The organism is Glutamicibacter sp. AGC84 (assembly GCF_053543575.1).
Genome location: NZ_JBLVOC010000026.1, coordinates 77,794 through 125,458 on the forward strand (window position 1 = coordinate 77,794; position 47,665 = coordinate 125,458).

At 62.2% G+C, this 47,665-nt stretch carries 40 protein-coding genes; 23 read left to right on the forward strand and 17 right to left on the reverse strand.

Annotated elements, in window-relative coordinates; translation table 11 throughout:
- Window positions 1–28 precede the first annotated feature (28 nt).
- Window positions 29–574, reverse strand: coding sequence for a hypothetical protein (locus tag ACNPN0_RS15000; protein ID WP_332498767.1), 546 nt, complete (start codon window positions 572–574; stop codon window positions 29–31).
- Window positions 575–787: 213 nt separating this feature from the next.
- On the opposite strand from ACNPN0_RS15000, the gene ACNPN0_RS15005 reads away from it, so the two are divergent.
- On the forward strand, window positions 788–1,174 hold the full coding sequence (locus ACNPN0_RS15005; protein WP_105656458.1) for a nuclear transport factor 2 family protein: 387 nt from the start codon (window positions 788–790) through the stop codon (window positions 1,172–1,174).
- A gap of 86 nt (window positions 1,175–1,260) precedes the next feature.
- Here ACNPN0_RS15005 and ACNPN0_RS15010 read toward each other — a convergent pair whose 3' ends face one another.
- From ACNPN0_RS15010 to ACNPN0_RS15020, 3 genes are read right to left on the reverse strand one after another with little or no spacing between them, the layout of a single operon-like run.
- Window positions 1,261–2,406, reverse strand: a complete 1,146-nt coding sequence (locus ACNPN0_RS15010) for a flavin reductase (protein ID WP_448938184.1) — start codon at window positions 2,404–2,406, stop codon at window positions 1,261–1,263.
- Entirely contained in the window at window positions 2,403–3,833 is a 1,431-nt protein-coding gene (locus ACNPN0_RS15015) for an MmgE/PrpD family protein (protein ID WP_448938183.1), read from the reverse strand. Before ACNPN0_RS15015 ends, ACNPN0_RS15010 begins: the two co-directional genes overlap by 4 nt.
- Before the next feature lie 15 nt (window positions 3,834–3,848).
- Entirely contained in the window at window positions 3,849–5,345 is a 1,497-nt protein-coding gene (locus ACNPN0_RS15020) for a 4-hydroxyphenylacetate 3-hydroxylase family protein (protein WP_133833894.1), read from the reverse strand.
- A gap of 247 nt (window positions 5,346–5,592) precedes the next feature.
- On the opposite strand from ACNPN0_RS15020, the gene ACNPN0_RS15025 reads away from it, so the two are divergent.
- Both ACNPN0_RS15025 and ACNPN0_RS15030 read left to right on the forward strand, forming a co-directional pair.
- The gene (locus ACNPN0_RS15025; RefSeq protein ID WP_402735452.1) at window positions 5,593–6,963 is read left to right on the forward strand and encodes an MFS transporter; all 1,371 of its coding nucleotides are present in this window, start codon (window positions 5,593–5,595) and stop codon (window positions 6,961–6,963) included.
- Between the two features lie 168 nt (window positions 6,964–7,131).
- The gene (locus tag ACNPN0_RS15030; RefSeq protein WP_448938182.1) at window positions 7,132–8,460 is read left to right on the forward strand and encodes an NtaA/DmoA family FMN-dependent monooxygenase; all 1,329 of its coding nucleotides are present in this window, start codon (window positions 7,132–7,134) and stop codon (window positions 8,458–8,460) included.
- Between the two features lie 3 nt (window positions 8,461–8,463).
- Here the strand turns inward: ACNPN0_RS15030 and ACNPN0_RS15035 are convergent, their stop codons facing one another.
- Window positions 8,464–9,402, reverse strand: a complete 939-nt coding sequence (locus ACNPN0_RS15035) for a LysR family transcriptional regulator (protein WP_448938181.1) — start codon at window positions 9,400–9,402, stop codon at window positions 8,464–8,466.
- A 99-nt stretch (window positions 9,403–9,501) separates the two neighbouring features.
- Between ACNPN0_RS15035 and ACNPN0_RS15040 the strand changes: the two genes are divergently transcribed.
- Both ACNPN0_RS15040 and ACNPN0_RS15045 read left to right on the forward strand, forming a co-directional pair.
- Entirely contained in the window at window positions 9,502–11,067 is a 1,566-nt protein-coding gene (locus tag ACNPN0_RS15040) for an FAD-binding oxidoreductase (protein ID WP_105656464.1), read from the forward strand.
- Between the two features lie 226 nt (window positions 11,068–11,293).
- A complete protein-coding gene (locus tag ACNPN0_RS15045) occupies window positions 11,294–11,962 on the forward strand; it encodes a hypothetical protein (RefSeq protein ID WP_332486465.1) in 669 nt (222 codons plus the stop codon).
- Window positions 11,963–12,055: 93 nt separating this feature from the next.
- Here ACNPN0_RS15045 and ACNPN0_RS15050 read toward each other — a convergent pair whose 3' ends face one another.
- Complete coding sequence (locus ACNPN0_RS15050) at window positions 12,056–12,766, reverse strand: GntR family transcriptional regulator (RefSeq protein WP_181148781.1); 711 nt, start codon at window positions 12,764–12,766, stop codon at window positions 12,056–12,058.
- Window positions 12,767–12,901: 135 nt separating this feature from the next.
- Here ACNPN0_RS15050 and ACNPN0_RS15055 point away from each other — a divergent pair, with 135 nt between their 5' ends.
- From ACNPN0_RS15055 to ACNPN0_RS15080, 6 genes are all read left to right on the forward strand, one after another.
- Complete coding sequence (locus tag ACNPN0_RS15055) at window positions 12,902–14,884, forward strand: flavin-containing monooxygenase (RefSeq protein ID WP_448938180.1); 1,983 nt, start codon at window positions 12,902–12,904, stop codon at window positions 14,882–14,884.
- Window positions 14,885–14,886: 2 nt separating this feature from the next.
- A complete protein-coding gene (locus ACNPN0_RS15060; protein WP_448938179.1) occupies window positions 14,887–16,257 on the forward strand; it encodes a carboxylesterase family protein in 1,371 nt (456 codons plus the stop codon).
- A 147-nt stretch (window positions 16,258–16,404) separates the two neighbouring features.
- The gene (locus ACNPN0_RS15065; protein WP_105656469.1) at window positions 16,405–17,289 is read left to right on the forward strand and encodes a VOC family protein; all 885 of its coding nucleotides are present in this window, start codon (window positions 16,405–16,407) and stop codon (window positions 17,287–17,289) included.
- 20 nt (window positions 17,290–17,309) lie between these two features.
- Window positions 17,310–18,200, forward strand: coding sequence for a fumarylacetoacetate hydrolase family protein (locus tag ACNPN0_RS15070; RefSeq protein ID WP_448938178.1), 891 nt, complete (start codon window positions 17,310–17,312; stop codon window positions 18,198–18,200).
- Between the two features lie 50 nt (window positions 18,201–18,250).
- A complete protein-coding gene (locus ACNPN0_RS15075; protein WP_388024829.1) occupies window positions 18,251–19,879 on the forward strand; it encodes an FAD-dependent monooxygenase in 1,629 nt (542 codons plus the stop codon).
- Window positions 19,872–20,543, forward strand: coding sequence for a GntR family transcriptional regulator (locus ACNPN0_RS15080; protein ID WP_448938177.1), 672 nt, complete (start codon window positions 19,872–19,874; stop codon window positions 20,541–20,543). The genes ACNPN0_RS15075 and ACNPN0_RS15080 overlap by 8 nt, the downstream gene beginning before the upstream one ends.
- A gap of 3 nt (window positions 20,544–20,546) precedes the next feature.
- Here ACNPN0_RS15080 and ACNPN0_RS15085 read toward each other — a convergent pair whose 3' ends face one another.
- Both ACNPN0_RS15085 and ACNPN0_RS15090 read right to left on the reverse strand, forming a co-directional pair.
- Window positions 20,547–21,710 (reverse strand): glycerate kinase, encoded by a 1,164-nt coding sequence (locus ACNPN0_RS15085; RefSeq protein ID WP_181148782.1) that lies wholly within the window; start codon window positions 21,708–21,710, stop codon window positions 20,547–20,549.
- A 259-nt stretch (window positions 21,711–21,969) separates the two neighbouring features.
- Complete coding sequence (locus ACNPN0_RS15090) at window positions 21,970–22,407, reverse strand: MarR family winged helix-turn-helix transcriptional regulator (protein WP_105656474.1); 438 nt, start codon at window positions 22,405–22,407, stop codon at window positions 21,970–21,972.
- A gap of 245 nt (window positions 22,408–22,652) precedes the next feature.
- Between ACNPN0_RS15090 and ACNPN0_RS15095 the strand changes: the two genes are divergently transcribed.
- The 4 genes from ACNPN0_RS15095 (at window position 22,653) to ACNPN0_RS15110 (ending at window position 28,526) form a co-directional block, all read left to right on the forward strand.
- Window positions 22,653–23,894: an MFS transporter gene (locus ACNPN0_RS15095; RefSeq protein ID WP_448938952.1), complete on the forward strand. Its 1,242-nt coding sequence runs from the start codon at window positions 22,653–22,655 to the stop codon at window positions 23,892–23,894.
- A 1,339-nt stretch (window positions 23,895–25,233) separates the two neighbouring features.
- On the forward strand, window positions 25,234–25,791 hold the full coding sequence (locus tag ACNPN0_RS15100; RefSeq protein ID WP_448938176.1) for a hypothetical protein: 558 nt from the start codon (window positions 25,234–25,236) through the stop codon (window positions 25,789–25,791).
- Window positions 25,779–26,237: a hypothetical protein gene (locus tag ACNPN0_RS15105; protein ID WP_133833883.1), complete on the forward strand. Its 459-nt coding sequence runs from the start codon at window positions 25,779–25,781 to the stop codon at window positions 26,235–26,237. Before ACNPN0_RS15100 ends, ACNPN0_RS15105 begins: the two co-directional genes overlap by 13 nt.
- A 798-nt stretch (window positions 26,238–27,035) precedes the next feature.
- Window positions 27,036–28,526, forward strand: a complete 1,491-nt coding sequence (locus ACNPN0_RS15110) for a SulP family inorganic anion transporter (RefSeq protein WP_105656477.1) — start codon at window positions 27,036–27,038, stop codon at window positions 28,524–28,526.
- Between the two features lie 10 nt (window positions 28,527–28,536).
- Here ACNPN0_RS15110 and ACNPN0_RS15115 read toward each other — a convergent pair whose 3' ends face one another.
- Complete coding sequence (locus ACNPN0_RS15115) at window positions 28,537–29,484, reverse strand: GGDEF domain-containing protein (protein ID WP_448938175.1); 948 nt, start codon at window positions 29,482–29,484, stop codon at window positions 28,537–28,539.
- Window positions 29,485–29,708: 224 nt separating this feature from the next.
- Between ACNPN0_RS15115 and ACNPN0_RS15120 the strand changes: the two genes are divergently transcribed.
- Window positions 29,709–30,404, forward strand: a complete 696-nt coding sequence (locus ACNPN0_RS15120) for an EAL domain-containing protein (protein ID WP_105662275.1) — start codon at window positions 29,709–29,711, stop codon at window positions 30,402–30,404.
- Here the strand turns inward: ACNPN0_RS15120 and ACNPN0_RS15125 are convergent.
- The 3 genes from ACNPN0_RS15125 to ACNPN0_RS15135 form a co-directional block, all read right to left on the reverse strand.
- The gene (locus tag ACNPN0_RS15125) at window positions 30,366–30,587 is read right to left on the reverse strand and encodes a hypothetical protein (RefSeq protein ID WP_286134077.1); all 222 of its coding nucleotides are present in this window, start codon (window positions 30,585–30,587) and stop codon (window positions 30,366–30,368) included. The genes ACNPN0_RS15120 and ACNPN0_RS15125 overlap by 39 nt on opposite strands.
- Complete coding sequence (locus tag ACNPN0_RS15130; protein WP_448938174.1) at window positions 30,584–32,023, reverse strand: glycosyltransferase family 2 protein; 1,440 nt, start codon at window positions 32,021–32,023, stop codon at window positions 30,584–30,586. Before ACNPN0_RS15130 ends, ACNPN0_RS15125 begins: the two co-directional genes overlap by 4 nt.
- 201 nt (window positions 32,024–32,224) lie before the next feature.
- Window positions 32,225–33,838 carry an AMP-binding protein gene (locus ACNPN0_RS15135; protein WP_105656480.1) on the reverse strand — a complete coding sequence of 538 codons (1,614 nt, stop codon included), beginning with the start codon at window positions 33,836–33,838 and terminating at the stop codon, window positions 32,225–32,227.
- A gap of 350 nt (window positions 33,839–34,188) precedes the next feature.
- On the opposite strand from ACNPN0_RS15135, the gene ACNPN0_RS15140 reads away from it, so the two are divergent.
- The 5 genes from ACNPN0_RS15140 (at window position 34,189) to ACNPN0_RS15160 (ending at window position 37,813) form a co-directional block, all read left to right on the forward strand.
- Window positions 34,189–35,100, forward strand: a complete 912-nt coding sequence (locus tag ACNPN0_RS15140) for a LysR substrate-binding domain-containing protein (protein ID WP_105662373.1) — start codon at window positions 34,189–34,191, stop codon at window positions 35,098–35,100.
- Complete coding sequence (locus ACNPN0_RS15145) at window positions 35,081–36,202, forward strand: enolase C-terminal domain-like protein (RefSeq protein WP_105656481.1); 1,122 nt, start codon at window positions 35,081–35,083, stop codon at window positions 36,200–36,202. Before ACNPN0_RS15140 ends, ACNPN0_RS15145 begins: the two co-directional genes overlap by 20 nt.
- 11 nt (window positions 36,203–36,213) lie before the next feature.
- Window positions 36,214–36,492 carry a muconolactone Delta-isomerase gene (gene catC, locus ACNPN0_RS15150; RefSeq protein WP_105656482.1) on the forward strand — a complete coding sequence of 93 codons (279 nt, stop codon included), beginning with the start codon at window positions 36,214–36,216 and terminating at the stop codon, window positions 36,490–36,492.
- Window positions 36,493–36,685: 193 nt separating this feature from the next.
- Entirely contained in the window at window positions 36,686–37,543 is an 858-nt protein-coding gene (gene catA, locus ACNPN0_RS15155) for a catechol 1,2-dioxygenase (RefSeq protein ID WP_388024814.1), read from the forward strand.
- A gap of 117 nt (window positions 37,544–37,660) precedes the next feature.
- Window positions 37,661–37,813 (forward strand): hypothetical protein, encoded by a 153-nt coding sequence (locus ACNPN0_RS15160; protein ID WP_448938172.1) that lies wholly within the window; start codon window positions 37,661–37,663, stop codon window positions 37,811–37,813.
- A gap of 153 nt (window positions 37,814–37,966) precedes the next feature.
- On the opposite strand, the gene ACNPN0_RS15165 is transcribed toward ACNPN0_RS15160, so the two are convergent.
- The gene (locus ACNPN0_RS15165; RefSeq protein WP_286134079.1) at window positions 37,967–38,308 is read right to left on the reverse strand and encodes a DUF1801 domain-containing protein; all 342 of its coding nucleotides are present in this window, start codon (window positions 38,306–38,308) and stop codon (window positions 37,967–37,969) included.
- A gap of 253 nt (window positions 38,309–38,561) precedes the next feature.
- Here ACNPN0_RS15165 and ACNPN0_RS15170 point away from each other — a divergent pair, with 253 nt between their 5' ends.
- Together ACNPN0_RS15170 and ACNPN0_RS15175 are read left to right on the forward strand one after the other, a co-directional pair.
- Complete coding sequence (locus tag ACNPN0_RS15170) at window positions 38,562–39,062, forward strand: hypothetical protein (protein WP_448938171.1); 501 nt, start codon at window positions 38,562–38,564, stop codon at window positions 39,060–39,062.
- A 151-nt stretch (window positions 39,063–39,213) separates the two neighbouring features.
- Window positions 39,214–40,773 (forward strand): HNH endonuclease signature motif containing protein, encoded by a 1,560-nt coding sequence (locus tag ACNPN0_RS15175; protein ID WP_133833879.1) that lies wholly within the window; start codon window positions 39,214–39,216, stop codon window positions 40,771–40,773.
- 258 nt (window positions 40,774–41,031) lie between these two features.
- Here ACNPN0_RS15175 and ACNPN0_RS15180 read toward each other — a convergent pair whose 3' ends face one another.
- The 4 genes from ACNPN0_RS15180 to benC form a co-directional block, all read right to left on the reverse strand.
- On the reverse strand, window positions 41,032–43,716 hold the full coding sequence (locus ACNPN0_RS15180) for a LuxR C-terminal-related transcriptional regulator (RefSeq protein WP_402741641.1): 2,685 nt from the start codon (window positions 43,714–43,716) through the stop codon (window positions 41,032–41,034).
- Between the two features lie 48 nt (window positions 43,717–43,764).
- Window positions 43,765–45,099: an MFS transporter gene (locus tag ACNPN0_RS15185; protein WP_402741420.1), complete on the reverse strand. Its 1,335-nt coding sequence runs from the start codon at window positions 45,097–45,099 to the stop codon at window positions 43,765–43,767.
- 178 nt (window positions 45,100–45,277) lie between these two features.
- A complete protein-coding gene (locus tag ACNPN0_RS15190) occupies window positions 45,278–46,084 on the reverse strand; it encodes a 1,6-dihydroxycyclohexa-2,4-diene-1-carboxylate dehydrogenase (RefSeq protein ID WP_286134080.1) in 807 nt (268 codons plus the stop codon).
- Window positions 46,081–47,616: a benzoate 1,2-dioxygenase electron transfer component BenC gene (benC, locus tag ACNPN0_RS15195; protein WP_105662267.1), complete on the reverse strand. Its 1,536-nt coding sequence runs from the start codon at window positions 47,614–47,616 to the stop codon at window positions 46,081–46,083. Before benC ends, ACNPN0_RS15190 begins: the two co-directional genes overlap by 4 nt.
- Between the last annotated feature and the right edge of the window lie 49 nt (window positions 47,617–47,665).

The following is a 47,665-nucleotide window of genomic DNA, read 5'->3' on the forward strand; positions in this document are numbered from 1 at the left end:
CTCCAGCCCAGCTAGTGGCGGCCAGCCTCTATTTGCCTTCCTTGGCGGCCCGCTCCTTCTCGATGGCTTGGACCTGGGCAACCATGTCCGGAGCAAAGGCATAGAGCTTGCCCTCTGACTGATGGACCCAGAAGCGCCCGCACAGATCAGTCGTCTCGCTTTGGCCATCGGCTGGCCACCAGTCGGCATCCAAGGTGCGGGTAGCTGAGATCTCGTCAGGCTCGAGGTTCTTGGTGCGCGGGTCAGAAGCGTAGGCCTTGGCCAGTTCGGCTTCGGTCGGATTCCCAACGGTTTCCAGCGCCTTGCACTGTTCGCTGTCCAGCTTGCCGTCGTAGTTCAGCACGAAGATGCGTTCAGCGCCGGTATTGCGCTGGACCAGCTGAACGTCGGTGCCGCCGGACGGAACCCAGTCGGGCAGCACGCCATCGGCCACGGCCTTCTCTGAAGTTTTGGCAGTTCGAGTGGTGGATTCATCGTACTTGTCGACGAAGAGATCAGAACCGCTGCAGCCGGTGAGCAGGAGAGCGAAGGGAAGGGCGAGCGCGCCAGTGGCGAGGTACTTTTTCTTGAGCATGATTCCATCGTAGAAATTTCCGCGGCCCGGGGAATCAGCGATGCGAGGTAACTATCCCGTGCCCGGCTCATACCCTCGGCTGATAGTTTCCACTTCTGGGATCAACCCTGAAACTCCATCTCACCCAGTAAAAGCACTCGCTAATATCCGCACATCGCCACTGCTTATTGGTAGATTGCCTACGAACCAAACGCTACTTAGGAGCCATCACCGTTGACGACTATTGACCCTGCGGCACTTGAATCGGAACTGCGCATCGCAGAAGAACGGCGCCTTTCGGCCATGCTCGCCCGTGACCTCGAAACCTTGGGGAACCTGCTTGAGCCGGATTTGCAGTACACCCACTCCACCGGTCGTGTCGATGACCGCGACTCATTGCTGGAACTGCTCGGTTCCGGGGCCGTCGAATATTTGGCGCTCAGCCACGACTTCGAATCCGTTACCCAGGAGGGCAACGTGGTGGTCGTCGAAGGCAGCATGAAAATGCATCTGATTTCCGGAGGCGTCGAAAAGCATCTGGCAACTGCCAACCGCACGGTGTGGGCCAAGACCGGCGGCCAGTGGAAGCTGCGCCTCTTTGTCGGGGCCACAGCGCAATAGGCCCGCACTTCGACGCTTTAAAAGCCACGGCGGCAGGCTGGATCTTCCAACCTGCCGCCTTTCCACAGTGGCTATCGCCTCAATGCCTAAACCTGGCCGCCATGGCGGGCCACTGCTTCACGAGCCAGCGCCTTGCCGAACTCGGTGTGCGCGGCAAGCGCTGCCTGGGCCGCTGGCGCGTCACCGGCAGCCAGCGCTTCGGTCAATTCGGCAACGTGGCGGTGGTCCAGCTGGCGCGACCACTGCTCTGCGGTCAGCGCTTGGCGCCAGACGGTGCCAATTCCCAAACGGCGGAAGGAATCCACCAGCTGGCTGGAGCCGGCAACGCCAACCAGAGCATCGTGGTAGGCGACATTCAGGGCCAAGAACTCTTCCAGGTCGGATTCCGAAGTCTCACGCAGGTCAGCCAGCTTCGCGGTGATCTCGCGCAGGCTGGAAATGGTCTCTTCGGAAATCTTGCCCAGGTGCGAGGCGATCACCCCGGACTCGATGGTGGCGCGCGAGTCGTAGGCCGAATCGGTCAATTCTGCGGTAATCGGCTTTGGCTGGTATTTTCCGGTTTCGGTGCGGAAGACCAGGTGCTCGCTTTCCAGCTTCACCAGCGCGTTGGCTACATGATCAGCGTCGGCCCGGGAAGCCGCGGCGATGGCATCCACGTCGAGGTCTTCGCCCAGTGGGCTGGTGCGCAGCAGCACCCAGGTGCGGGTGGCCTGGTAGGCAGCCAACTCCTTGGTCGGCTCGAGGCGGCCCATGGTTCCGCGGTAGTAGGCCAGCGGTTCGCGGTCATGGGCTTCAGCGTGGCTGACCAGTCCCAGGAAAACGGTGTGGGTACCGCCGGTAGGGGTTTCGGCCACATGGCATACGATCGTGGCCAATGCGCCGTCAATCAGCGGGATGCCCTCCGCGGAGAGGGTATGCGGCACGGTGGCGAACTTGTCCTCGCCCTTGCGGCCGAAGTGGAAGGCCAGCGCGCCCTGGTCCTCGGCCAGGATGTTGATGCCGAAGACGCCTGCTTCAACTACCCGGTCATGGGTGGAGCTGGAGCGGTTCAGGCAAGCGAGCATCATTGGCGGTTCCATCGACAGGGAGGACACTGCCGAAGCGGTGGTGCCGTAGAGCTGGCCGTCCACGGCCGTGGTGATCACCGTGACACCGGAGGCGAAGTGGCCGACGACGTTGCGGAAGGTGTTCATGTCTACTGGGATGACCGATTCAAGGTTGGTGATGCTCATGGGAGTTGCTCCTGGTAATTCGGGGTGAAGTTTCTGGTGGGGTCCAGCGCCGCCATCAGATCAGTCAGATCCGGTGCGCTGGCGAGGTGTTCGAGCTGGTGCTGCAACGCGTCCTTGCGTGCTGCCAGTTCTGGATGCGAGAACTCGAGATTCTTCGAGAACTTCTCAACTACCTGGTCATGCTCCAGGGGTGTGCGCAAGATGTTTCCGTCCGGCTGCTCCACGCGCACGTGGCGCACCTCGCCGCTGCGCAGCCGTGCAGTGATCTCCGCCGTCAGCCGCTGGCTGTTGGGCAGGGTGCCGGCTAGCTCGATGCGCCCGAGCATCTGCGCCAGCTCCGGGTCCGCCAGCGCGCTGGCGGTCAGGTGCTCGGGGCGAACCGTTCCGTGGATCAAGGCGATCGCCGCGGTGGCGTGCACCGAGAACAGGGCTGCCACGGTGCGGGTGTCCCCCGCTTCGAAGCGCGCCCCGACGAATCCGTTCAGGGTCCGCTCGCTCAGGTGGACGGTGAGGCATTCGATGTCCTTGTAGCCCACCGTGCCGTCGGCCACCAGTTCCGCGCAGGCCTGCAGCGAAGGCTGCGCGGCCCGGCAACTGGCAAAGGGCTTGATCGTGCAGTCCCCATGGAAGCTCACGCCAAGATCCGCCACCGCCAGTTCCGGCTGCGCGTCGATGCCGAACAGCTGGAAGTAGCCGTGCTTGCCGGTCAGCGGATCATCCGCCGCCTTCATGCCGGCTTTGGCCAGCTGCGCGGCGGAAATTCCGGCGCGGGCGGCGAAGGCCATGGGCAGCTTGAAGCCGTTGGCCCCATCGAAGATCGCCGCCACATTGCCCGAAGCCTGGTTGACCGCAATGCCGATGGCATGGCGTGCCTGCGCCTTGTCCAGGCCCAGCATCCGGCTGGCGATTCCAGCGGCGGCCAGGGCATTCAAGGTGCCGGTATTATCCTGCCCCGAGTACACGTCGAAGCCGCCGGCGATGGCCAGGCGGGCTGCCAGGTCATCGCCCAGCGCCAGCGCGGCCAGTGCTTCTTCTCCGGTGGCGCCGGTGGCTTCGGCCAGGGCCAGCACGACGGCCACGGTGGTTCCGGAGATGTGGGCGGCGACCTGCTTGCCGGCCGGGCCTTCGGCTTCCACCGGCTCGAAGTCGAAGGAGCGGATCGAGGCCGCGTTGACGAAGGCCGCGGAGGTGGCCGGAAGCTTGATTCCGGTACCCAGCACGGTTGCTTCATCGCCGTGGCCCCAGGCCTGCGCCGCTTCGATAAGTCCGGCAATGTCGTCGGCACGGTGCCCTGCCAGCCCAACGCCCACCGAATCCAGCAGGCGCTGCTTCACGCGCTGGATCGTGGCCGTCGGCAGCTGGCCGTACTGGGTTTCCAGCAGGTGCTCGAGCAGCGCATCGAGCACATCGGGCGTCGGGTTAGCCATGATTTTCCTGCTTCCCTAGGCGCGCGTTGCCGCGGCGTCCAGGTCCAGCGCGGCCTGCTCGGCGATGACCGGACTGATCCCCACCTCGGCGAACATCGCCTCGAAGGCACCGGTCTCGCCCTTCATCTGCGCCTTGCGGTGATCCAGCCCGCGGGCACGGCTGACCGACCCCAGGTAGAAGCGCTCGTACAGTTCGATGCGGCTGCCCAGGGCGGATCCGGCGAAGTCCCAAGCGGTGCGGAAGATCTTGGCGCGTTCCTCTGGCGCGATGCCGTTGGCTCCCGGCAGGTACTTCTTGAGTAGTGGGCCCAGGCGCGGGTCCTCGAAGGAGGCCGCGGTCGGGGTGGCCAGCAGGTTGTGGCTGCCCATGGACTTGATGATGTCGTTCACGCGGGCCATCCAGATGGGCATCATGGTGCGCAGCGCGGAGATGTCGTCGTGGCAGAAGAACGCCCCGCCGCCCCATTCGGACGCGTTAACCTCGGCCGAGTGGATCACGGCGCGGGCGATGCGCAGGTAGGAATAGATCTCGCCGAGCATCGATGCGGTGTCCGGCTTGTTGTCGGTGGCGGTGACCTTGGCCATCTGCACGCACAGGTCGTAGGCGAACTCCAGCTTCACCGAGGCGCGGATGGCGGTCTGCTGCTGGGTGTTGCCGGTGGCGGTGCCGGCGTTCAGGGAATTGTAGACATCGAGCTGGCCGTCGATGAACACGCGATCCCAAGGGACCAGCACGTCGTCGAAGATGATGACCGCATCCTGCTCGTCGAAGCGCGAGGAGAACGGCTTGTCCACTACCGGCTGGTCCACGCCGTAGTGGTCGCGGCAGACCGAGACCACGCCGCTGGTGGCGACCGGGATCGCGAAGGACAGCGCGTATTCCTCGTAGCCCTTCTGGATGGGCACCGCCGGGTAGACATAGAGCTCGTCGGCGATCGGGCCCAGGGTGGCGAGCATCTTCGCGCCGCGCACGATCAGGCCTTCAGCGGTGCGGTCCACCACGCGCAAGGTCAGCTCTTCATTGATGCCCTGCAGTTCGCCGACCGACTTGTCGATGGCCGCATGCACGATGGTGTGGGTCAGCGCCAGGTCATTTTCCTGCACATGGCGCCAGTAGTTCTCCAGGCGCTCGTAGTAGACCGGGTCGCCGGATTTGGCGAAGATGTCCGGGCGCGAGGCGTGGCCGGCGAGCACCACGTTGACGTAGTCGGGGGTGCGTCCGAGCATGCCATTGGAGTAGCGGGCCAGGCGGTCGAACGCGCGGTGGCGGCGGGCGATGTCTTCTGCGTTCTTGGGACGCAGCAGGGAGACGTTGTGCTGTTCGCCAGTCTGCTCGTCGTTCATCAGGCAGTCATCGGCGTACTTGTGCTGGTAGTCGAAGTAGGCGGCCATGCCGTTGATCGAGCCGGCAAATGCCGGGTGCTCGGTGACGTCAATGCGCTGATCGCCCAGCCAGACCTCGCGGGAATCCTTGAGCCCTGCCAGGTACTGCTCTCCAGTGCGTGCACTCATCTTCGCTGCTCCTTATCGGGCGTCCCGCTGAGCGGGTTCAAAAATATATTCTGTGCATCAGTTTATATAACTTGTGTGACCCAGATCAAGCTCTGGACCGAAGAATTTTTTCAAACCCGCAGGATTACAGGGTTTTCAAAGGCCGAAGAAAATATTATCTGTCTTAAAATGCGTAAAAAGTGGACAAGGTTAGTGAAATGGGCCACTATGGCTTAAGTCACATCAGCGATCAGGAAGGGTTCTCGACGTGTCCGACTCGCAACAGAACCAGCCAGTGCCGGCAATGGAGCCAAGCGACTCCCTCAACACCAGGGATTTGCGCCGCATTCTCGGATCCAGCTTCTTGGGCAGCGTCATCGAGTACTACGACTTCATCTTGTACGCCACTGCGGCGTCGCTGATTTTCGACAAGGTCTTCTTCGGCAACCTGAGCCCGGGCTTGGCACTCTTCGCCTCCTTCGGCACCTTGGCCGTCGGGTACATTGCCCGCCCGCTGGGCGGCATCGTCTTCGGCCACTTCGGCGACCGCCTTGGCCGCAAGAAGATGCTGGTGCTTTCCATGATGATGATGGGCGTAGCCACCGTTGCCATTGGCCTATTGCCGACTACCGCAACCATTGGCGCAGCTGCCCCGGTCATCCTGGTCTTGCTCCGCGTGGTCCAGGGAGTCGCAGTTGGCGGCGAATGGGGCGGCGCCACCCTGATGGCCCTGGAACATGCACCCGCTTCCAAGCGCGGTTTCGCAGCATCCTTCGCTAACGCCGGCGCACCGGCCGGTGGCCTGCTGGCCACCTTCCTGGTTTCCTTCATCTCCTTCTCCACCGGTGATGCGTTCCTGGAATGGGGCTGGCGCATTCCGTTCATCTTCTCGGCAGTCCTGATCATCATCGGCATGGTGATCCGCCTGAAGGTCGCAGAAACTCCGGTCTTCCAGGAGCTGGATGCCAAGGCCGCCGAGCGCAAGCAGGAGCGCAAGACTCCTATCTCGCTGGTGCTGAAGAACCATTCGCGCACCGTCATCATCACCCTGATCGCTTCCCTTGGCTTCTACACCTGCCAGGGCGTGCTGACTTCGTGGGGCGTTTCCGAAGCCGCGGCCCAGGGCGTGGACCGCTCCTTTGTGCTGAACACCAAGGGCTACGCGGCCATGGTCACCATCGTGGTCTGCCTGCTGGCCGCCAAGCTCTCGGACAAGTACGGCCGGAAGATGATCCTGACCATCGGCGGCACCGCCGGCATCCTCTGGGCTTTCCCGGCAGTCTTCCTGATGAGCAACGGCACCGGCTGGGGCTTCGCAGTTGCAGTCATCGTCGGCAACGGCGTCATCCAGGGCATCCTGGCCGGACCGATCGGCGCCTACATCTCCGAGCTGTTCCCAGCTGATGTCCGCTACACCGGCGCCTCGCTGGCCTACCAGGGCTCCTCGACCCTTGGGGCCGGCTTCACCCCGATGATCTGCACCGCGCTGGCCGTCAGCTTCGGCATCACCGCCGTAGGCATCTTCTGGGTGGCAATCCTGATCGTCGGGCTGGTCGCCATCCGCATCAGCCCGGAAGGCGCCGCCCTGCCTCCCAAGGCAGCCGCGTCAGCGCCGTCCAACGCAAAGCTGAACGCCTGAACCCCGGCACTGGTCCGCGTATCAGTTGATACGCGGACCAGCTTTTAACACCTAACATCAATTTTTCTGAACCCTATGGCGCAAAAGTTCTCCATTTACGACTTTAGAGACTCTTGAAACCATGGACTCAGTGCTTCCCGTCACATCCGCAGGAAAGGATGAGTTTCAATGACTCCCAAGAACCCCCAGCACATGGTGCTCACGACCTTCATGCTCCCCGCTGGTTACCACAAGGACTCGTGGCGCATCGACGGCTCGCGCTCCGAGGAGCTGGCCAACCTGGAATTCGTCTACGACCTGACCAAGATGGCTGAAGACGCCAAGCTGGACGCCATCTTCTTCGGCGACATCGTCCATGCCAACACCGTGATGCGCGGCGATATCAAGATGAACGGCTTCTACGAGCCGATCTCGGTACTTTCCGCACTGGCAGCACGCACCAAGAACATTGGCCTGATCGGAACCGTTTCCACTTCCTTCTCGGAGCCTTACAACCTGGCCCGCCAGATGGCCGGACTGGACCACATGTCAGGTGGCCGCGCCGGGTGGAACATCGTGACCAGCTCCGATGGTTTCCAGAACTTCGGCATGGACTGCGCGCCGGATCCGGCCACCCGCTACCGCCGCGCCACCGAGTTCGTCGAGGTAGCCAACCAGTTGTGGGATTCGTGGGAAGACGACGCCGTCACCAACGACAAGGAGTCGGCATGGTACGTGGACACCGACAAGATCCATCCGATCAACCATGAGGGCGAATTCTTCAAGGTGCAGGGCCCGATCAACATGCCGCGCAGCCCGCAAGGCCGCCCGGTGCTGGTGCAGGCCGGCTCCTCGGGACCAGGCATGGAACTGGGCTCCTCGGTGGCCGATGGCATCTACACCGCGCAGCCGCTGAAGGAACCATCGGTGGAGTTTTACGCCAAGTTCAAGGCGATGGCGGCTGCCAAGGGCCGCAACCCCAACGACATCAAGATCATCCCGGGCATCCTGCCGATCCTCGGCGACACCCAGGCCGAAGCAGATGAGCTGGCCGAGGAACTGGCCAACCACATCCACCTGGAAAACGGCCGCGTGCAGGTGGGTGCCGATCTGAAGATGGATCTGTCCTCGCTGGACTTCAACGAGAAGATTCCCGCCGAGTGGTTCTCCGATGACCCCGCCCTGGGTTCGCGCTACCAGATCTACCGCCGCAAGTCGGTGGACCAGGGCATGACCCTGCGCGAGCTGATCGTTGACCTGGCCCGCTCCACCGGACACCAGTGGATGGCCGGCACCGCCTCGGCCGTGGCCGACCGCATGATCGACTGGTTCGATTCCAAGGCCTGCGACGGCTTCAACCTGAACGCACCGTTCAACCCGGGCGGCTTCAAGCTGATCTGCGACAAGCTGATCCCGGAACTGCAAAACCGCGGCTACTTCCGCACCGAGTACGAGGGCACCACCCTGCGCGATAACTTCGGGCTGTCCTACCCGTCCTCGATCCGCTCGCGCGTCTAGCAGCTAGCCGCGCCGGCCCGCATTCTCGAAGAGCTCCGCGGCCACTTCCACCCAGGCCTGGGCACGGGAGTTCAGCCGCGAAGTACGGGGCCAAGCCACCGAAACTGGAACCACTGCGATATTTTCGTCATCGAGTTTCAGCGGCTTGAGCACCACATTCAGCTCTTCATAGGGCGCTTCCAGGGCCGGCTGCTGGAACAGCACCGCCACCCCGCGGCCGGTGCTGACCAGCGATCGGACGGTTGCATAAGAACGCGAGCGGTGCCGGATCATCGGTTCCAGCCCGCTGCCCTGGTACAGGCCGAGAATGCGCTGGGTGATCGGCTCGGATTCGAAGAGGACCAGCGGCTCCTCGGCAATTTCACGAAGCGACACTGAGGGGTTGCCCGCCAGCGGATGCCCGGAAGGCAGCAGTATCTGTGCTTCGGCCATCGCCACGGTGGCCGAACGCAGGGCCGGGGAGATCTCCGATCCGTAGAGGAAGGCGACATCGATGGAACCATCGAGCAGTGCATCCTGCATTTCCTGGTGGAACCCCTCCAGGAAATCGACCTCCACTTTCGGGCATTGCTGGGCGAAGGCGTTGAGCATCGGAGGAATGATGACCGGGCCCAAGGGCATGAAGCAGCCAACGGTTAACGGGCCGGCAAGCTCTTCGCGGGTTCCTTGCCCCATGGTCTCCAGATCATGGGCCCGGTCAAGCAGCTCGCGGGCCTGGAGCAGCACCGTCTTGCCACTCGCGGTCAGCGTCAGCCCCTTGGCCCGGCGCTTGACGGCCAGCTCGGCACCGACGATGCGCTCGAGTTCGGCGATGGACATGGAGATCGCCGAGGGCGCGAGGTGCAGTCGCCGGGCGGCTTCGGCCATGGTTCCGGCTTCGGCAGCGACAACGAAATGCCAGAGCTGGCGCAAGGTCAGCTGCGGGTGGGACACAAGGCTCATGACATCAAGCTTATTGATGATGACCGCAAACAAAACAAGATTTTTAGATTAAGACAGTGAGGCCGCGGCGATAGCCGGTGGCCAGTAGAAGGGTGAATCATGGATCGTCGTGAAGAATTTCTTCGGGCAGCCAAGGAAATCGTTGGCGCAGAAAACGTTGTTCCCTTGGGAGATTCCGAGGGCTATCTTGATCCCTACCCGTTGAACCCGGGCCGTGCCCCGTGGCCCGGTGTCCGCCCGGCCAACACCCAAGAAGTCCAAGGCATCGTCAAATTGGCCACCGAGCACGAGGTCGCGTTGTGGACCTTCTCCTGCGGCAAGAACCTGGGCTACGGCGGCCCGGAGCCACGCGATACCGGCATGGTGGCGCTGGACCTGAGCCGCATGAACCGCATCATCACCGTAGATGACCGCCTGTGCTACGCCGTGGTGGAGCCCGGCGTCACCTTCTTCGACCTCTTCGAATACATCAAGGAACGCGGCCTGAAGGTGTGGATGTCGGTGCCGGCGCTGGGCTGGGGCTCGGTGATGGGCAATATGCTCGACCGCGGCTACGGCATGACCCCGCTGGGCGACCACGTGAAGTCCCTGTGCGGCATGGAAGTAGTCATGCCCGATGGCGACCTGGTCCGCACCGGCATGGGAGCGATGGACGGCACCGAGCTGGGCCCGATCTTCCAGGGAGGCTTCGGCCCGACCTTGGATGGGCTGTTCACCCAGTCCAACTACGGAGTGGTTACCCAGGTCGGCCTGTGGCTGATGCCAGCACCGCACACCTACGTCAATGGCGATATTTTCGTCGATGACGAGGCGCACCTGCCGCAGCTGATCGACATCCTCACGGCTCTGCGCCGCGAGGAAATCATCCAGAACAACGCGCTGTGCGGCAACGTCGTCCGCGCCGCGACCATGCGCGGATCCCGTGCCGACTTCTGGGACGGCGAAGGCTCCATTCCGGACTGGCGCCTGGAAGAAATGCGCCAGGAATTCGGTATTGGCCAGTGGAACTGCAAGTTCGCTTTCTACGGCGACCGTGAACTATGCGAACGCCGACTGCAGATCGTCAAGGACCGGATCAGCGTGATCCCCGGTGCCCGCGTTGACGCCCGGTTCTATTCGGGCGAAGAGGGCCTGGCCTTGCAGCATGAGGACATCGCCACCCAGGACCGCACCCAGATGGCAGGCGTCCCGACCTTGAAGCCGCTGTCCACCGTGGGCTGGGCCGCCGAAAACGGCGGACACATCGACGCTGCGCCGATCATCCCGGCTCGTGGCGAACTGGTGGCCGAGTTCTACCAGGAAGCCAAGAAGCTCTACGAGAAGCACGGATTCGACCTGTACATCGGGTACCACCTGTATCCGCGCCATATGGTTCATGTGACGATGATCTTCTTCGAGCGCGGCAACGAAGAGATGCTCACCCGTGCGCGCGCCCTGTACTCCGAGCTGCTCGATGCTGCCCGCGCCCGCGGCTACGCACCGTACCGCAGCCACGTGGACTACATGGACCGCATTGCCGACGGCTTCGATTTCAACGGCAACGCAGCACGCCGCCTGCAGGAGAAAATCAAGGATGCGCTGGATCCAGCGGGCGTCCTGGCCCCGGGCAAGCAGGGCGTCTGGCCTGCACGCTTCCGCGAGGATCGTTCAAGCGTCCAGAGCTAGGCATTGGCGCTTGAGCCGCAACAATCCCCTTGCCGCACCAGCGGCAAGGGGATTTCTTGCCAAGATGCAGGCCGTATCCCGATAATATCCCAGCGGAGCTGGCAGGACAGGGTAGTGGGCGCAATTCGGATAGAACAGGTGGCAACTCGACAAGCCTGACCGCCAATGACGCTCGCAATCCAGTGCCTGCCCCCTATCAAGCAGGAGCAAAGTAGACTGAAAACCAGTGGGACAAGCCAGCGAATGCAACGTATGGCAACGGGAACAACGCCACGCACCAATTGCTCGCCAGCATGGGGCCGAGCCATCCATTCCGGCCCTCGGCACGAATCAAGGTGAGATGAAAGAGCAAGCCGTACAGAGCGAACCGTATATCTTGGTTCCGCACACGGTGACGGACCTCGACGATTTCGTCGCGCATCCCGAAAACTACCTGGTGAGCATGTTCCAGGAGCCTGAACGCGCCGCCGGCATTTGGCGGGATCGATTGAACAGAAACCCGTACGGCAGTGAAGGTTTCCTCTCCCTGTCGTACCACGGGATCGTTTTGATTCCGGGCGAGCTGTGGGGTGAAGTGACGGGAATCTGGTTCGAGTTGATTGAACTTGTCGAGGAGTACCTGCAAACGGGTTCGGCTGAACGGCTGTTTCCAGGCCAGCCCGTACCACTTCGCCTGGAAGCGAGGGGACGGTCGACGCTTTTCACTGTGAACCAGCTGAAGCACCGCGTTGACCCCAGCGACTTCATTCCTGGAATCCTGAATGAAGCCCATCGCTACTTCACTTGGGTTGAAGAAAACATCGGAACCGGCGAAGGCCAGGCTCTCCAAGCCGTAGAATCCTTGCGCTCCAGTTTCTCGAACAGGCGCATTCCCACGCGAAAATCGCGATTCTGACGTCTGAAGCTGGGTTGCCGCGGAGGCGCCGCAAAACAGGCTCGCAGATCCGCCCATCCCGACCCGGGTGCGGACTTGCCGTGAAGGTTCCGGCTACTTGAGCAGCTTGACGTGCGGCAAGCAGGCCAAGCCCACCTCGCCGCCATTTTTCACCGCGCTGAGCGTGGTTTCGTAGTGGGCGCGCAACAGCTGCCCCGCCAAGTCGGCATCGCGATCCAATGCGGCGTTCAGGATGTCGCGGTGCTCCTTATCCAGATCGCGCTTGGCGTCGCGAGTTGCCGGCCCGGCCCAGCGCCCGTAGAGCTGAATCAAATCAGACAGGGTGCGAGTCACCTCGGTGAGCAGCGGAACACCACAGGCCTCTACGAGCTTGTCATGGAAGTTCTGGTGCGCGTGATTCCATGCCGGGGTGTGATTATCCGGGTCTTCGTCCGAACGGCGCGGGGTGCGCTCCAGGGTGTGGTGCGCGGCCATCAGCTCGCTCTCCCACTCCAACGGTGCACGCTCGAAGCCCAGCGAGATCGCCAGCTGCTCGTTGACGCAACGCATCTCCACAATGTCGGTCAGTTCTGCCAGCGACAGCTCGGGGACGAAGAATCCCTTGTTAGGGCGAAGGGTGACGAGCTTGTCCCCCACCAGCCGGGTCAACGCTTCGCGAATGACCGTACTCGAGGTTTCGTAATGCTCAGAAAGATGCGTGAGCTGCAGCCGGGCACCTGGTTCCCAGCGCCCATCCAGGATATCGGTGCGCAGGGTGTCGCGGATGTGCTTTGACATCGTCTCTGAATCGGTGCGTTTCGCCATGACACAAATCATACCAAAGTCGGCAAAGAATACATTTTTAGTTGACTTATGCATAACCAAGAGGTGACACTGGTTACATCACGCGCCTGCCGGCCCTGTCGCGCACGGCCCGAAAAGACTTGCTAGGAGTAACCAATGAGCGAATCACTGATCGAGACCGCCGCCACCAAACAGGTAGATGACCTGTACTGGCGCGCAAACTACTCTGCTATCACCGAAAGCGACGAGCAGCTGCGCAAGATCGTTGCAAGCACCGACCTGCCGCCACTGATGGTGGCCCTGGCCGCGGCAACCGGCGATTACTCGATCCTTCGTGATGAGCTGCGTCCACCGCAGCCGCCGGTTGATACCGTGGGCCAGCCGCACGGCGGCATGGACGCCGCAGCTCAGGAAGCGGCCCGCGAATTGGCCTTCGAAGCACTGCGCCGGATCCGCGATGAAAAAATCACCTCAGTGGAGACCCTGGACGACGAGCAGGCCACCACGATCCTGGACTGGATCACCAACCAGGCCACCACCGATTATCACCAGATGCTCAAGCACGACATGGCATTGGTTCCCGAAGTGAGCGGCGCACCGGCCTTCACCAAAGAACAGGTTGCTCCCACCCGCGACTTCACCGTGGCCGTCATCGGCTCGGGCGTGGCCGGCATGGCCGCCGCTTACCGGCTGAAGCAGGCCGGCCTGGACTACACCGTCTTCGAGAAGGGCCACGAAGTGGGCGGTACCTGGTGGAAGAACACCTACCCGGGCGTGCGCCTCGATACCCCCAACTACGCCTATTCATTTTCCTTCGCGCAGCGCGATGACTGGCCCCAGCAGTTCTCCGAAGGCCCCGAGATCCACAAATACACCCGTGACGTCGCGGAACGCGGCGGCATCACGCAGAACATCCAGATGGGCACCGAGGTGCTTTCGGCTACCTGGGATGAAGAAGACGGACGCTGGGTGCTGTCCATGATCGTGGACGGCGGCGAAGTCCAGGAACGCCGCTTCAATGCCGTCCTGACCGCCGTCGGCCAGCTGGACCGCCCGAAGTTCCCCGATACCCCGGGCCACGACACGTTCGCCGGCGTCCACGTGCATTCGGCCGAATGGACGCCGGGCATCGATTTGAAGGGCAAGAAGGTTGCCGTCATCGGCACCGGCGCCAGCGCCTACCAGATCGTCCCAGCCATCGTGGATGAGGTCGAAGAGCTCAAGATCTTCCAGCGCTCCTCCCCTTGGATGCTGCCTACCCCGTTCTACTACGAGGACATGCCCGAATCGGTGACCTGGCTGGTCGAGCACCTGCCGCAGTACGGCCAGTGGCTGCGCTTCTGGCAGCACTGGCTGGGCGTCGAGGGCCGCCAGCACACCACCGCCGCGGATCCTAACTGGACCAAGGACGGTTCAGTGTCCGCGGTCAACGAGCGCGTGCGCCAACAGCTGACCGAGATGCTCAAGGAGCAGTACGCCGATCGCCCGGACTTGCTGGCCAAGGTCACCCCGGACTACATCGTGGGCGGCAAGCGCATGCTGCGCGATAACGGCGTGTGGGCCAAGAGCCTGAAGAAGCCGCAGACCACCCTGGTCACCTCGGGCATGAGCGAAATGACCGAGGCCGGGATCATCGATGGCGACGGCACCCTGCACGAGCTGGACGTCATCATCTACGCCACCGGCTTCCAGGCTTCCGAATTCCTCGAGCCGCTGCGCATCACCGGCCGCGAGGGCAAGGACATCCACGAATACTGGGGCGGCAACGCCACCGCCTACGCCGGGGCCACCGTGCCGGGCTTCCCGAACCTGTTCATCGTTTCCGGACCGAATACCGGGCATGTGGTCAACGGCTCGTTGTTCTCGATGATCGAGTACGGCCTGACCTACATCCTGGATGCACTGAACATCGTGCTCGACAAGGAGATCAAGGCACTGGACCTGAAGCAGGAGGTGCTCGACGCGTTCGTGGCGGATCTCGATGCCGCCAACGCGCAGAAGGCCTGGGGCCACCCCGAGGTGCACACCTGGTACAAGAACAAGTTCGGCCGCGTCTCGCAGATCTGGCCTTACCCGATCGTCGAGTACTGGAACATCACCCGCGCGGTCGACCAGTCGCAGTACACGGAAATCCGCTAGGCATGGGGGTTTACAGCTACGCGCAGCGCAGCGCCGGGCGCTTCGGCAACCTCAGTGAAGCCACCGGACTCACCGCAGCGCAGCCGGCAATTTTCCCGCAGGCCCCAGGTTCGCTCGACTGGCTGCTGGGCCCTGCCCTGCAGGAACTGCCACAGTCCGAGGATGCTTTCCAGGTTGCGGTGTTCGCGCCCGAGAGCGCCCAGGACCTTCCGGTGATGGTTTTCCTTCCCGGCGGCGGCTTCGTTTCCGGCGCCGGCACCGTGCGCTGGTACGACGCGCAGGACTTTGCGGAGAAGCAGAACTGCGTGGTGGCCGTGGTCAACTACCGCATCGGATTGCTGGCCCACAACCAGCAGGTGGGCGGCGGGAATACGCCGCCCGAAGAACTGCTCTTGGCCCTCGCATGGGTACAGCGCAATATTGCTGAACTCGGTGGCAACCCGCAGGAAGTCACCCTGGCAGGCCAGTCCGCAGGTGCCTTCTGGGCCTTCGCATTGGCCCAGCTTGAGGCAGCCCGTGGACTGTTCGACAGGCTCTACGTTGGTTCGCTGTCCTTCCAGCCTCCGATGGGTGAAACCCAGGCGCAGGAACGCAATGCGGTGATGGCCCAAGCGCTTAATGGCACCGCCTTGGCCGAGGCCAGCTCCGAGCAGCTCTTGGCTGCCGGCACAGCACTGGCCCAGGCTTGGGCCGGGCGCGGCTTGGGCCTCTACCCGAGTGCCGATGAGTCCGTTCCGGCGGATCTTTTTGATACCGCGCGGGCAGTCGAACGCCTGCATGTGAAGCAGCTATTGCTGTCCTACACCGCCGATGAGGCAAGTGCCTTCATTGGCATGGCCCCCGAGCAGGCATTCACCCTCGATAGTGTGCGCGGGTTTATTGCAGGGAACTTCAATGAACCGCAAGAAGTCTTCGACGCACTGATTGCCGCAGAACCGCAAGCAACGGCCAAGTCACTCATGGTCAGGGCGATGAGCCTGCACCAGATTCAACTCTATGCCGTGGAATTGGCCGATGCGGCAGCCGCTGCCGGCATCCAGGTGCAGCTCCTGGGCTTCGAAGTTCGCTCCCCGTTGCCTCACGCTGGTTCGGCCCACTGCTTAGAGCTGCCGTTCCTCTTTGGCAACCGCGAGCACTGGCAGGATGCCCCGATGCTCGATGGCGTGGCCGATGAGCTCTTCGAGCAAACGGCGAAGGTTCTGGGTGATGCCCTAGGGTCATTTATCCGCCTGGGAACCGCAGCTACCAGCGATAATAACGCTCTTGCTGTGCATCAGAAGGGTGCTCAATCGCTGACAGCACTGGGGGAAACAGGCCTGATCAAGCGCGAAATTCAGCGTCAGTTCAGCACCAGACGCCCGGTCTTGGCCTAGTCTTTGCGCGCCTGTTCTTGCGGACCAGCAGGTCCGCTTGGGCAGGCGCGCGAGTCTTTTTCCGAAAACACTAGACAATCTAACTTAATGTGAATAATCTAATTATCTAGATCATAATATTTTTATCGTCTACAGAAGGGATCCACCATGGCTTGGGGATTAATCAGGGAAATGGGCCACGTGTCCATCCAGACCAATGACATCGAAGGATCCATCTTCGACGCCACGCAGCTGCTCGGCCTGCGCGTCACCGAACGCACCGGCAACGAGGCCTACCTCGCAGCGAACTCAGTGCACCACGAGCTGACCTACGTCGAGTCCGAAGTCAACGGCATCCACTCCCTGGGCCTGATCGCGCAGAACGGCGACGCGCTGCGCGAGATCCGCAAGCGCGTAGCTAACGAGAACTTCAGAATCGTCTCCGAAACCCCGGTCTCCGCCGGCGTGCAGGACGGTTTCTCGTTCATCGGCCCCGAAGGCTGGATCTTCGAGGTCTACACCGGCATGCAGCACAACGACCGCGGCCTGCTTTCCTTCGGCCCGGACCGCTACGGCCACATCAATTTCCACCCGCGCGACGTGCGCGGCATGATGGAATTTTTGCGCCGGATCTTCGACTTCCGCCTCTCGGATGTCATCGGGGATGACTTCGCCTACTTCATGCGCTGCAACCCGGATCACCACGGCATCGCGCTGATCAAGGGCCAGGGCACCTTCCACCACCACGCCTGGCAGGTCCAGTCGATCGGCGACCTCGCCAAGCTCGGCGACCGCCTGGGCGCGGCCGGCCGCGAACTGATCTGGGGCCCGGTCCGCCACGGCGCCGGCCACAACATCGCCGCCTACTACGTGGAAACCTCCGGCGCGGTCGTGGAGCTCTACACCGATTTGGAGCAGATCTACGACGATGAGCGCGATCCCATTGTCTGGGGCGAAGACGAGAACTGGTGGAACATGTGGTCCAACCGCCGCACCGAGGACTTCCGCACCTTCGGCATTCCCACTGTCACCGAACTGAAAACCTTCATCTAGAACACCCGAAAGGCACCACCATGCAGTACGTATCCTTCAAGGCAGCTGACGGCACCGAAACCTGGGGCGTGTCCATCGACGGCACCGTCTACGACTTGGGCCCCACCGGCAAGAACCTGGCCGCCAATACCCGCGACGCGATCGAAAAGGGCATCTTCGGCACCCAGCTGGACCTGTCCGGCGCGCCAACCATTGCCGAGGCCGAGATCGACTTCCTGCCCTCGGTGACCAACCCGGGCAAGATCATCTGCATCGGCGTGAACTACCTGGCCCACCAGGAAGAGTCGGGCAAGACCGGGCAGACCGCACCGACCGTCTTCACCCGCTTCGCCGACTCGCAGATGGGCCACCTGGCTCCTGCGGTCAAGCCGACTTCCACCACCAAGTTCGACTACGAGGGCGAAATGGCCCTGGTCATCTCCAAGGAAGCCTTCCACGTGGAGAAGGAAGACGCGTGGGAGCACATCGCCGGCTACGCCTGCTACAACGACTTCTCGGTGCGCGACTGGCAGAAGGCCGCCAGCCAGTGGATCCCGGGCAAGAACTTCCCGGGCACCGGCGGCTTCGGACCGTACCTGGTTCCCGCAGCCGATCTGGGCGACATCACCACCGCCGTACTGGAAACCCGCGTGAACGGCGAAGTGCGCCAGAACGCCCCAGTATCCAACCTGGTCTTCGACATCCCCACCCTGATCAACTACGTCACCGGCTTCACCCAGCTGAACCCGGGCGACGTGATCGTCACCGGCACCCCGGGCGGAGTGGGCCTGTTCTACGGTCCAGAGGGCCTGATCAACCACGGCGACGTCGTCGAGGTCGAGATCACCGGCCTGGGCATCCTGCGCAACACCGTGGCCGACGAGGCTACGCTGCTGGCCGGCGCACAGGCCACCGCCGGCGCCACCGCCTGACGCGCAGCCGCGCACTGTTAATACACGAAGCACAAAGGAAGTAGCGGGCAGTGGCACAGTCTCATGAAATCGACGTCCTGGTCATCGGCTCGGGTCCCACCGGCCTGACCGCCGCCAACCTGCTGGCAGATACCGGCCTGCAGGTTGCATTGATCGAGAAGAACCCGGGCAGTGGCGATGAGCCACGTGCCATCAGCGCCACCGATGAAACCCTGCGCGTCATGGCGCACCTGGGAATCATGGATGAGCTGGGACCGCAGATGCTCATGGACACCGGTGCCCGCTACTTCGGCCTGGGCGGCAAGGTCATTGCCGACGTTCGCCCCGGCACACCCCGCCTAGGCCAGCCCGGCAAGAGCCAGTTCGACCAGCCAATCATGGAAGGCCTGCTCTACGAGGCCGCCACACTGCGCCAGAACCTGGGCCTGCACTACGCCACCGCGGCCACCAGGATCGAACAGCATGCCGACCACGTGATCGTGCACGCCACCCGCACCGGCGAAGCCACCACCGGATTCAACGGCTCCAAGGCAGCAGACACCGGGCAGAACCCCTACGCAGTAGCAGAAGGCGAAGAAACCGCCCTCGAGTTCAAAGCCAAATGGGTACTTGCCTGCGACGGCGGTCGCTCCTTCACCCGCCGCGAACTGGGCATCGGCCTGCAGGGTTCCACCCAAACCGAACGCTGGATCGTGGTGGATCTGCTGGATGTGCCCGGCAACCCCGAACCTTTCGCGTCCTTCCACTGCAACGGGCAGCGCCCGGCCGTAGTGGTCCCCGGGGTCGGTGGCCGCCGCCGCTATGAATTCATGCTCTTCGATCACGAAGATGGCGACGCGATGATCACCCCCGAATCCATCACCGCCCTGGTCGCACCATTCCAGGACACCAACGTGGTCTCCGTACGCCGCGCCGCGGTCTACACCGCACACCAGCGCATCGCCGACACCTACCGCAAGGGACGCATCCTGTTGGCCGGCGACGCCGCGCACCTGATGCCGCCCTTCGCCGGGCAGGGGCTGAACGCCGGCATCCGCGACGCCGTGGGTGCTGCCTGGCGCCTGGCCGCGGTCATCAAGGGTGAAGCAAGCGAAGTGCTCATCAATGACTACGAAACCGAGCGTCGCCCGCATGCCGAGGAAATGGTCAAGCTTTCCAAGCGCATCGGCTGGGTAGTGATGAACACCAACCCCGTGATCACCCGCGTGCGCGATGCCGTGGTCACCAGCACCCGCATCATCCCACCGCTGAACCGCTGGCTAACCGGCATGCGCTTCCTCAAGCAGCCTCACTACACCACCGGCACCGTCGCCGCACCGGTTTCCGGGGTTCCGCACCTGGCCCAGAACTTTGCCGGTCGCATGCTTCCGCAGCCAAACCTTGAGGTCAATGGCGCCACTGTGATGCTCGACGAGCTGCTGTCGGCCGGCTGGAACACCATTGAGGTGGCTGCCGGATCCCAGCTGGTCTTCACCAATCAGGACGGCGATAGCGTGAGGGCCAAGGACATCAACCGTGTCTTCGATACCGCCACCGGTACCGTACTGCTGGTGCGTCCAGACTACTATGTAGCAGGCATTGCACCAGCACGCGAGGTCGACCAACTTCTGGAAGCGCTCAGCGCCAAGGCCACCGTGCTGCGCACCTTCGGTGCCGCCAAGCAAGGAACTCGTGGCTAGGCCAGCAGAAGCTGCCCTGTCCGGCATCCGCGAAGCCATCCTTGATGGCGCGTGGATGCCCGGCGAGCGCCTTGCTCCCCCGCATCTGGCCCAGCGTTTTTCCACCAGCACCACCGTTATCCGCGAATCCCTCACCCGGCTTTCCGGTGAGGGTTTGGTGGCGGCGATCCCCAACCGCGGATTTTTCGTACCGGAGCTGAACCTGCAGCAGTTGCAGGATCAGACCGAGCTGCGCTGTGTCACCGAGGAATTGGCGGTCAACCTAGCCATCGCCCGCGGGGATCTGGAGTGGGAGTCCGCGCTGATTGCCACGCATTACAGGCTGTCCAAGGCGCCGCGCCGGCAACAAGATAACCCGGAGCAGTTCACCCCTGAATGGGGTAAGGCGCACCGCGATTTCCATCAGCTGCTGCTGGCTCCATGCGCCTGCCCGCCGATCCTTGAGCTGTCGGCCAACCTGGCCAATTCCACCTTGCTCTACCGGCGTTGGGCGGCCGCTTCGCAGGGTGCCACGCACCGAAATGTTGAGGCCGAGCATGAGGCCCTGCTGCAGGCGGCACTTGATCGGGATGCACCTGCCTTGGCTGCGCGCTTGCGAACCCACTATGAGGCTTCGGCCAAGATTATTCTGGATGCCGGCCTGCTCAAGCTGGATATTTTCTAGCGCCTAGCGCAGGAAGGTTCGGGCCACGCTGAAAGCTGTGCGCTCGGCTAGCTCCATGGTGTTTGCTGAAAGTTCTGCCAGCGTGGCCGGACCTGGCGCAATCGAGTACGCGGCCAGGATTCCCGAGGCCTCCAGCTGCTCATCGGACAGCTGCACCGAACCGGCCACCACGATCACCTCGGCCTGTTCACCGGCAGCCTGCAGCACCCCGGAAACTACCTTGCCGTCCAAGGATTGCGCATCCAGCCGGCCTTCACCGGTGATCACCAGGTCAGCGTCGGCCAGAATTTCATGGGCACCAAGTACCTTGGCCACCAAATCCCAGCCCGGCACCAGCTCCACCTCGAAGTAGGACCCTAGGCTCACCGCAATCCCGCCGGCAGCCCCCATGCCCGGCTGCTCACGCAGTGCCCGGCCGGTATTGGCTTCCAAAACATCGGCCAGTTGCGCCAACCCCTGATCCAGAATCTGGACATCATTTTCACTGGCGCCCTTTTGCGGACCGAAGATCGCAGCCGCACCCTTGGCGCCCAGTAGCGGGTTGGTGACATCGCAGGCGATTTGCCAGTTAACCTGCCCGGCCCGGGCATCCAGCTGCGAAACGTCGATCCGCGACAGCTGGTTCAGTGCCCCGCCCCCTGCGGGAAGCTGCTCCCCGTTGGCGTCCAAGAATTTTGCGCCCAGTGCGCTGAGCAAACCCGTTCCGCCATCGGTGGTTGCTGAACCGCCTAGGCACAGGATGATCCGGGCGACCCCTAGGTCCAGCGCGTGAGATACCAGTGTGCCCAACCCATAGGTAGTGGCATCCAGTGGTTGCCGTGGCACGTCGCTCACCTGCGGCAACCCGGCTGCTTCGGCCGCTTCCACCACCGCGATTTTCCCGTCGGCCGAAAGCCCCAGCCGGGAGGTGACCGGGCGCCCCAAGGCGTCGGTGGTCTCCAGTGCGATCGCCTCGGTCCCCCAGGTGTCGATCAACGCTTCAAGGGTTCCCTCGCCGCCGTCGGCGAAGGGCACCGCGGTAATCTCGACCGCCCGCGACCGGCTAGCCGCACCCTTGCTGAAGCCTCGTGCCAAGGCCGCGGCTACCCCGCTGGCGCGGGCACTTCCCTTGAAGGAGTCGGGCACAATGGCCACCTTGCAGGGCATCGAATGCTGGGTTGAAGTCATACCCATCAGCCTAGGCACTCTTGAGACCTGCACCTATGGTCTTTTGACTGTAGTTCGAGCGAAGTTCGGGGCCTGCTTATGTGCATTTGTCTGGCTCGCAGATGCTTTTCAAGTGCATCGCTAATAGCTAGCTCTGCCAAAGGAATGGCACAGAAAGCGGCATTAGAGTTTAGAACACCTCTTGAAGGTGCGAGTGATGATCGTAAGGATTCCCGTCGGATATTGCCCGGCGGGAATCTTTCTTTAACCGAGTTCGTGATTAGTCCCGCTGGGAGTCGCGGTACTCCTCGATGGAAGCGTTGAAGCGCTGCAGGTAGCCGGCGAACTGCTCAACATCCTCAGCCTCCCACTCATTCAGGATTCGATCCAGGGCATGGAGGGTTACTTCGCGGGCATGCTCCAGCTTCGCCAACCCCAGGTCGGTCAGCGTGATCTTACGCGCAATATGGCCATCGGGATCTGCGATGCGTTCTAGGTAGCCATCGTCGATTCCATGGGTTACCTGGCGTTGCAGGGTGGAGTTGTCCAACCTCAGCCCGTGGCTTAGTTCCGCGATACTCAGCGGACCCTGGGCCTGAATGCGACTCATCAGCAGGTACACGCTGCGATCGACACCACCGAACTGGCGCTGCTGCGCGATGGTGTAGCGGCTGAGCATGAGCTGCTCGTATTCGATCTGTTCCAGATGGCGCTTCATTCCGAACTTCTCCAATGTGTAAAATACATACAGTATGTAGCTTACACATTTATCCCGGAAGGCTCTTGTGCCCAACCCCACCCCCACCGGACATCCGAAATCCGGACTCGCCGTCGGCATCCTCGCCACGGCAGGCATCGCCTCATCGCTCACCCAGACGATGGTTGCCCCACTGATCCCCCCAGCTGCCTGTAATCTTCAGCACCTCACCGGATAACACCGCATGGATCATCACCGCGACCCTGCTGGCAGCTGCCGTAGTGATGCCGATTTCCGGTCGTCTCGGTGATATGTTCGGCAAACGCCGAATGATCCTGATCCTGGCCATCCCGCTGATCCTCGGTGGAATCATCTGTGCCCTGGCACCAAATGTCACCGTCATGATCATCGGCCGGGCCTTGCAAGGCTTTGGTTCAGGCATGATCCCTCTGGGTATCGCAATGTTGCGCGACCTCGTGGATAAGGCGCATCTGCCGGCAGCCATCGCCACGGTTTCAGCCACCCTTGGTGTGGGCGGTGCGATCGGCCTGCCGCTCTCCGCAGCGCTGATCGAGTTCTCTTCCTGGCGCGTGCTGTTCTTCTTCGGTTCGGCGATTACCGTTGTGGTGGCCGCACTGATCTTGAAGTTCATTCCGGCAATTCCAACCATCGGCGCGAAAACCCGCTTCGATTGGCTTGGTGCCATCGGCCTGGCCATCGGCTTGATCGCCCTGATGCTCGGCGTTTCCAAGGGCTCCACCTGGGGCTGGGCTTCCCCGCTGGTACTGAGCCTGCTGATCGGCGCGGTCATCGTCTTCCTGCTGTGGGGAGTATGGGAACTACGCACCAGTGCACCGCTGGTGGACCTGCGCACCGCCGCAATACCCCGGGTGCTGTTGACCAATATCGCCTCGATCTTCGTGGGCTTCGGCATGTATTCCAGCTCGCTGGTGATGCCGCAGATCCTGCAGATGCCTACCGAGGCAGGCTACGGACTGGGGCAGAGCGTACTGGCCGCCGGCCTCTGGATGGCTCCAGCCGGCCTGATGATGCTCTTCCTCTCCCCTGTGGGCGGTCGACTGACCAGCGCCAAGGGCCCAAAGTTCACCCTGGTGCTGGGTATTTTCATCATGTCCGCTGGCTACGCGGTAGGCCAGATTGGCATGGGCAGCCTCTGGGGCCTGCTGATCACCAGCCTGGTCATCAACTCTGGCGTGGCCCTGGCCTACGGCGCAATGCCAGCCATCATCATGGGCGCAGTGCCACGCAGCGAAACCGGTGCCGCCAACGGCTTCAACACCCTGATGCGTTCGCTGGGCACCACCTCGGGTGCGGCAGTGATTGGCCTGGTTTTGGCCCAGATGACCACCGACTTCCACGGCACGGTGCTGCCCTCCGAAGCCGGGTTCCACATGACCCTGTGGCTCGGTGCGGGAATCTCCTTGCTGGCGGGGTTGATCGCCCTGTGCATCCCGGCACTGGCCAAGCCCGCCCCGGAGAAGATCTAGTTCACCTCCAGGGATCCATGGCCTACGCGCAGTGCATGCTTACCGCATCCACAGAATGCCAACTTAGAGTATTAAGTACCTCATGAAGGTGCGAGTGATGACGTAGAAACTGGCACTGTCGGTCTTGCGACAGTGCCAGTTTCTGTATCCAAAACCTTTTTGCTCGTGTCCAGCAGTCCGCCGGCCCTGCGGCCCGCCCTCATGGAGTTGAAGCAATTCCCCAAACCTGCAGTTGGCGCTCAGCGCCGGCATAGCTTTGCACCCTACAGTGGTAAATACCTCATGAAGGTGCGAGTGATGATCGAGTAACCCCGGCAAAGCAATTCGCCGGGGTTACGATTTTAACCGGCCGGCGGATAGTCGGGTAGTTGGGTGCCCACTTTAAGTGAGTTGCCCTACAGAGCTACTCGCCCTTTATTGAACAGATTGGATCAACGACCCGCCCTCTGGCCTCAATAGCGCCTTGCCCTTGTTCCACCTCGGAGGCACTACTTACCATGACGATACCCCACGTTCGGCAAACACTTGTTCCGGTCGATCGCAGCTCGCTCACCTGCAACTTTTGGCTCCGCTCACACACGCTTTCATGGATGGACATATCGAAAAGGGTATACATTTTGGCATTGAAAGTCGTTCGTGAATCTAACCCCGATTCGCCCCCCGGGGCTATCATGTCCTGAATTTCTCAATACTTTTATCCGCGGTCCTCGGCAACAGCCTGGTCCGTCCACAAGTCTTACGATCTAGGTGCCATCTGCGACCTGATTTAGTGACCCCGATGTGAATCGGTCGGCTGAGGGGCTAAGTCGAGCCTGTCCTATATGCATTAACGTCGGGCTTAAAACATCCGGAGTGACTGAATTGTGACTATTAATTTCGCTTGACTCCTATATCGCAGCTCCGGCTGACGGTTATGGGCTCCTTGTAAGCAGAACCTTATGTCTAACCATCGAGAAATACGAAGGCGCGGCCCAAGATCTCGTAACCAACGGCATCGACCGTGCGAAGGAGAATTTGGGCATCATGATTACGGCATGGAAGGAGAGCTGCGATCAGGGCTACCAGGGGTATCAGAATGGCCAAAGTTCCTAATAACCGCACCCCGCGGCCGTGGAACCTAAATTCCATGTGCGGACTTGGACCAATGGTAGATTCTCGAAAATCGGTTACACTACTATCGATAATAAAAACGTCCCATTCATATCTAAATGTTTAATATTCAACTTAGACCATAATGATGAAATTTTCCTTTGTCGCATTACCCCTTGCATTGTCTTTGGTGACTGTATCGCCAGGGACGGCGCAAGCTGTTTAAACTCCGGTTGGCGGAACCTACACGTTGCAGCAGTCCTCGGAATACGCCCTTTCAACGAAAGATTTTTTCTCCGAAAAGACCTCTGCAGAATCCAACTACATTGAAGCGGCATCACCTGCCGAAGCAGTAGCCAAAATGAACATGATGGATGAACTGCGTCAAGCGGGATTCAACGTGGGGACCATGGCAAAGGTTAACTATGGGCCTTGCAAGATCGTGGCCGAAGGTTTTCACACCAGAAAATCCGGGAAGCACGAGACGGGTGGCTTCAAATCCACTACCTATTGCACCAAGAAAGTCACTGCGATCCACCATTCTTCCCAGGCACGTTTTAAGCAGCTTGCGTGGTGGGTCAAGGGTGGTCGCGCGATTGGCCAGCCAGCCCAAAAGATAAAAGCTGGTAAACATAATGGCACCTACTACCCGACTGTCTTCCAGCAGACAAATCACGCGCTGACATGTAAATCTGCAAAAACGACCACTTGGTCAGGTCGCACCCTCGGAACAATTGTCTACAATGGCAAGACTTACTATGCTGATGCTTATGCTCCTGTGCAGAAGGGGGTTCGATGCCGCCTCTAAGCAATATCCTGACAAAAATCAAGAATCGTCTTAGATCGAAATATTCAGAGGAACTGATGGTTTTCGTTGTCTACGGTAAACAACCCAGCCCGTTTCCAGATCTAGAACACATAGAGCCAATAATTGCGATCGTGGCCAGTGAGCGTGAATGCTATGAGATTCAGGAAAAGTACCCAGAAACTCAAGTCAGCTGGGAAGCTCGGAAGGTCCAGAATACTGAAGGCATGGAACTGACAGGGGGCGGCATTCTGTATCTCACGCATACTACTTTATTGCCGTACGACGAGGATGGCGATGGGAATCCAATCTTCGGAATCATGGAGTCCCCACAGCCTACAGGCCTATATTGCAGTCGGGACACCGCTGAGCAAGAAGCACCGGGTCAATATCTGCACAGAGTCAGCCTCGGTGAAATAAACCTTCGCGGTGTCGGCGAGCTTTTGTGATAAGCATCCAGTTCCTTACGCCAGTATGTGACGTTGCCAAACGTGAAAAGGGGGCAAACCAGGCGTGGCTTCTCAGCGTGATGATGGCCGCACCAAAGGAGACAGGTTGACCCGTACCGAACATCGCTGAAATTTTCAGCATTGCTCATGCAACCGACTGTCAGACCAGCAGACGAGCCATCGAGCCTACAATTCAATATTGTGATTCAGACACTGCATTTGGCCTCCGGTCATGTGGCATGCCGATGGAGGCCATACGATCTGGTTCAGCAGTTAAATAAGTTGGCTGTGCCTACCGTGCGCTTCAATTTCTCCGACTTAGACCCACAGCAGGGTTGTGACGGCAATTTTGATATTCACCCCTCACCGGCACCAAAGTAACGATTCGCAGGACCGCGCAGCACTGATGAAATCCGTGCGAACAAAGTACCGACCTTCCTCCATGTGGATTCGAGCATGCACCGCTCGTCACCACGAAACTTCGACAGCGGAATGGAAATCTCGTCGATAGGAACATTCAGTAGTCGTAACCACAACCCACCGTGGATTGATTGGCTCCGCAGCGTAATTTGGCAGGAAACGGTGCTTTCTCAGTAAAGACCTCGTGGAGAGTACCAGGCCTGGGCTCTGACTGTTGAGCAATCTGTTCATTCTCCCAACCGGCGAGCGCGTACCTCCCGAATGACGGTCAGCGCCTGCGTCCGATCTGCAGCCCTGAGCCCAATCGGGCATAGGTGCGATAACGTAGACGGGTTCCCAATTTCCCTTCCCTGGGACATCTGACGAAACGGAGCCCCGGTGAGTACCGCGACCGCTGAACTGACGCCCCTGCAACGACAGTCGGTGCTGCGCACCCTGAAGTCCCCGCGATTGCTCAAGACAGAGCTGCTCGCCGGCCTGGTAGTCTCCCTGGCACTGATCCCCGAGGTCATCGCTTTCACCGTGATCGCCGGAGTCGACCCGCGCGTGGGCATCTTCGCGTCCTTCACGATGTCGGTGGTCATCGCGATCACCGGCGGGCGCCCGGCGATGATTTCGGCAGCTGCCGGCGCGGTGGCGCTGGTGGTCGCACCGCTGGTGCGCACCCACGGGGTGGAGTATCTCTTCGCCACGGTGGTCCTGGCCGGCATCATCCAGGTATCACTGGCGCTGCTGGGCGTGGCCAAGCTGCTGCGCTTCATCCCGCGCCAGGTGATGATCGGCTTCGTCAACGGCCTGGCCATCTCGATTTTCTGGGCGCAGATGCCCGAGCTGCGCAATGTCCCGTGGATGGTCTACCCGCTGGTGATCCTGGGCGTGGCCATCGTGTGCTTCTTCCCGAAGATCACCAAGGCGGTTCCGGCTCCGCTGATCGCCATCGTGGTGCTCACCGCGATCACCATCTTTGCCAAGGTCGCCGTTCCGACCGTGGGCGGCAAGGGCGAACTGCCTGATTCGCTGCCGATCTTCCACCTGCCCGGGGTGCCGCTGGACCTGGAGACCCTGCAGATCATCGCGCCCTACGCGATCGCGGTGGCCTTCGTGGGGCTGCTCGAATCGCTGCTGACCGCCAAGCTGGTCGATGACATCACCGATACCCCGTCAAGCAAGACCCGCGAGTCCTGGGCACAGGGCACCGCGAATATCGTCACCGGCTTCTTCGGCGGCATCTGCGGCTGCGCGATGATCGGCCAGACCATGGTGGGCGTGAAGGTCTCCGGCGGGCGCACCCGCATCTCCACCGCCTTCGCCGGCATCTTCATGCTGCTGCTCGCGGTGCTGCTCGGCGACATTGTCGCGCAGATTCCGATGGCGGCCCTGGTGGCGGTGATGATCGTGGTTTCGGCGACCACCTTCGACTGGCATTCCATCCGACCGAGCACGCTGAAGATGATGCCCAAGAGCGAAACCTTCGTCATGGCCATCACCGTGGCGCTCACCGTGATCACCAGCAACCTGGCCATCGGCGTGGGGGCGGGCATCCTCTCGGCGATGGTGCTTTTCGCCAATCGCGTGGCGCATATGGTCACCGTGGATCGCAGCGCAACCCCGGATGCCGCCGTGTACAAGGTCAACGGCGAACTGTTCTTCGCCTCCTCGAACGACCTGTACACCCAGTTCGACTACGCGCAGGACCCCGAGAAGGTCATCATCGACATGTCCGATTCGCACCTGTGGGACGCCTCGACCATCGCCGCCCTGGACTCGATCCGCACCAAGTACCAGAACTACGGGAAAACCGTGGAAATCCGCGGCCTGAACGAGGCCAGCCAGAAGATGCAGGACCGCCTGGGCGGGAAGCTGAACTAGGGCACGGAGCTCAGCTTCCCTCCGCGCTCTTCCCGCGTTCGGCCGTCCGCAGGCGCTTGGAGGAGTACATGTCCCGGTCGGCACGGAGAATCATCGTGCTCAAGTTGTCATCCGTGCGGGCTTCTGCCGTTCCGAAACTCCACGCCAGCGGCGATGAACACTCGATGCGCTCCATCAGCACCTGAGCCTGGCCACGGGTCGTATTAGGGAAAACCAGCACGAATTCATCGCCGCCCAAGCGGCTGACCAGGTCCCCGGCACGCGTCACGCTGCGCAGATGCCGTACCAGTTGCTTCAAGGCAAGATCCCCGGCTTCGTGGCCGCCTTGGTCGTTGATCTCCTTGAATCCGTCCAGGTCCAGCAGCGCCACAGCCAGGGGCCTGCGGTATTTCCGGGAGGAGAGCAAGGCGGCATCGCCGCGCACGGCCAGCCCGACGCGGTTCAAGGCCCCGGTCAATGCGTCGATCTGGGTTTGCTGGCGGAACCGGCGCTTGACGTAGTGGCCGACGAACACCCCGGCGACGGTGAAGAAGACCAAGCTCAGCACGTTCAACAGCCCGCTTTGGTGCTCGGTGCCCACAGCAGGGCCGGAGAACACCGAGTAGGGAATCGTGAAAGCCATGATCGGGTAGATGGTCCACCGGGTGACGGCCGGGGGAAAGAGCCACGACATGTACAGTGCGATGAGCGGAAATTCCTGGAGCCTGAAGACGATCTGCTCATGGTTGAGCGAAAAACCCACGAAGACCACGAAGGCCGAGAGTTCGGCCAAGGCCCCGAGATAGGCGATCCACAACGGAAAACGATCCAGCATCCACCACACGGCGATCACCAGCCCCAGCGCCCCGGCAACCCTGGCTACCGCCAGCTTCTGGAAGAGCGGAGAGCTGAAATCATTGCCCAGGTTGACCACATAGAAAAGCAGCAGGAAAACTGTCACCATCCCTGTGACAGCCACTTCCAATCGCTTGATGCGGCGGAGCCTGGCTGGCAGGAACCGGCTCCACCAAATTCCGTCGTCGTTTGACCGCCGATCCATTGTCCTCGGCATGCCATCACCCGCTTTCTCTTAAATTCATCTTAACCGCGTGATCCCGGCCAGTGGCGCGGTAAGATCTCATTCGTAGCAACAGCCTAATCAGCAATCAAGTTGCCAGCCCATACCGCCAGGTTAGGTAGTCCATGAAGTTCGTATTCCAGCCATTGATCAACCTGCGTTCCACAACGCTGCTGGGTTTCGAGGCACTGGCGCGCTTCAGCGACGGGCGCAGCCCTGACGAGCATTTCTCCGCGGCCCGGACCGAAGGCAACCTGGTAGAACTTGAGCTTCGCGCCCTGGAGCGCATTGTCGAATCCAGCCAAGGCCTGCCCGACGGGCTGCTGCTCACCATGAATGCTTCGGGTCCAGCGATCAGGGCGTTCGCGCACTCAGAGCCGGCACTCGATCCCCGGCTGCTCTGGGGCCTGGAACTGCACGAGCAGTCCGCGCCGGAAGTTTGCGATGCCGCCCGCATCCATGCAGATGAGCTCGGCTGCCTGCTGCTGGTTGACGATGCCGGCATCGGCTATGCAACGCGGGGGCGCATCCTCCGGCTGAAGCCGCACATTGTGAAGCTGGACCGTTCGCTTTTCATCCGCTACCTGGCATCGACGCAGGCTCGCGAACACGTTGACATCCTGCTGGCCGCTGCCCGCGAGATCGGTGCCAGAACTCTGGTCGAGGGGATCGAAACCGGTGAACATCTGGATCTGGCCCGGAAGCTGGACTTCGACTATGCGCAGGGCTTCTATTTCAGCCCGGGCATAGAGCTTGCGGGGTTGCCAGCTGCGATGCATGAGCTACACGGACGCCTCGGGATCGATATTCCGGGTTTCTGAGCGCCGTTCCCGTCCCCGCGAGCTGCGGATCCGGATCACCGGCAGCAGCTTGGCCAGTCCCAGGACCAGATAGAGCACGGTGTTGATCGCGACGAACGAAGCGAGCACCGCGAACCAATCACTGAGCAGAACGCTCTCGGGAAGAATGATTCCATGTGGAATCTGGACGAGGTGATTCATCATGAGGTGCTTTCCTTACGTGCGGCGCCCGCGTGGTCGACGTGCTTCCAATCCGCGCTCCGGGCAAACGCGATATCCCCTACGCCCTTGAGGAACGCAAGGTCCAGGAAGGCGTCATAGACCAATTCCGGAATCACCAGCGCGGCGATGATCCTGGCTTTCCAGCCGCCGTGCCAGACCGTGACCACGCGCTCGACAGCGAAGAGCGCTCCAAGCAGCATCCAGAAGGGGAACCACACCCAGTTGTCCATGGAGACCAGCATGATGATCATCAGCGCGAAATAGCTGAACAGCGCGATCACGCCGTAGCCGATGCCGATCTGCTGGGCCCAGTACCGCGTGGTCTGCGGGGTGACTCCGTACGCGCCCAGGTTCTCCAAGGCGCCGCGCTGCCAACGCAGCCGCTGCGCCCACAGCATCTTCCAGTTGGGCATCAGCTCGGTGACCACCGTGCAGTCCTGCGGCGATGTGGTCAGCGCGCCGAGGGTTTTCAGCGCGATGGTCAGTTCGTTGTCTTCGGTCAAAGCCGCCGTGTCGTAGACCTCGCCGTAGGTGCCCGGCAGCATGCTTCCGCGTGCCGCAGCCACTTCGCGCAGGGCCGTCGCGCGGAATACCGAGGCCGTTCCGGTCAGCACGAAGACCCGGCCGTCGCGACGGCTGATTTCGCGTTGGTAACGGGTGTACTCATTGCGCTGGAACTGGCCGATCAGCCCATGGCCCTCTTCGCCGTGGAACAGCCCGCCCACGGACATCAGCGCGCGGTCCCAGGTGAAGCGGTCCCGGGCGGTTGCCAGGAAGTCCGCGCCGATCTGGCTGTCGGCATCCATCACCATGACGCAGTCGTTATCGCCCATCCCGGGCAGGATCGAGTGCAGCGCCTGGTTCAGCGCGCCGCCCTTCTTGTGCTTGTTCTCCACCGATTCGAACACCTCGACCCCGTGCTCGCGGGCAACTTGCACGGTCCGGTCGGTGCAGTTGTCGGCAACCACGATGATGCGCGAGGGAGCAAAGCTCTGCTCCTCCAGTGCTTTCAGCGTGTACGGCAGGGAGGCTTCTTCATTGTGGGCCGGGATCAGCACGGTCACGGTGACCGGCCCGGCGTAGATGCCCCGCGTCCGGGCCATCACCGCCTTGGGCGCCAGCGGCCGGCTCGATTTCTGGATCGGCGTCCGGCGATAGCGCCAGGTGACAAAGCGTTCGCCCAGGACCACCAGCAGCACCAGGAAGACTGCTGCGGCGACGGCGAAAGCGAGGATGGACAGATCCGGCAGCTCGGTGCTGTAGAAAGTAGTCCAGAGTTTTCCGATATGGACCTCGATCGGGTTCCACATCAGCGCAGGCTTCCCGCTCATGCTCAACGCCCAGGCCAAGAGCGAGGCCGCGAGAACGACGATCAAAATGACAGCGATGCCCACTAAGCGGCTGAAATGTTTCTGCAAGTACGCGCCCCATTCACGTTCGGATTCCTTGGCAACCCCTGGCCTGGACCTGATCTGGATCAGCGAATCATGCCAGGCTTGCCCAAGGCAAGCTACTTGGAAAACTAGCAGTCGGAAAAATCATCGACGCAGTATTTATGTCCAAGGTCACCTCCACCCAAAGCAACGCTGTGCCTTGCGCCCCTGCCTGGTGGCATTTGGCTACAGTTCGAGCACTTTCGCCGCATCCTCGCGCAGCTGGTTCTTGCGGATCTTCCCGGTGACGGTGGTCGGGAAATCCTGCAGGATCTGCACGTAGGCGGGGATCTTGTAATGCGCCAGATGCCCGGTGCAGTATTCGCCGATGGCCGCGACGTCCAGGGGTTCGCGGCCGTCCCTCATGCGGATGCAGGCGCAGATCGCCTCGCCGTACTTCTCATCGGGCACCCCGATCACCTGCACGTCCTCGATATCCGGATGCTTGTAGAGGAATTCCTCGATTTCCGCCGGGTAGATGTTCTCCCCGCCGCGGATCACCATGTCCTTGATGCGGCCCACGATGGTGCAGTACCCGTCCTCGCGCATCACCGCCAAGTCGCCGGTGTGCATCCAGCCCTCGTCGTCGATGGCCGCCCGGGTCTTGTCTTCGTCGTTCCAGTAGCCGAGCATCACCGAGTAGCCGCGGGTGCAGTATTCGCCGGTTTCCCCGCGCTGCAGGGTTTCGCCGCTCACCGGGTCCACCACCTTGATTTCCACATGCGGGTGCACCCGGCCGATGGTGGAGGTGCGGCGCTCGATATCGTCGTCGCTGCGGGTCTGGCAGGAGACCGGCGAGGTCTCGGTCATGCCGTAGGCAATGGACACCCCGTCCATGCCCATCTCGTCGATGCAGCGGCGCATCACCTCGACCGGGCAGATGGATCCGGCCATGATGCCGGTGCGCAGCGACGAGAGGTCGAAGACCTTGAAATTGGGCAGGTTCTGCATGGCGATGAACATCGTGGGCACCCCGTACAGGCCCGTGCACTTCTCCTCCGCCACTACCCGCAGCGTGGTGTCGGCGTCGAAGCCCGGGGCCGGGATGACGATGGTCGCGCCCCGGGAGGTGCAGCCCAGGTTGCCCATCACCATGCCGAAGCAGTGGTAGAACGGCACCGGGATGCACAGCCGGTCATGCTCGTCCAGGTCGATCATGCCGGTGACCTGGTAGCCGTTATTCAGGATGTTGCGGTGGCTGAGCACCGCGCCCTTGGGGTAGCCGGTGGTGCCCGAGGTGTACTGGATGTTGATCGGATCCCCGGGCTTGGTGGCCGCCAGATGCCGGGCCAGCTCCTCGTCGCTGACCTGCTCGCCCTCGGCCAGCAATTGCGCGAAGTCCCCGGTGTCCACGTAGACCACGCGTTCGAGGCTCGGGGTGTCGGCGCGGGTCGCCTCCACCATCGAACGGTAGTTGCTGGTCTTGAATTCGGAGACCGCCAGCAGCAGGCGCACCCCGGAGTGGTTGACCGCGTAGGCGTATTCGTGGGTGCGGTAGGCAGGATTGACGTTGACCAGGATGACGCCGATCTTCGCGGTGGCGTATTGCGCGAATACCCATTCCGCGCAGTTAGGCGCCCAGATGCCCACCCGGTCTCCCGCCTCCAGGCCGGCGGCCAGCAGGCCCTTGGCCAGGGCGTTGATCTGCGCATCCAGGTCACTCCATGACCAACGCCGTCCGCTGGCCGCTTCAACCAGTGCTTCTGCCGGGCCGAAGCGGGCTGCAGTGCGCTCGAAGTTGGCTCCGATCGTCTCTTCGATCAGCTGCGGTCCGCTCTCGCCCTGGGCATAAGCCTTCATCTGCGTACCCCTTCATGGATCGCCTCGTCGGAATTGGCGCGGACACGAAACATGTGCCCAGCGTCACATTCACACCCTAGCCGCGAGCTGTCCCGCTGCCAAGCGCCAGGAAGGAGCCATGCTGGTGGCCAAGTGGCGACATGGGGCCGTGGCGGTCCGTGGCAGTCCAGTGCCTCCCGGCATGATTCAGGTCTGTAAATCAATCGTCGAATACAGTGCGGCCCAGTCATTCATACTTGTAGACTCTCAATCGACCCAGAATAAGTATTTCACCCTCTTGGACCGCCGCGTTAGAGTTGCCAGCAAGCGTCTTCTGCGCATTCGACGCGCGGTCCGACGATCGGAGCACCATGGACACGAGACTACTTCGCTACTTTGTCGCCGTCGCCGAAGAACGCCATTTCGGCCGCGCAGCGGCGCGCCTGCATATCGCGCAGCCCCCGCTCTCCCAGCAGATCAAGCAGCTCGAAGAGACCCTGGATACCCAGCTGCTGATCCGCACCACGCGCAAGGTGGAACTGACCAACGCCGGTGAGCTGCTGCTGCGCCGCGGGCGCATCCTGCTTGCAGAGCTCGACCAGCTCTCCCGCGATGTGCGCACCGTGGGCCAAGGCGCGCTGGGCGTGCTGCGACTGGGTTCCACCGGCAGCGCCACCTCGCGCATCATGCCCAAGCTCATCGAAGCCAGCTCCCAGCAGATGCCGGGCCTGCAGCTGAATGTGCAGGGCGAAATGCTCACCCCGCAGATGGTCGAGGGACTGGTCGAGGGACGCCTGGACCTGGCCATCCTGCGCCCGCCGGTGCGCGGCACCGAGGTGGACTACATGCTGCTGGACCGCGACCACCTGGCCGTGGCGCTGCCGCTGGGCCACCCGCTCGCCGCCCACGATGAGCTGGACCTGGAACAGCTGGCTGGCGAGAAGTTCATCTGCTACCCGCCATCCTCCGCGGTGAACAACATCATCATGGACTCCTGCCGCCGAGTGGGCTTCGCCCCGCAGATCGCGCAGGTGGCCAGCGAGACTTCCACCCTGCTCACCTTCGTCGCCGCGGGCCTGGGCATCGGGTTGCTGCCCACCACACACTACCTGCCGCACAGCACCCGGATCACCTTCCGGCCGCTGCGCAACGCACCGGCCGTCGACCTGGCGATCGCCTGGAAGGCCGGCAACGAGTCTGCGCTGGTGCGCAACTTCCTGGAACTTTGCACATTGCTCAACCCCCTAGAAAGGCTGGACCCCGATGCGAATCCAGCGGATTGAAACAATCCCCTACGCCATCCCCTACAACCACCCGCTGCGCTTTGCCAGCGGCGAGGTGCACACCGCCGAGCACGTGCTCATCCGCGTGCACACCGACGAAGGCGTGATCGGCACCGCCGACGCCCCGCCGCGCCCGTACACCTACGGCGAGACGCAGAAGTCCATCGTCGCGATCGTGCAGGATGTCTTCGCCCCGCAGCTGATCGGCCTGGAGATCATGGACCGCGCCAAGATCCGCCAGGTGCTGGATAGGACCATCCACAACCAGGTGGCCAAGGGCGCGATCGACATCGCCGTCTGGGACGCCATCGGCCAGGCGCTGGGCACGCCGGTGCACAAGCTGCTCGGCGGCTTCACCGACTCGATGCGCGTGAGCCACATGCTCGGCTTCAAGCCCGCCCAGGCGCTGCTCGACGAGGCCCTGCGCTTCGGCGAGCAGTACGGCATCACCACCTTCAAGCTCAAGGTCGGCCGCCGCCCGCTCGCCCTGGACATCGAGGCCTGCCGCGTGCTGCGCGAAGGGCTGGGCGAGGACGTGGAGCTCTACCTGGACGCCAACCGCGGCTGGAGCGCGAACGAGTCCATGGAGGTGCTGCGCCAGACCGAGGGCCTTGGCCTGACCATGCTCGAAGAGCCGTGCGATGCCAAGGAAGCGATGAGCCGACGCCGCCTGGTCGAACGCTCCCCGATCCCGATCGTCGCCGACGAGTCCGCGCCCACCGCGGGCGATGCCTCGCGCGAACTGCTCTCCGGCGGCGCGAACGCAATCTGCATCAAGACCGCCCGCTCGGGCTTCACCGAAGCCACCGAAATCCTGGGCCTGTGCACCGGACTGGGCGTGGATGTCACCATGGGCAACCAGATCGACACCCAGGTCGGCTCGCTGGCCACGGTGACCTTCGGCGCGGCCTTCGAAGCCACCAGCCGCCGCGCCGGCGAACTGTCCAATTTCCTGGACATGGCCGATGACCTGCTCGCCGAGCCGCTGCAGATCGTCAACGGCCGCATTCCGGTGCGCACCGTGCCCGGCGTGGGCGCCGCCATCGACGAATCCAAGCTGGCGCGCTACCGCCAGGACCACGTGCTTTCCACCTCGAACTAAAGGAGATCCCCATGTTGTTCCTCGCCCGTATGGACGTTGTTTTCCCGGACCACCTGACCAATGAGCAAGTCGCTGACTTCCAGGCCCGGGAAAAGGAGTACTCCGCAAGCCTGCAGCGCAGCGGCAAGATGCAGGGCATCTGGCGCGTGGTCGGCGAGTACGCGAACCACTCGCTGTACAACGTCGAATCCAACGACGAACTGCACGAAATCCTCAGCGGCTTCCCGATGTACCCGTACATGAAGATCAAGGTCACCGCGCTGGCCAAGCATCCGAATTCGCTGGCCTAGGACTTTTCCGGACCGGCGGATTCCCTCCGTGTCCCAGCCCACAAGCATTGATATTCAAAACGTTCCAATGACCACCAAATGAGTATTTCACTTGGCATAGACGCTGCACTACATTGAATATCAATCACCCGGGATGATGGGGGTCACAGTATGGATCCGCATCCGCCACACCACATAATTTAGGGGAGTCACCATGACCACTGAAACTCCAGCAGACGCAACTGCAGCCAAGTCCGGCAACGCCGCCACCGACAGCTTCCGCAACTCCGGCAAGCTCGGCAGCATCGCGACCTCCACCGAGCGCGTGAACATGCTTGCTTCCAAGCTCGTCAAGGCCGCCAACGACATCATCCTCGAAGAACGCGTGAGCTACGACGAGTTCAATGCCCTGAAGGCATGGTTGATCAAGGTTGGCGACGACGGCGAATGGCCATTGTTCCTGGACGTGTGGCTGGAGCACTCGGTGGAAGAGGTCGCCACCGACCACCGCGAAGGCAACAAGGGCTCGATCGAAGGCCCTTACTACGTGCCCGAAGCGCCTTCGCAGAACACCCCTGCCACCATCTCGATGCGCGAGGACGAGAAGGGCACCAACCTGCTCTTCCAGGGACAGGTCCGCTCCACCGACGGCTCGGCGCTGAAGAACGCCAAGATCGAGCTGTGGCACGCAGACGAAGAGGGCTTCTACTCGCAGTTCGCTCCTGGCATCCCCGAGTGGAACCTGCGCGGCACCTTCATTGCTGACGAGGAAGGCAACTTCCAGATCAACACCATGCAGCCAGCCCCGTACCAGATCCCGACCGACGGTGCCTGCGGCCAGCTGATCGCCGCCGCCGGCTGGCACGCGTGGCGCCCAGCGCACCTGCACCTGAAGGTCTCCGCCGAGGGCCACGAGCTGCTCACCGCCCAGCTGTACTTCCCGGGCGATGCGCACAACGACGACGACATCGCCACCGCGGTGAAGCCGGAACTGATGCTCGACGTGCAGCCAGCAGCATCGGGCAACGGCAAGCAGGTCACCTACGACTTCGTGCTCGACCCTGTGAAGTAAGCCCCAGCGCGCCTCAACACGGCGGGGGTCCCGGCAGCATTGGCCGGACCCCCGCCGTTGCCGTACCCGGAACCTCGACGAACGGGCGAACACCCGCCAATCCAATGGGAGCGCAGCATGAATACTTCAACACTGAACGATCCAGCCGGGAAGTTCCAGCCCCAATCCATCGCGCACCGATCTGCCGATGCCAGCGAACCCCAGAACCACTGGGCCTGGACCGGATGGATGCCAGAAGAGGAGCACGGCACCTCGATGCTTGCCGCCTAGGCTTTTGCCCTCAGTACTACCGACGCGAAGCGGAAGGTCCCGACAGCAATGACGCTGCCGGGACCTTCGGCGCACTTGAGGACGGACTCCAGGCAATGCGGCTGCCTGCAGCGGGCGCACTGTTCATCTTGCGGCCAGCTAGCTTGCTCGGGATCAGCCCGCGGCCTTCTTCACCAGGTCCCGGATCCTGTCTTCCGTTGCAGAATCCAGCGAGGTGATAGTCCATGCAACTGGATGCATGCGGGAGCCTTCCTCGTAGGCAGGATTCACGACTTCTCCAAAACCGAAAGCTACGAAGTCCTTGTCAGGCTTGATGTAGCAGACGTCTTTGCCATCCCGGACGTAAAACGGAAGTCCCCAGCGGACGATCGGCTCCAGCGATGGTGCGCTCTGCATGATTATGGCGTGAAGCCGTTCGGCAATCTCGCGATAGGGTGCTGGAGCTGTGCTGAGCTTGGCCAGAACTGCGGCGTCGCCTTTTTTGGTGAAGATCATCCCTAGTCTCCTTCTAACGGTTGGCGCCTCATTGCGGCGCTGGGTGGTATCGCTCGCGCGATCGCTTTGGGCTCCCGATCGGCACATAATGCACCTTACCGACTAAGGGCATCTGATTCACGGATTCTTGCACTGGAATACAGGCAGCTGGCCTCAGGACAGCTTGATCGCGCAAGGAAGTAGCATGGACGCGCAACTCATACGCGTATTGGTTATCCCACCGAGTTGACTAGTGCACTGTTAGGCTACTGACATGTGTAAACTTCTAGCCATCTCCGGGTTCGCCATGATCGTGGCTTACGCGGCTTACGGCTCACTGCTCATGAACAATTGGGCCGTGACCGCAGCAAGTGGACTCTCCCTCGATGAAACCATTTCCGAGATGGCCTCAATGGACCAGAATTACGACTCGCTTGGAGGGTGGGTCTTCGCAGCCACTGGAACCGCCCTCGCCATTTCTTGGCTCGTTCCGGTAGTTTCCGCCGGACGCAAGCTGCCCGCCTGGGCGGCTATCGGAGCTTGGAGCCTGATCATTGCCTTAGGCGCACCGGCTTATTTCTTCGCTTCCTTCGCCAATATGAACTCGGTGGGCGACACCTTTGCCGATTGGAACGCCGATGCCGCCGCGGATCTAGCCGCACCCCTGTACATGGCCAGCGTCCTCGCCTTTGCCATACTCGCAGCCATGGCAGCCTTTGGCATCCGAACTGCCTTCACCCGCCCGCCGCGCCCCCTGCATCCAACTAGCAACTAGCAACTAGCACGGCACCCATTACTGCCTTCCCTGATCTAGCGATTTTCGCGCCGGAATCACGCTTAATCGCATTCGTATAAACTTTCTAGAACTTATCCACAATTGGTTTCGAACCAGAAGATACTGTCGATAATCTGCGCGAACGTTAACTATGACTATTCCCGCATATCTAGACGATCACGACGATGAACATCGCCTTCCACTGCGCCCGCCGGGCACCCGCATGGAGTCGCACAGAGCGTCAGCGCTCGACGCCCATCGCGAGCACCAGTTGTTCTTCGGACCCATCAAGCAGGTTGCCGACGAACTATTCAATGCGGGCCCCGTGGATGGGCCCGGAGACGCATTGGAACGCCTGAAGAAACTCCAACGCCTGATGAGCAGCGCTGAAGCCGCTATCTGCGTTTTACTGGCAGACGGAGTCGAGCAGGTCAGCGCGTCCTTCAATGACCTGATTGCCACCGAGCATGCCCACACCCCAGACGAGGAAGCCGAAGCCAGCAAGAGTGCCGAATACTATGGCATAGACCGTGGCAGCGAGCAGGTCATCAACTCCAATTTCGTAGCTGAGTCAGCTGTCGCATTGCGCGAATCCGTCCGTAAAGCCAGCAAGCGGATGTTCCATGCCAAGGGCTTGCGCCACGCCTGCAAAGCCACCCTTGCCGCGCTCGCTGCAGGTGAGATTACCGTTAAGGCCGCCCACGACATCGTCAAATACTCGCAAGACCTTTCCCCGGAGCAGGTCGGCCGCATGGAGGAAAATTTGCTGCCTCTGGCAAGAACAGCCTGCGACGAGACCGTCTACCAGCGGGCCCGTCGCTTTCACGACCGGATGAATCCCAATTCGGCAGAGAACCGGCAGAAGAACGCATTCGCAGCCCGTAATCTCAAGGTGTGGAATGAGGAGAATGGCATGGCTACCTTGCAGCTGCATCACCGCGCTGATGTCATCCATTCGATTCGCAACTCGATAAAGCAGGCAGCCGCCCAGATCACTGATTCCAAGGATCTGCGCACGCAAACGCAGGTTGAAGCCGATGTGCTTGCGGACGTGTATCTGCATGGCTGGCCCGGAATGGAAGGCATGCCGCTGAAGCCACGGGTTGCCATCACGATCCCAGCCATTGAAATGCTCGCGAATCCCGCTCGCGCCCTCGCTGATTTGGAAGGTTACGGGCCGATCCCAATCGGCGTAGCGTTGGAAATCGCCGCGGATGCTCCGTCGTTCCAGCGCGTTCTGACCGACCCGTGGACGGGAGCCGCAATTGATGTGGAGCCCAAGAAATATCGGCCTTCCCAGGGGTTGCGCGATTTGCTGCGTTACCGCGACCAGCATTGCGGTTTCCCTGGTTGCCGCCGCCTGCCCGATCGTTCGGAAATTGATCACATCGAAGCGTATGGGCAGGGCGGCCACACTACCCGGCAGAACACTCATCTCTTGTGCAAGCAGCATCAGATGTACAAGCACGCGCTTGGCTGGAAGGTCTTCGCTTGCCCGGATGGCTCCAAGACGTGGGTATCTCCGCACGGGCTGCGGTCAATCACGGTTCCCGAGAGCGTGGACAACGTGGAGAAATTTGATCATGTCAACGATCGTTGTCCTCAACGTCCCCAGGAGGCTGCGGCCTGCGAGGTGCAATTGACCCCCGAAGTGCGGCGAGTACTGGGGCTCGGCCAAGATGAGGGCCTGCCCGGAACCGAAACCAGCTAGAGCCAGTACCTGATTTGGATTTCGAGCGATAAATTTTTTCAGTCACTAGCACCACCACACCACCCATACTTCGCAGGAGCAACGGCTTTGAGTCTGGTTGCAATGCTGGACGCGGCCTGAATCAAGAATCCCGGCCGCGTTCGATTCAAGCGATTCGTGCTGAATGAAAAAAATCTACAGTCACAGCGCGCAGGTCAACTCGAACTCCGCATGGTTCTGCTGCCCTCGGGAATGAAAATTTTTTTCAGTCGGAAGGCACTATCCTTCAAGGTCGAAACGCGCCAGCGCAGCAAGCTCAGTACGGTTTGAGACCGCCAGCTTCGTGTAGATCTTGGTCAGGTGGTATTGCACTGTCTTGGTTCCTATATACAGCTCTTCAGCGACACGTCGATTGCTTGCACCTTCGCAAACCAGCTTGGCCACGGCTTGTTCCTGCGCCGTCAGCGTCGACCAGTCAGCACTCTCCCTGCGCAGCATCCCGGTTCCGCTTGCCTGGAGCTCACGAGTGCAGCGGTCGATGTACACGGATGCATCGAAGTGCGTGAAAATCGCCAGCGCGCGGGTCAACGGCGCAACGCATTCGGCTCGCTTGCCGGCTCGGCGCAGGCATTGCCCGTAGTAGAAATCAATTTTTGCCCGGTGGTAGACCGACCCGATGCCTTCCAAACGGCGGATGGCATCTTCAAAGGCCAAACGGGCTGCGTCGATATCACCGCGGGCTGCCAGCAAGGTGCCTTGCACGCTCAGGAATCGAGCGGCTCCGCTCTGGTGGCCTGAAGCGAGAGCACTCTCCAGCAATGGCTGTACGAAATTTTCTGCTTCATCCAGGCGTTCGCAACGGATTAGCGCCATGGCGTATGTATCCTGCCAGGTCCAGAAACCTGCTTGGTCGATGCCCTGCGTACGGTCCAGCCGAAGCAATGGTTCCAGCGTCCGCACAACCTCTTCATGGTTTGCCTGCGCCCGGGCAATCTCGGCCCGCGCCATCCGGTAAGGCATCTCCATAATGGCATAGCTTCCGGTGCGTGCCCACGACTTGCGTAGGTGCAGATCCGCCTGCTCCCAATTGCCGCGCAATGCGTGAATCTGCACCGCGGTCAGCTGGATCAGCGGACGCAGGATCTGGATTTCAGAACGCTCCTGCAGGGACTGCGCGGATCGAACCGTCTCCAGCGCTTGGTCCCAGTCGCCCATGAGGAATTCAGCGCGCGCCGACCAGGCTTTGGCCCACAGCGAGATGCGCAGGGAACCATCGCTGAAGTCCGTGGAGCTGGCTGCGGAGAGCTCGTGCCGGGCCAGCTCCACGCGATCGGTCGCGAGGTAGACCCAGCCCAGTGACATTTCCGCGCGCTGGCGCTGTGCTCCCGCCGGAAGGGTGGCCAGCAGGTCCATCAAGACCTGTTCCCCCTCATCAGCCCGGCCCATCATTGCCAGGCCGAGCCCTTGGATGGCTGCGTTCTCAATGGCCAGCGGGCTGCCCACCTGGGCAAGGCGCAGCGATTGCTCAGCCCAGTCAATGATCTTCTGCCCCTTCAAACGGCACAGCGAGTCGAGGACTTGGCGTTGGGCGATCGCGGCCATCACATCGTTGTCCTGATGCTGGACCGCGTTCTGCCAGGCACTGGACAGCCAGCGCTGCGCGGTGTTGGCGCGGCCTTGCAGGATCGAGATGTATCCGGAAAGCACGTCCCGTTCCGGACTGCTTTCCAAGCTCGAAAGCTGATGCGCGAAGGTTTGCGCCCGCGGCAGCTCGCCGGCGGCGACAATCGCATCCACTGCGTTGAGCAGCAGGGAGTCGCGGCGCATCGGTTCCGGGGACAAGTGCATGGCCCTGAAGTACGCGGTAGCGGCCGAAGACCACTCGCCCCGCTTGCCTTGGGACCGCGCGTAGTCTTGCAGTTCCATCGACAAGCGGCCATCGGGCAGGATGCTCGCATCGGCCCGATGGCCCAGCTTGGCCCCCTGGTCCTCGACGATGTCCGCGGCGCAAGCATGCAACCGGATGCGGGTGCTCAGCGGGATCTGATGGTAGACAGCCATTTGGGTCAATGCGTTCTCGAACCCGAGCCGCACCTTCCCGCTATGGCCGTGGGTTTGCGCCAGCGAGGAGTCGAGAATCTGCTGGATCGGCAGCAGCGGATCATCCTCGCCCACCAGCTTGGCGATATTGTCGATCCGGGCCTGCGCGCCCAGCACCGCAGCCGCTTCCAGCAGCGCCCGCGCCCGCGGTTCCAACCCCTCCAATAGCTCGATGACGTGCAACGACAGGGCGTGAGGGGCAGGCGGCCAGCGGTCGAACTGCTCCCAGCTGTGCTCCGGATTCTCCTGGGCCAGCTCGATGACCACCTGCAGGTTGCCCTCGGTGTAGTCCACCAGCTGCTCGACGGCCATGGGCGGCAGGTCGATCCCCGTCCTGGCGCAGATAATCTCGCGCGCATGCGTTGGATCGGGCACTTGAAGCTGCAGGATCTTCAATTGGCTGTCGGCCAGGAATTCCCGGGTTTCCGGTGAAAGCCTGGCCAGGTTCTGGTCGCGCATCACCAGCACGATGAGTACCGGTTCATTGCGCAAGCGGCGCCAGGCGTAGTGCAGCGCCTGGAAGCTCAGGTCATCGACCCATTGCGCATTTTCCAGCACCAGCACACGGGGTTGCGGCGCCTCCCTGCGCAGGTATTCCAGCAAGGCCTCGCCCAGCGCCCCGGCCGAGCCTGCGTGGCTGCGTTGCAGCAACGGGCCCAAGGCGGCTCCGGGCTGCGCGGTTTCCCAGCGCGAAGCGGTCACCAGCTGCACCGATTGGCTGGCCAACCGGGTTAGCAGCGCCTTGATGATGGTGCTCTTGCCGCTGCCGCGCGGACCCTTCAGCACGGCCAGGGTACTGCCAGTTTGCTGGACTTCGCGGGAAAGGCCGATGAGCGCATCCTGGCCCTGCTGGGCACTGAGCATGGCGTTCACCAGCCTTCCTGCGTCGCCGCGTTGCGTTTCGATGTGCTGCTACTTCCCTGCTCCCGCGGCAGCCAGCTCTTCTTGCGCGCTGCGCTGCGCGTCCGAACGGGTCATCGGGACGCAGGTGGTGACCAGCGTTCCAACGATAGCAACTGCGGCGAAGACATAGAATGCGGTTCCCGGGGAAACTCCCGCCGAAAGCAGCAGTCCGCCCAGCAGCGGGCCGAAGATCCCGCCCAGCCTGCCGAATCCGGCGCACCAGGCCACCCCGGCCCCGCGGGCGGCACTGTGGTAGTAGTTCGACACAAATCCGTAGATCAGCACCTGCGTGCCGATGGTTCCCACACCTGCCACTGCCACCAGGGACAGCAGCAAGCCCAGCGGGAGCTTGAGGGTCAGCAGCACCATTGCCAGCGCGGCCAGGAAGAAGGTCAGCGCCACGACCTGCTTGGGGCCGACCCGGTCGGCGGCCACCGAAGCCAGCAGCCCGCCGAAGACCGCGGCGAGGTTCAGCACCAGCAAGAAGAGCAGCGAATGGGACTTGCCGTAGCCTGCCTGCTGCATGATTTCCGGCATCCAGGTGTTCAGCCCATAGGTCAGCAGCAGTCCGGCGAAGCTCATCATGCCCAGCAGTGCGGTAGGCAGCGCGTAGCGCCTGGTGGCCAGCGCGGCGAAGCCCACACGTTCGGCCTTCAGCTGCCCGGCATCGGCGTCGCTGGGAAGTTCCAGCAGCATTCCGGTGCGCGCAGCCACCTCGCGGGCTTCAGCCACGCGGCCGCGGGAGAGCAGCCACTGCGGGGATTCGGGCAGCTTGAACCAGGCCATCGGCAGCAGGAACAGCAGCGGCAGCGCGCCGATGAGGAACAGCCCGCGCCAGCCGATCACGTCGCTGAGCACCATGGCCAGCAGCGAGGCGAGCACGCCTCCGGCCGGCACGCCCGAGTAGACGATCGCGTTGTAGTAGTTGCGGCGGTTCTTCGGGGCGAACTCGGCCACCACCGCGCCCGCGGTGGCCACGATCGCACCCACGCCCATGCCGGTGAGGAAGCGCAGGATGCCGAACCACAGGGTGTCGGGGGCCAACGCGGTCAGGCCCATGCCGACGGAGAACCAGATGATGCCGGTGATCATCGCCTTGCGCCGGCCGATGTAGTCGCCGATCGCGCCGGTGGACAGCGCACCGACCATCACGCCGAGCAGCGCGTAGCTGCCCAGCAATCCGGCGGCGGCTTCATCGAGCTGGCCGAGCTGGCTGGGGTCCGCCAGCAGCGTGGAGACGATGGTTCCGAAAACCACCAGGTCGTAGCCGTCGAAGATCAGGGCGATGGCGGCGATCACCACCACCCAGCGCACGGCGCCATTGGCGGCAGTGCTGGATGTCATTGGGCTGGTATTCACGTGTTTTTCCGTTCGTTTGCGGTGACCGGGGAACCTCGTTGTTCCCCGGAAAATACGTGCCCGGCGCTGGAAGCACGGCCGGAATGGTGCTGGATGGAACAAACGGCCCGTGATCACGAGCCGTTTGTTCCATGGTGGTGCGTTTGTGGTGCCGGGACTGCCGCTAGCCGAGGTCTCCTCCGGCCACCGCGAGGGTGGAACCGGTGATGTAGGAGGCCTCATCCGAGGCCAGGAACACGATGGGCGCCGACTGCTCGTCCAAGGTGCCGTAGCGCTTGAGCAAGGTGGAGTCCACGGTCTGGTCCACGATGGCCTGGTACCAGGCCTTTTCCTGCTCGCCGGTGGGCGCCGGCCCGCGCTTGACTACCCGCTCAGGGGCTTCGGTGCCGCCCGGCGCGGTGGCGACCACGCGGATGCCCAACTCGGCGCCCTCCATGGCCAGCGCCGAGGTGATGGCCTTGACCCCGCCCTTGGCCGCCGCGTACGGGACGCGGTTCATGCCGCGGGTGGCGACCGAGGAGACGTTCACGATGGTTCCGGATCGGGCCTGGACCATTTCCTCGAAGACCGCACGGCACATCCACAAGGTCGGGAACAGCGATCTCCGGATTTCCTTTTCGATCTCCTCGGGCGCGTAGTGCTCGTAGGGCTTGGCCCAAATGGTTCCGCCCACGTTGTTGACCAGCACATCGATGCGTCCGAACTGGTCCTTCGCGGCGGTGACCGCAGCCAGCGCGCCCTCGTAGGTTTCCAGGTCGGCGGTCACGCTCAACGCGGTGGCGCCGTCGGCGCGCAGAGCCCCGGCCACCTCGTGGATCAGCGCCGCGCGGTCCACGAGCACCATTTCCCCGCCCTCGGCGGCGATGCGCCGGGCCACGGACCAGCCGATGCCCTGGGCGGCGCCGGTGACCATGACGACCTTGCCGGCAAAGCGGCCCGGATGGAAGGACTCGGGCAGCCCGGCGCTCACTGGGCCGCTGCCTTGGAAGCGGCGGCCATGGTGGCCTTGGCGTGCTGGTTGTGCGCGGTGATCGCCGCGCGGGCAGCGGCGATGTCCTGCTTCTCGAAAGCGGCGACAATGCCCAGGTGGTCGGCGTCGACGGCCCCGTCGATCCAGTGCTCCTGGCGCAGCACGGCGGCCATCAGCGCAGGCACGTCCAGGCGGCGGTAGGCCTGCAGCAGGTGCTCGTTGCCCACGGCCTTGAACAGGAATTCGTGGAAGGCGTCATTGGTGACGGTGAATTCCTCGGCGTTGATGAACTTCTCGCCATCCAGGGTCTTGCCGGCCAGTTCGGCCAGGACCTTGAATTCGCCCAGCTGGCCCTCGGCCAGCTTGCCCATGGTCAGCTCGACGACGGCCAGTTCCAAGGCCATGCGCGCATCGAACTGGGCCTCGAAGCTGGCGTGCTCCTCGCCGATTTCGTAGCCCTGGTCGGCGGCGGCTTGCGCGGCGGGCGCCTCGGCAGCCGGGGCGGCAGGCTCGGCGTCCGGAACGACGGCCAGCGCGAACTTCTCGTAGTAGAAATTCTGCGGCTTGAGGCCTTCGGCTTCCAGGTGGCGGCGCACGCCCTCCACCATCGGAGGCGGGCCGCACAGGTAGATGTCCACGTCGCCCTCGGCCAGGTGCTGCGGCTCGAAGTGGTTGGTGACGTAGCCCTTCTTCTGTGAAGCGCTGTCAGGGTCACCCACCACGGTGTCGAAGCTGAAGCCCGCGATGCGCTGGGTGTAGTCCTGCAGCACATCGAGTTCGACCAGGTCGATGTCGGTGTTCACGCCGTAGATCAGGTGCACCGGGTGCGGGTTGTCCATGCCGGCCAGCTTCTCCAGGATGGCCAGCAGCGGGGCCAGGCCGGTGCCGCCGGCGAGCAGCAGCGATTGGCGCTTGGGTTCGCGCAGGAAGAAGCTGCCCATCGGGCCGGTGAAGGTGATGCGGTCGCCCACCTGCGCGGTATCGCGCATGTAGGTGGACATCAGACCGCCATCGGTGATGCGGATCAGGAAGGAGACGATGTCCACTTCCGGGCCCGAGCTGAAGGAGTAGGAACGGGTCTGCCCGCCGGAGCCGGGCACCTCGATGTTCACGTACTGGCCGGGCAGGAAGGAGAGGTCTTCGCGCTTGTCCACCTCGAGGCTGAAGGCGTAGGTGGTTTCGGAGATGCGGCGGATCTCGCTCAGCGTGGATTCGAAGGAGGCGGCCGAGGTCTTGGCGACATCCGAGGTGGTCGGGATCTGCAGCACGAGGTCGGATTCGGGGACCATCTGGCAGGGCAGGCAGTATCCGGCCTCTGCCTCGTCGTCGGTCAAGGCTTCTTCGATGTAGTCGCCGCCGTCGTACTTGCCCGACTCGCAGAAGGCCTTGCAGGTGCCGCAGGCGCCGTCGCGGCAGTCCAGCGGGATGTTGATGCGGGCTTTGTAGGAGGCATCGGCGACGGTTTCGTTCGCGCCGACCTTGATGAAGCGGGTGATTCCGTCTTCAAAGGCGAGGGCTACCTGGTGGGACATGGCATGCTCATTTCACAGGATTCGGGGATGGGCGATTCGGCGGGGGCGG

Excerpts from the sequence above, each read along its gene's own strand:
- catC (WP_105656482.1), top strand. The coding sequence starts at position 36,214 with ATGTTGTTCCTCGCCCGTATGGACGTTGTTTTCCCGGACCACCTGACC.
- ACNPN0_RS15035 (WP_448938181.1), bottom strand. The coding sequence starts at position 9,402 with ATGAGCCTTGTGTCCCACCCGCAGCTGACCTTGCGCCAGCTCTGGCAT.
- ACNPN0_RS15090 (WP_105656474.1), bottom strand. The coding sequence starts at position 22,407 with ATGAAGCGCCATCTGGAACAGATCGAATACGAGCAGCTCATGCTCAGC.
- ACNPN0_RS15140 (WP_105662373.1), top strand. The coding sequence starts at position 34,189 with ATGGACACGAGACTACTTCGCTACTTTGTCGCCGTCGCCGAAGAACGC.
- ACNPN0_RS15145 (WP_105656481.1), top strand. The coding sequence starts at position 35,081 with ATGCGAATCCAGCGGATTGAAACAATCCCCTACGCCATCCCCTACAAC.
- ACNPN0_RS15180 (WP_402741641.1), bottom strand. The coding sequence starts at position 43,716 with ATGCTCAGTGCCCAGCAGGGCCAGGATGCGCTCATCGGCCTTTCCCGC.
- ACNPN0_RS15055 (WP_448938180.1), top strand. The coding sequence starts at position 12,902 with ATGAGCGAATCACTGATCGAGACCGCCGCCACCAAACAGGTAGATGAC.
- benC (WP_105662267.1), bottom strand. The coding sequence starts at position 47,616 with ATGTCCCACCAGGTAGCCCTCGCCTTTGAAGACGGAATCACCCGCTTC.
- ACNPN0_RS15050 (WP_181148781.1), bottom strand. The coding sequence starts at position 12,766 with ATGGCGAAACGCACCGATTCAGAGACGATGTCAAAGCACATCCGCGAC.
- ACNPN0_RS15170 (WP_448938171.1), top strand. The coding sequence starts at position 38,562 with ATGTGTAAACTTCTAGCCATCTCCGGGTTCGCCATGATCGTGGCTTAC.
- catA (WP_388024814.1), top strand. The coding sequence starts at position 36,686 with ATGACCACTGAAACTCCAGCAGACGCAACTGCAGCCAAGTCCGGCAAC.
- ACNPN0_RS15070 (WP_448938178.1), top strand. The coding sequence starts at position 17,310 with ATGCAGTACGTATCCTTCAAGGCAGCTGACGGCACCGAAACCTGGGGC.
- ACNPN0_RS15000 (WP_332498767.1), bottom strand. The coding sequence starts at position 574 with ATGCTCAAGAAAAAGTACCTCGCCACTGGCGCGCTCGCCCTTCCCTTC.
- ACNPN0_RS15185 (WP_402741420.1), bottom strand. The coding sequence starts at position 45,099 with ATGACATCCAGCACTGCCGCCAATGGCGCCGTGCGCTGGGTGGTGGTG.
- ACNPN0_RS15060 (WP_448938179.1), top strand. The coding sequence starts at position 14,887 with ATGGGGGTTTACAGCTACGCGCAGCGCAGCGCCGGGCGCTTCGGCAAC.
- ACNPN0_RS15040 (WP_105656464.1), top strand. The coding sequence starts at position 9,502 with ATGGATCGTCGTGAAGAATTTCTTCGGGCAGCCAAGGAAATCGTTGGC.
- ACNPN0_RS15030 (WP_448938182.1), top strand. The coding sequence starts at position 7,132 with ATGACTCCCAAGAACCCCCAGCACATGGTGCTCACGACCTTCATGCTC.
- ACNPN0_RS15120 (WP_105662275.1), top strand. The coding sequence starts at position 29,709 with ATGAAGTTCGTATTCCAGCCATTGATCAACCTGCGTTCCACAACGCTG.
- ACNPN0_RS15105 (WP_133833883.1), top strand. The coding sequence starts at position 25,779 with ATGCCGCCTCTAAGCAATATCCTGACAAAAATCAAGAATCGTCTTAGA.
- ACNPN0_RS15165 (WP_286134079.1), bottom strand. The coding sequence starts at position 38,308 with ATGATCTTCACCAAAAAAGGCGACGCCGCAGTTCTGGCCAAGCTCAGC.
- ACNPN0_RS15010 (WP_448938184.1), bottom strand. The coding sequence starts at position 2,406 with ATGAGCATCACCAACCTTGAATCGGTCATCCCAGTAGACATGAACACC.
- ACNPN0_RS15020 (WP_133833894.1), bottom strand. The coding sequence starts at position 5,345 with ATGAGTGCACGCACTGGAGAGCAGTACCTGGCAGGGCTCAAGGATTCC.
- ACNPN0_RS15160 (WP_448938172.1), top strand. The coding sequence starts at position 37,661 with ATGAATACTTCAACACTGAACGATCCAGCCGGGAAGTTCCAGCCCCAA.
- ACNPN0_RS15125 (WP_286134077.1), bottom strand. The coding sequence starts at position 30,587 with ATGATGAATCACCTCGTCCAGATTCCACATGGAATCATTCTTCCCGAG.
- ACNPN0_RS15085 (WP_181148782.1), bottom strand. The coding sequence starts at position 21,710 with ATGACTTCAACCCAGCATTCGATGCCCTGCAAGGTGGCCATTGTGCCC.
- ACNPN0_RS15065 (WP_105656469.1), top strand. The coding sequence starts at position 16,405 with ATGGCTTGGGGATTAATCAGGGAAATGGGCCACGTGTCCATCCAGACC.
- ACNPN0_RS15135 (WP_105656480.1), bottom strand. The coding sequence starts at position 33,838 with ATGAAGGCTTATGCCCAGGGCGAGAGCGGACCGCAGCTGATCGAAGAG.
- ACNPN0_RS15175 (WP_133833879.1), top strand. The coding sequence starts at position 39,214 with ATGACTATTCCCGCATATCTAGACGATCACGACGATGAACATCGCCTT.
- ACNPN0_RS15015 (WP_448938183.1), bottom strand. The coding sequence starts at position 3,833 with ATGGCTAACCCGACGCCCGATGTGCTCGATGCGCTGCTCGAGCACCTG.